General features: G+C 51.9%; 54 protein-coding genes (2 of these 54 only partly in view). 51 read left to right on the top strand and 3 right to left on the bottom strand.

What is annotated here, in order from left to right; translation table 11 throughout:
• The 38 genes from KNP77_RS01740 to KNP77_RS01555 all read left to right on the top strand — a co-directional run.
• Positions 1-1,578: the 3' portion of a chemotaxis protein CheA gene (locus tag KNP77_RS01740; protein ID WP_131465273.1), read on the top strand. Its footprint begins 399 nt before the window's first position; the window shows 1,578 of its 1,977 coding nt (coding positions 400-1,977); its start codon lies off the left edge, out of view; its stop codon occupies positions 1,576-1,578.
• A gap of 12 nt (positions 1,579-1,590) precedes the next feature.
• Positions 1,591-2,022, top strand: coding sequence for a chemotaxis protein CheW (locus KNP77_RS01735; protein WP_016508282.1), 432 nt, complete (start codon positions 1,591-1,593; stop codon positions 2,020-2,022).
• Positions 2,012-2,611, top strand: a complete 600-nt coding sequence (locus tag KNP77_RS01730) for a chemotaxis protein CheC (protein WP_131465271.1) — start codon at positions 2,012-2,014, stop codon at positions 2,609-2,611. The genes KNP77_RS01735 and KNP77_RS01730 overlap by 11 nt, the downstream gene beginning before the upstream one ends.
• Positions 2,604-3,089, top strand: a complete 486-nt coding sequence (locus KNP77_RS01725) for a chemotaxis protein CheD (protein WP_131440252.1) — start codon at positions 2,604-2,606, stop codon at positions 3,087-3,089. The genes KNP77_RS01730 and KNP77_RS01725 overlap by 8 nt, the downstream gene beginning before the upstream one ends.
• 12 nt (positions 3,090-3,101) lie before the next feature.
• Entirely contained in the window at positions 3,102-3,872 is a 771-nt protein-coding gene (locus KNP77_RS01720) for a FliA/WhiG family RNA polymerase sigma factor (protein WP_035385905.1), read from the top strand.
• A 12-nt stretch (positions 3,873-3,884) separates the two neighbouring features.
• On the top strand, positions 3,885-4,244 hold the full coding sequence (locus tag KNP77_RS01715; protein ID WP_131489837.1) for a hypothetical protein: 360 nt from the start codon (positions 3,885-3,887) through the stop codon (positions 4,242-4,244).
• 152 nt (positions 4,245-4,396) lie between these two features.
• Entirely contained in the window at positions 4,397-5,137 is a 741-nt protein-coding gene (gene rpsB, locus KNP77_RS01710) for a 30S ribosomal protein S2 (protein WP_021067146.1), read from the top strand.
• Between the two features lie 120 nt (positions 5,138-5,257).
• Entirely contained in the window at positions 5,258-6,139 is an 882-nt protein-coding gene (gene tsf, locus KNP77_RS01705; RefSeq protein ID WP_214888004.1) for a translation elongation factor Ts, read from the top strand.
• Between the two features lie 109 nt (positions 6,140-6,248).
• Complete coding sequence (pyrH, locus tag KNP77_RS01700) at positions 6,249-6,974, top strand: UMP kinase (protein ID WP_071399619.1); 726 nt, start codon at positions 6,249-6,251, stop codon at positions 6,972-6,974.
• The gene (frr, locus tag KNP77_RS01695) at positions 6,971-7,531 is read left to right on the top strand and encodes a ribosome recycling factor (RefSeq protein ID WP_035385902.1); all 561 of its coding nucleotides are present in this window, start codon (positions 6,971-6,973) and stop codon (positions 7,529-7,531) included. Before pyrH ends, frr begins: the two co-directional genes overlap by 4 nt.
• A gap of 83 nt (positions 7,532-7,614) precedes the next feature.
• Positions 7,615-8,352, top strand: coding sequence for an undecaprenyl pyrophosphate synthase (locus KNP77_RS01690; RefSeq protein WP_071399620.1), 738 nt, complete (start codon positions 7,615-7,617; stop codon positions 8,350-8,352).
• Between the two features lies 1 nt (position 8,353).
• On the top strand, positions 8,354-9,151 hold the full coding sequence (locus tag KNP77_RS01685) for a phosphatidate cytidylyltransferase (RefSeq protein ID WP_214888001.1): 798 nt from the start codon (positions 8,354-8,356) through the stop codon (positions 9,149-9,151).
• A gap of 13 nt (positions 9,152-9,164) precedes the next feature.
• Positions 9,165-10,310: a 1-deoxy-D-xylulose-5-phosphate reductoisomerase gene (gene dxr / locus KNP77_RS01680; protein ID WP_214887987.1), complete on the top strand. Its 1,146-nt coding sequence runs from the start codon at positions 9,165-9,167 to the stop codon at positions 10,308-10,310.
• 16 nt (positions 10,311-10,326) lie between these two features.
• On the top strand, positions 10,327-11,577 hold the full coding sequence (gene rseP / locus KNP77_RS01675) for an RIP metalloprotease RseP (RefSeq protein WP_131440240.1): 1,251 nt from the start codon (positions 10,327-10,329) through the stop codon (positions 11,575-11,577).
• A gap of 31 nt (positions 11,578-11,608) precedes the next feature.
• A complete protein-coding gene (locus tag KNP77_RS01670; RefSeq protein WP_214887984.1) occupies positions 11,609-13,309 on the top strand; it encodes a proline--tRNA ligase in 1,701 nt (566 codons plus the stop codon).
• A gap of 94 nt (positions 13,310-13,403) precedes the next feature.
• Positions 13,404-17,678, top strand: a complete 4,275-nt coding sequence (locus KNP77_RS01665) for a PolC-type DNA polymerase III (RefSeq protein ID WP_236633392.1) — start codon at positions 13,404-13,406, stop codon at positions 17,676-17,678.
• A gap of 119 nt (positions 17,679-17,797) precedes the next feature.
• Positions 17,798-18,268: a ribosome maturation factor RimP gene (rimP, locus tag KNP77_RS01660; protein ID WP_070327467.1), complete on the top strand. Its 471-nt coding sequence runs from the start codon at positions 17,798-17,800 to the stop codon at positions 18,266-18,268.
• A gap of 12 nt (positions 18,269-18,280) precedes the next feature.
• Positions 18,281-19,447 carry a transcription termination factor NusA gene (gene nusA, locus KNP77_RS01655; RefSeq protein WP_070327466.1) on the top strand — a complete coding sequence of 389 codons (1,167 nt, stop codon included), beginning with the start codon at positions 18,281-18,283 and terminating at the stop codon, positions 19,445-19,447.
• A complete protein-coding gene (gene rnpM, locus KNP77_RS01650) occupies positions 19,444-19,722 on the top strand; it encodes an RNase P modulator RnpM (protein ID WP_233589595.1) in 279 nt (92 codons plus the stop codon). Before nusA ends, rnpM begins: the two co-directional genes overlap by 4 nt.
• Complete coding sequence (locus KNP77_RS01645) at positions 19,719-20,015, top strand: YlxQ family RNA-binding protein (RefSeq protein WP_070327464.1); 297 nt, start codon at positions 19,719-19,721, stop codon at positions 20,013-20,015. The genes rnpM and KNP77_RS01645 overlap by 4 nt, the downstream gene beginning before the upstream one ends.
• A 21-nt stretch (positions 20,016-20,036) precedes the next feature.
• Positions 20,037-22,256 (top strand): translation initiation factor IF-2, encoded by a 2,220-nt coding sequence (gene infB, locus KNP77_RS01640; RefSeq protein WP_214887981.1) that lies wholly within the window; start codon positions 20,037-20,039, stop codon positions 22,254-22,256.
• A gap of 18 nt (positions 22,257-22,274) precedes the next feature.
• On the top strand, positions 22,275-22,619 hold the full coding sequence (rbfA, locus tag KNP77_RS01635; protein ID WP_016508272.1) for a 30S ribosome-binding factor RbfA: 345 nt from the start codon (positions 22,275-22,277) through the stop codon (positions 22,617-22,619).
• 52 nt (positions 22,620-22,671) lie between these two features.
• Positions 22,672-23,580, top strand: coding sequence for a tRNA pseudouridine(55) synthase TruB (gene truB / locus KNP77_RS01630; RefSeq protein ID WP_070327946.1), 909 nt, complete (start codon positions 22,672-22,674; stop codon positions 23,578-23,580).
• A 15-nt stretch (positions 23,581-23,595) separates the two neighbouring features.
• Positions 23,596-24,522, top strand: a complete 927-nt coding sequence (locus KNP77_RS01625; RefSeq protein WP_131465261.1) for a bifunctional riboflavin kinase/FAD synthetase — start codon at positions 23,596-23,598, stop codon at positions 24,520-24,522.
• 124 nt (positions 24,523-24,646) lie between these two features.
• On the top strand, positions 24,647-24,916 hold the full coding sequence (rpsO, locus tag KNP77_RS01620; protein ID WP_015881433.1) for a 30S ribosomal protein S15: 270 nt from the start codon (positions 24,647-24,649) through the stop codon (positions 24,914-24,916).
• 132 nt (positions 24,917-25,048) lie between these two features.
• Positions 25,049-27,265, top strand: coding sequence for a polyribonucleotide nucleotidyltransferase (gene pnp, locus KNP77_RS01615; RefSeq protein ID WP_214887978.1), 2,217 nt, complete (start codon positions 25,049-25,051; stop codon positions 27,263-27,265).
• Positions 27,266-27,315: 50 nt separating this feature from the next.
• Entirely contained in the window at positions 27,316-28,533 is a 1,218-nt protein-coding gene (locus KNP77_RS01610) for a M16 family metallopeptidase (RefSeq protein WP_214887975.1), read from the top strand.
• 66 nt (positions 28,534-28,599) lie between these two features.
• Positions 28,600-30,078: a UDP-N-acetylmuramoyl-L-alanyl-D-glutamate--2,6-diaminopimelate ligase gene (locus KNP77_RS01605; RefSeq protein WP_131440226.1), complete on the top strand. Its 1,479-nt coding sequence runs from the start codon at positions 28,600-28,602 to the stop codon at positions 30,076-30,078.
• Between the two features lie 3 nt (positions 30,079-30,081).
• Complete coding sequence (locus KNP77_RS01600; protein ID WP_131465255.1) at positions 30,082-31,335, top strand: lipid II:glycine glycyltransferase FemX; 1,254 nt, start codon at positions 30,082-30,084, stop codon at positions 31,333-31,335.
• Entirely contained in the window at positions 31,332-31,985 is a 654-nt protein-coding gene (locus KNP77_RS01595; RefSeq protein ID WP_071399630.1) for a M15 family metallopeptidase, read from the top strand. Before KNP77_RS01600 ends, KNP77_RS01595 begins: the two co-directional genes overlap by 4 nt.
• A gap of 96 nt (positions 31,986-32,081) precedes the next feature.
• Positions 32,082-33,749: a ribonuclease J gene (locus KNP77_RS01590; RefSeq protein ID WP_214887972.1), complete on the top strand. Its 1,668-nt coding sequence runs from the start codon at positions 32,082-32,084 to the stop codon at positions 33,747-33,749.
• Positions 33,750-33,810: 61 nt separating this feature from the next.
• Positions 33,811-36,000 carry an FtsK/SpoIIIE family DNA translocase gene (locus KNP77_RS01585; RefSeq protein WP_251138863.1) on the top strand — a complete coding sequence of 730 codons (2,190 nt, stop codon included), beginning with the start codon at positions 33,811-33,813 and terminating at the stop codon, positions 35,998-36,000.
• Positions 36,001-36,405: 405 nt separating this feature from the next.
• Positions 36,406-37,125, top strand: coding sequence for a GntR family transcriptional regulator (locus KNP77_RS01580; protein ID WP_016510124.1), 720 nt, complete (start codon positions 36,406-36,408; stop codon positions 37,123-37,125).
• 131 nt (positions 37,126-37,256) lie between these two features.
• Complete coding sequence (locus KNP77_RS01575) at positions 37,257-38,342, top strand: BMP family lipoprotein (protein WP_214888150.1); 1,086 nt, start codon at positions 37,257-37,259, stop codon at positions 38,340-38,342.
• Between the two features lie 61 nt (positions 38,343-38,403).
• Positions 38,404-39,930, top strand: coding sequence for an ABC transporter ATP-binding protein (locus KNP77_RS01570; protein ID WP_131456156.1), 1,527 nt, complete (start codon positions 38,404-38,406; stop codon positions 39,928-39,930).
• Complete coding sequence (locus KNP77_RS01565; protein WP_214887969.1) at positions 39,927-40,991, top strand: ABC transporter permease; 1,065 nt, start codon at positions 39,927-39,929, stop codon at positions 40,989-40,991. The genes KNP77_RS01570 and KNP77_RS01565 overlap by 4 nt, the downstream gene beginning before the upstream one ends.
• Entirely contained in the window at positions 40,988-41,947 is a 960-nt protein-coding gene (locus KNP77_RS01560; RefSeq protein WP_071399634.1) for an ABC transporter permease, read from the top strand. The genes KNP77_RS01565 and KNP77_RS01560 overlap by 4 nt, the downstream gene beginning before the upstream one ends.
• Before the next feature lie 83 nt (positions 41,948-42,030).
• On the top strand, positions 42,031-42,840 hold the full coding sequence (locus KNP77_RS01555; protein ID WP_214887966.1) for a thermonuclease family protein: 810 nt from the start codon (positions 42,031-42,033) through the stop codon (positions 42,838-42,840).
• Between the two features lie 38 nt (positions 42,841-42,878).
• Here KNP77_RS01555 and KNP77_RS01550 read toward each other — a convergent pair whose 3' ends face one another.
• Positions 42,879-43,127 (bottom strand): ferredoxin, encoded by a 249-nt coding sequence (locus KNP77_RS01550; protein WP_016510114.1) that lies wholly within the window; start codon positions 43,125-43,127, stop codon positions 42,879-42,881.
• Between the two features lie 144 nt (positions 43,128-43,271).
• On the opposite strand from KNP77_RS01550, the gene KNP77_RS01545 reads away from it, so the two are divergent.
• The 7 genes from KNP77_RS01545 (at position 43,272) to KNP77_RS01515 (ending at position 50,050) form a co-directional block, all read left to right on the top strand.
• Positions 43,272-44,294 carry a YpbB family protein gene (locus KNP77_RS01545; RefSeq protein WP_070327450.1) on the top strand — a complete coding sequence of 341 codons (1,023 nt, stop codon included), beginning with the start codon at positions 43,272-43,274 and terminating at the stop codon, positions 44,292-44,294.
• Complete coding sequence (locus tag KNP77_RS01540) at positions 44,278-45,705, top strand: RecQ family ATP-dependent DNA helicase (RefSeq protein ID WP_131440210.1); 1,428 nt, start codon at positions 44,278-44,280, stop codon at positions 45,703-45,705. The genes KNP77_RS01545 and KNP77_RS01540 overlap by 17 nt, the downstream gene beginning before the upstream one ends.
• A gap of 41 nt (positions 45,706-45,746) precedes the next feature.
• Complete coding sequence (locus tag KNP77_RS01535) at positions 45,747-45,950, top strand: hypothetical protein (protein ID WP_214888189.1); 204 nt, start codon at positions 45,747-45,749, stop codon at positions 45,948-45,950.
• Between the two features lie 170 nt (positions 45,951-46,120).
• Complete coding sequence (locus KNP77_RS01530; protein WP_071399644.1) at positions 46,121-46,978, top strand: MerR family transcriptional regulator; 858 nt, start codon at positions 46,121-46,123, stop codon at positions 46,976-46,978.
• 60 nt (positions 46,979-47,038) lie between these two features.
• A complete protein-coding gene (locus KNP77_RS01525) occupies positions 47,039-47,620 on the top strand; it encodes an adaptor protein MecA (RefSeq protein ID WP_214887964.1) in 582 nt (193 codons plus the stop codon).
• A 96-nt stretch (positions 47,621-47,716) separates the two neighbouring features.
• Entirely contained in the window at positions 47,717-48,634 is a 918-nt protein-coding gene (locus KNP77_RS01520) for a D-alanine--D-alanine ligase (RefSeq protein WP_070327445.1), read from the top strand.
• A 147-nt stretch (positions 48,635-48,781) separates the two neighbouring features.
• Positions 48,782-50,050, top strand: a complete 1,269-nt coding sequence (locus tag KNP77_RS01515) for a Glu/Leu/Phe/Val family dehydrogenase (RefSeq protein ID WP_070327444.1) — start codon at positions 48,782-48,784, stop codon at positions 50,048-50,050.
• Between the two features lie 76 nt (positions 50,051-50,126).
• On the opposite strand, the gene KNP77_RS01510 is transcribed toward KNP77_RS01515, so the two are convergent.
• Both KNP77_RS01510 and KNP77_RS01505 read right to left on the bottom strand, forming a co-directional pair.
• Positions 50,127-51,137 carry a YpdA family putative bacillithiol disulfide reductase gene (locus KNP77_RS01510; RefSeq protein ID WP_131465244.1) on the bottom strand — a complete coding sequence of 337 codons (1,011 nt, stop codon included), beginning with the start codon at positions 51,135-51,137 and terminating at the stop codon, positions 50,127-50,129.
• A gap of 28 nt (positions 51,138-51,165) precedes the next feature.
• The gene (locus KNP77_RS01505; protein ID WP_070327442.1) at positions 51,166-52,137 is read right to left on the bottom strand and encodes an asparaginase; all 972 of its coding nucleotides are present in this window, start codon (positions 52,135-52,137) and stop codon (positions 51,166-51,168) included.
• Between the two features lie 108 nt (positions 52,138-52,245).
• On the opposite strand from KNP77_RS01505, the gene prsW reads away from it, so the two are divergent.
• The 6 genes from prsW to der all read left to right on the top strand — a co-directional run.
• Positions 52,246-52,902: a glutamic-type intramembrane protease PrsW gene (gene prsW / locus KNP77_RS01500; protein WP_214887961.1), complete on the top strand. Its 657-nt coding sequence runs from the start codon at positions 52,246-52,248 to the stop codon at positions 52,900-52,902.
• Positions 52,903-52,921: 19 nt separating this feature from the next.
• On the top strand, positions 52,922-53,587 hold the full coding sequence (locus tag KNP77_RS01495; RefSeq protein ID WP_131465242.1) for a flagellar brake protein: 666 nt from the start codon (positions 52,922-52,924) through the stop codon (positions 53,585-53,587).
• A 74-nt stretch (positions 53,588-53,661) separates the two neighbouring features.
• Positions 53,662-54,339: a (d)CMP kinase gene (cmk, locus tag KNP77_RS01490; RefSeq protein WP_070327439.1), complete on the top strand. Its 678-nt coding sequence runs from the start codon at positions 53,662-53,664 to the stop codon at positions 54,337-54,339.
• Positions 54,336-54,959, top strand: a complete 624-nt coding sequence (locus KNP77_RS01485; RefSeq protein ID WP_131443335.1) for a lysophospholipid acyltransferase family protein — start codon at positions 54,336-54,338, stop codon at positions 54,957-54,959. The genes cmk and KNP77_RS01485 overlap by 4 nt, the downstream gene beginning before the upstream one ends.
• Before the next feature lie 141 nt (positions 54,960-55,100).
• Positions 55,101-56,249, top strand: a complete 1,149-nt coding sequence (rpsA, locus tag KNP77_RS01480; protein ID WP_070327437.1) for a 30S ribosomal protein S1 — start codon at positions 55,101-55,103, stop codon at positions 56,247-56,249.
• Positions 56,250-56,378: 129 nt separating this feature from the next.
• Positions 56,379-57,671, top strand: the 5' portion of a protein-coding gene (der, locus tag KNP77_RS01475) for a ribosome biogenesis GTPase Der (protein WP_035386714.1). 18 nt of this gene lie beyond the right edge of the window; the window shows 1,293 of its 1,311 coding nt (coding positions 1-1,293); it begins with the start codon at positions 56,379-56,381; its stop codon lies off the right edge, out of view.

Below are 57,671 nucleotides of genomic sequence, written 5' to 3'. Positions count from 1 at the left end.
GCGGAAGAGTCGTCGGTGTTTACTGTCGACTTGTATGCGGATTCGGTCATCGAACAAGCGAAACAGACCGGTTTTGAGGCGTTCCAACTTCATGTTAAGTTATCGGATGCCGTCGTCTTAAAAGCAGCCCGGGCTTACATGGTGTTTGATCGGCTCCAAGAGCTCGGTGAAGTCGTCCGGACCCACCCTGAGACGGAAGCGATTGAGCAAGAACAGTTCGACTTGTCGTTTGACGTCTTGTTCTTGTCACAAGAGACGGCTGCAGTCATCGAACACGCCGTCTCGCAAGTGTCGGAAGTTGAAACAGTTCACGTCTCGGTATTTACGAGCGTGAGCGAGAGCGAGCCGGAAATTGCTGTGAGTGCAGAAGCGGTAGCGGTGCAAGAAATAAAACCGAAAGCGCAAGAAGCAGAAGAACCGAAAGAACAAGCTGTCGCTCAAGCGAAGACGATTCGCGTCAATTTAGAACGGATCGATCGTCTCATGAACTTGTTTGAAGAATTCATCATCGACCGCGGCCGCCTCGAACGCCTTGCCGACGAGGTCGGACAGCCTGAACTCAACGAGACGGTCGAGAAAATCAAACGTGGCACGAACGAACTGCAATCACTCGTGTTGACGTTACGGATGATGCCAATCGAGCAAGTGTTCAACCGGTTCCCACGGATGGTCCGCTCGGTCGCGAAAGACATTCATAAAAAAGTTCAACTCGATATCTCAGGAGCTGACACGGAACTCGACCGGACCGTAATCGATGAGATCGGTGATCCGCTCGTTCACTTGATTCGCAACGCGATCGATCATGGCATCGAGCTTCCTGACAAACGCGTCCAAGCCGGCAAACCGGAACAAGGGCGACTCGCCCTCCGTGCTTACCATGGCGGTAACCGTGTCTTCATCGAGATCGAAGATGATGGAGCGGGAATCAATGTCGATAAAGTTCGGTCGAAAGCGCTCGAACGTGGTGTCATCACGACCGAAGAAGCGGCGTCGATGACAGACAACGAGCTCGCGATGCTCATCTTTGCACCGGGCTTCTCAACGGCAGACGTTGTCACAGACTTATCAGGTCGTGGCGTCGGACTCGACGTCGTCAAAAATAAAATCGAATCGCTCGGTGGTGTCGTCACGCTCGAGACCGTGGTCGGACAAGGAACCAAGTTCCAAGTCAGTCTACCGCTCACGTTATCAATCATCTCAGCGATGCTCGTCCAAGCGGGTGACGAGACGTATGCCATCCCGTTGTCATCGATTCTCGAGACGACATTGCTCGATGAAGCCAACATCCTGACGGCCCATCGCGAACGTGTCTTCGATTTCCGCGGACAACTCGTCCCGCTCGTTTATTTAAAAGAAATTTTCGGGATCGATTCGGAAACAAAATCACAGTTCCCGGTCGTCGTCGTGCGTAAAGGTAATAAACTCGTCGGAGTCGTCGTGAACGACTTGATTGGTCAACAAGAGATTGTCATGAAGCCGCTCGGGACGTATCTCGAAGGCATTCCGGCTATTTCGGGGGCAACGATTCTCGGAGATGGACGGGTCGCTCTCATCGTAGACAGCAACGATCTCTTTTAAGGAGGAAGAAAGATGGAACAAAAATGGGTAGTGTTTTCACTCGCATCGAACACGTACGGAATCGATGTCCAATCAGTCCGTTCGATTGAACGGTTACAACCTGTCACCCGGGTGCCGAACGCACCAACACACGTGAAGGGTGTCATCAACCTCCGTGGTGTGGTCACACCGGTCATCGACCTCAGGCTTCGCCTCGGTTATGAAGAAATCGCACCGACAGACGAGACACGGATTTTGATCGCTTCTTTGAATCAAGGCGATGCTGGTTTTATCGTCGATCGTGCCAACGAAGTCGTCGAGAGCGATGAAGTCCGGATCGAACCGATTCCGGATTCGAGCCACGAGATGCACTCGGCACACTTGACGGCGATCGCTAAAGGTGAGGACAAGCTGTTCTCGCTTCTCGATGCGAACGCGTTGTTCGAGGACCAACATGCTGAGTGAATTTGAACAAGATTTGTTAAAAGAACTTGGGAACATCGGTTCTGGACATGCGGCGACCGCGCTCTCGACACTGCTCGCCAAGCCGGTCAACATCACGGTATCGTCTGCTGAAATGGAACCGATCACATATTTACCGGACCGCGTCGGTGGTCCGGAGCGCCATGTGGCTTCCGTCCTGTTAGAGCTTGGAGGCGAGATCAGTGGCATGATCCTGATCATGTTCCCGGTGGATGATGCGGAGAGTATGGTGGCTTCGCTGATCGGCTCACCGTTCACGTTCCAATCGAACAACGAGCTCGGTAAATCGGCGTGGGAAGAGATCGGTAACATTATGAGCGGGGCTTACGCGCGAGCGTTAGGCGACTGGCTCAATACGCCGATCATGATTCAAGTGCCGGCGACCGCGATTGATATGGCCGGATCGATCGTCGAGTTTGTCGTCACGTCCGTTCAACCTGAAGAAGATGCCGCGCTCTATATCGACACGACGTTCATGATTGACGAGAAGGTGAGTGCCGGGCACGTGCTCTTCTTACCGACGCACGGCTCGCTAGATCGGATTCAACGAAGGTTGCTTGGCCATGGCTGAAGTTCTTAAAATCGGGATTGCCGAGTGGAAGCAAACGACAGCACCGAACCGGCTCCGCACGGCGGGACTCGGCTCATGCGTCGGTGTCATCTTGTATGATGCCCGGATGCAAGTGGCGGCGATGGCACACGTCATGCTTCCAGATTCGGCGATCGCAAGGAAACACCAGACGATCGAAGTCGGGAAATATGCGGATACGGCCATCGATGCTCTTGTCGAGTCACTCAAACGGGCCGGGGCAGGACGCCTTCAAGCCAAGATGGCCGGTGGGGCCCAAATGTTTCAATTCAAATATGAGAACGCGGCGATGCGCATCGGGGAACGAAATGCCGAAGCAATCCGCATCGCTTTAAAAGCACATCACATCCCGCTAATCGCCGAGGATTGTGGTGGGCATAACGGACGAACGATTGAATTTGACGTGGCAACATGCGTCTTATCGATTCGGACAGTGAGTATCGGAACAAAAGAACTATAAGGGGGGATCGACATGACGACTCAGCTTACCCAGTTGTGGGATCGTTGGAATACTGACCGCGATATGGATACGGCAAATGAATTATTATCACATTATGAATTTCTGATCCATTATCACGTGCAACGAATGATCGTGACGCTCCCAAAGAGCGTCGAACGCGACGAATTGAAAAGTTTGGGTTACATGGGATTGTACGATGCCCTCATGAAATATGATCCGGAACATAATAATAAATTCGATACGTATGCAGCTTTTCGGATTCGGGGTGCCATTATCGACGGACTTCGAAAAATCGATTGGCTGCCGCGCTCGGTACGAGAGCGCGTGAAGAAGATTGACCATGTCGCCGAACAACTCGAGCAAAAGCTGCACCGTGCCCCGACGAAAGAAGAATTGGCCGACGCGTGCGCGCTTCCGATCGCTGATATCGAAAAGGCGATGGCGGAAGGGTATTTCGCGAACATGTTGTCGATTGACGAGGCGGTGACGCTCCAAGAAGAAGGAAAAGTCATGTCGGTCACGTACTTTGACCCCGATTCGGAAAAACCGGAAGACACGTTATTGCAACGCGAGTTAGTCGACGTGCTGACGACCGAGATTGATCATCTGTCTGAAAAAGAACGTCTTGTCGTCTCGTTATTTTATTTTGACGAGTTGACATTGACGGAGATTGGGGAAGTGTTAGAATTATCGACTTCCCGCATCTCACAGATTCATTCGAAGGCGTTAAAGACACTCAAACAGGCGCTAGGCCGTTCGTATCTAGAAGAGAAGACATCGTGAGGAGGTGAAGGGATGACTTTTGTGTTGATGATCGCGGGGATCGTGATTGCCTATGGTCTATTGATCGGGTTCCGGCAGATCCAAACATTGAACGAACGCGTCAATCGGCTCGAAAGCGAGAAACGCGAGACAGAGGCGTTGCTCTTGTCATTCATGGAATCGATGAGCGATGTTGTGAAAAACGACGCGCCTGAATCGTCAAAACCGACCTCGGCTGAAATCGCCGAGACAGAAACTGAAACGTCTGAAGACGGCGCGGTTAACCCGAGCGTCGAAGAGGTGTTGCTCCGTCATTCAGTCCGCGACACGGCACGTCTCCTCGGAAAAGGGGAAGGCGAAGTGGCGCTTTATGCGAAACTTCGACAAAAGTGAGAGTTGCCGGATTCGGCGACATGTGCTATAGTAATTTTCGGTGTTAAACACATCACACACGTCTCGGGATGGTATTCCTCGGTGCCGAAAGGTCGGAGTACAACGATGAACGAGGCGGAGGACTTTTTTAAACCACAAGGAGGAAATTTATCATGGCAGTAATCTCAATGAAGCAATTGCTCGAAGCTGGTGTACACTTCGGTCACCAGACACGTCGTTGGAACCCAAAAATGGCGAAATACATCTTCACGGAGCGTAACGGAATCTACATCATCGACCTTCAAAAGACGGTTAAAAAAGTAGACGAAGCTTACAACTTCGTTCGTGAACTCGCGGCAGAAGGCGGAAACGTCCTCTTCGTAGGTACGAAAAAACAAGCTCAAGATACAATCAAAGAAGAAGCACTCCGTTCAGGTATGTACTTCATCAATGAGCGTTGGTTGGGTGGAACACTCACAAACTTCTCAACAATCAAAAAGCGTATTAACCGCTTGAAGCAACTTGAGAAAATGGAAGCTGACGGCACGTTCGAAGTACTTCCTAAAAAAGAAGTCATCATCTTGAAAAAAGAAATGACACGTCTTGAGAAGTTCCTCGGCGGAATCAAAGATATGCCAGGCGTTCCTGACGCTCTCTTCATCGTTGACCCACGCAAAGAGCGGATCGCGATTGCAGAAGCTCACAAATTGAACATCCCAATCGTTGCGATTGTCGATACAAACTGTGACCCAGATGAAATCGACTACGTTATCCCAGCGAACGACGATGCAATTCGTGCGGTTAAATTGCTCACTTCTAAGATGGCTGATGCGATCATCGAAGCGAAGCAAGGCGAAGAAGAAGTTGCTGAAGAAGCTGTAGCTCCAGAAGCTGAAGCTACAGAAGCTGAGTAATCAGTTAGACAACAGGTGATAAAGGGAAAGCCTTTTATCACCTTTTTTTAGGAAATAGTCTATTCGAAGCCTAGTGCTTTTATTTTAAAAAAATGTAAGTTTTACAAGGAGGAATTTCCGATGGCAGTTACAGCAGCAATGGTAAAAGAACTTCGTGAAAAAACAGGAGCAGGTATGCTCGATTGCAAAAAAGCACTCGTGGAAACAGACGGTGACATGCAAGCGGCAATCGACTTCCTTCGTGAAAAAGGGATTGCTAAAGCAGCAGCTAAAGGCGATCGTATCGCAGCTGAAGGCTTGACAGCAGTAGCGGTTGAAGGCAACAAAGCTGCTCTCGTCGAAGTCAACTCAGAGACGGACTTCGTTTCTAAAAACGAGAAGTTCCAAACACTCGTAAGCGACGTGGCGAAAGCAGTTCTCGCTTCAGGTGCGACAACAGTTGAAGCAGCACTTTCTGCTGAATTCGTGGCTGGTAAAACGCTTGAGATTCACATTCAAGAAGAAGCATCGACAATCGGAGAGAAAATCTCGCTCCGTCGCATCGCTGTTCTTGAAAAAGCGGACGACGCTGTATTCGGCACTTACCTTCACATGGGCGGACGCATCGGTTCGGTCGTCGTCATCGACGGCACGACAGATGAGTCAGTAGCGAAAGATGTAGCTATGCACGTAGCAGCAGCTAACCCACTTTACGCGACACGTGACGAAGTCTCGGCTGAAGAAGCAGAGCGCGAGAAGAAAGTCTTGACTGAACAAGCAATCAACGAAGGCAAACCTGCTAACATCGTCGAGAAGATGATCGCGGGACGCATGAACAAGTACTTCGAAGAAATCTGCCTCGTCGACCAAGCGTTCGTCAAAGACGCTGACTTCAAAGTTGGAAAATACGTAGAGTCTAAAGGCGGCCGTATCAACTCGTTCGTACGTTTCGAAGTTGGAGAAGGTATGGAAAAACGCGAAGAAAACTTTGCTGAAGAAGTAATGAACCAACTTAAAAAATAATCTGCGTCATGTATGATGATGCAATTAAAATTGGGAACACGTCTGTATAACCTTGAGTTAGTTCGTTAAGGGAGCGTGTTCCCTTTTTTCAAGCATGAGGAGGCAAAGTATGGAACCGAAATATAAGAGAATTGTGTTAAAATTGAGTGGAGAAGCGCTCGCAGGAGATCAAGGATACGGAATCGATCCGGCAATCGTCAACTCGATTTCTGGACAGATTAAAGAGTTAGTCGCCATGGGCGTCGAAGTAGCGGTCGTCGTAGGTGCCGGAAACATCTGGCGCGGAAAGACGGGAAGCGAACTCGGTATGGACCGGGCCAATGCCGATTATATGGGCATGCTCGCAACTGTACTTAACTCGCTTGCACTTCAAGACAGCCTCGAAACACACGGTGTCCAAACCCGCGTCCAAACATCAATCGAAATGCGTCAAGTTGCTGAACCGTATATCCGCCGCCGGGCGATGCGCCACCTTGAAAAAGGCCGGGTCGTCATCTTTGCAGCAGGGACGGGTAACCCATACTTCTCGACAGATACGACAGCAGCGCTCCGGGCAGCCGAGATCGAAGCTGACGTCATCTTAATGGGGAAAAACAACGTCGATGGCGTCTACTCGGCAGACCCGAAACTTGTCCCGGATGCGGTCAAATACGAGTCACTCACATACTTGGACGTCTTAAAAGACGGTCTCCAAGTCATGGACTCGACAGCGACGTCACTATGCATGGACAACCATATTCCGCTGATTGTATTCTCATTGCTTGAAGAAGGAAATATCAAACGTGTCGTTCTCGGGGAACATATCGGGACGGTAGTGGGAGGAATCAATTCATGAGTGCAAACGAAGTTATGAAAACGGCTGAAGAAAAGATGGTTAAAGCCCATACATCATTAAAACGTGATTTTGGGACGCTCCGCACCGGACGCGCCAGTGCATCGATTTTGGACCCGGTCCAAGTCGACTACTACGGTGTGCCAACGCCGCTCAACCAAGTAGCGAACATCAACACGCCGGAAGCTCGTCTTTTGTTGATCCAACCTTGGGACAAGTCGCTCGTAACGGAAGTCGAGAAAGCGATTCAAAGAGCGGATCTCGGTCTGTCGCCATCTTCGGACGGGACAGTCATCCGTTTAGCGATCCCTGCCTTGACGGAAGAGCGCCGGAAAGAACTCGTTAAAATCACGAAGAAGTATGCGGAAGAAGCGAAAGTTGCGGTTCGTAACGTTCGTCGTGACGCGAACGAGAACTTGAAGAAGCTTGAAAAAGATGGTGATTTGACAGAAGACGACCTCCGCGGTTACGCGGACGACGTTCAAACGTTAACGGATTCTTACATCAAAAAGATTGATGAGTCTGCAGCGGTCAAAGAAAAAGAGATCATGGAAGTATAATCACGGAAGTGGTATACCAAAAAGCTGTGTGGGGACCCTTTTACTGAAAGGGTCCCTCTTTCATACAATCAGGAGGATAGACTATGTTTAAATGGGTGAATCCTAAAACGAAGACTGAGGCGGAATTGAGCATCCCCGAGCACGTCGCCATCATCATGGACGGAAATGGCCGTTGGGCGAAGAAACGTGGGCTCCCGCGCATCATGGGTCACCGGGAAGGGATGAAATCGGTCCGTGAATCAGTCCGGACGGCTCAAGAGCTCGGTATCAAGTCGCTGACGCTTTACGCCTTCTCGACTGAAAACTGGACGCGTCCAGAAGAAGAAGTCAATTTTTTGATGAAGTTGCCGAAGCAATTTTTAGAGACTGACTTAAAAGAACTCGACGAACAAAACGTCAGAGTGCTCGTCGCCGGTGACGTGTCGAAACTACCACGTGGAACGCGCGAGGCAGTCGATGAAGCGCGGACGCGCACCGCAACGAACACAGGGTTAGACCTCGTCTTCGCGTTGAACTATGGCGGCCGTGACGAACTCATCCAAGCGATGCGTGACATTGCGCGCGACGTATCGGCCGGACACATCAATCCGGATGAAATCGACGAGTCGATGATCGGAGAGCGGCTCATGACGAATATGCAAGATGTCGATTTGATCATTCGGACGAGCGGTGAACAACGGTTATCGAACTTCCTGCTCTGGCAAGGGGCGTATGCCGAACTCCACTTCACAGACGTATTGTGGCCCGAGTTCAAGCGTGAGCACTTCGTCGAAGCAATCGAAGCGTACAATACACGTACACGCCGGTTTGGTGGGGTGTGAGATGAAAACACGAATTATTACCGGACTTTGGGCCGGCGCTATTTTTGTCAGTTTGATCGCCCTTGGCGGCAGCCCGTTCGTCATCTTGATGGGCGTGCTCGCTTTGATCGGCTTGAGCGAGTTTACGATGATGCGCAAGCATAAGCTGACAGCTTTTCCGTTTTTAGTTACATCGTTGCTCGTAGCGTTCCCGTTCGTCATGATGCTTTTAGAACGGCAGTTGTTGACGAGTGACCTTCCGATTTCGACGAGTCAATGGATGGTGCTCGGATTAATGTTGCTTCTTTTTTGGACGGTCGTCACGAAAAACCGTTTCACATATGAAGATGCGAGTTTTTATTTCGTCTCGGCTGTTTATCTCGTTATCGGGTTTTCAAGCTTTGCCCTCGTCCGTCTGTCTGAAGACGGGCTGGCGAAAGTATTGCTCGTCTTATTTATCATTTGGGCGACCGACTCGGGTGCATATTTCACGGGGAAAGCCATCGGCAAGACGAAACTGTGGCCCTCGATCAGTCCGAACAAGACGATTGAAGGAGCTGTCGGCGGTATTGTTTCAGCTGTGGTCGTCGGTGTCGTCTATGTCTTGATCGAACCGGTCCTACCGCTCGTCGAAGTGCTCGTCTTAGCGGTTGTCGTTTCTGTCGTCGGCCAGCTTGGTGATTTGGTACAATCAGCGTACAAACGTCAGTTTGGCGTAAAAGATTCTGGACATCTATTACCGGGACATGGTGGCATTTTAGACCGGTTTGATAGTATGATCGCGGTATTCACCGTCATTTGGATTTTCAATTTGTTATAAAAGGAGTGTCAAGATGAAGCGAATCAGCTTAATCGGGGCGACTGGTTCGATCGGCGTACAGACGTGCGACGTGATCGAGCAGCACCCCGACTTGTTTGAACTTGAGGCGTACGCGTTCGGAACGAACGTCGAGGTAGCCGAGGAATGGATCAATCGCCTTCGCCCGAAATACGTATCAGCCAAAACGATCGAGGTACTCGAACAGCTCAAGCCACGCCTTACATACGAACCACTCTTTTTTATCGGACTCGAAGGGTTGATCGAATGTGCGACCGCTGAGCGGGCCGATGTGGTCGTCACGGCCGTCGTCGGGGCAGTCGGCTTAGAGCCGACGCTTGCCGCCATTAAAGCCGGTAAAGATATCGCCTTGGCGAACAAAGAAACGCTCGTCACAGCCGGACATCTCGTCATGGCCGCCGTCAAAGAGCACGGCGTCAGTTTGCTTCCGGTCGACAGTGAACACTCGGCCATCTATCAATGCCTGAACGGAGAACGTCGCGAGGACGTTTCAAAAATCATTTTGACGGCCTCGGGCGGAAGTTTCCGTGATCAGACACGCGCTGAATTAGCGAGCGTGACCGTCGAAGAAGCGCTCAATCATCCGAACTGGTCGATGGGTGCAAAAATCACAATCGATTCGGCGACGATGTTCAACAAAGGGCTCGAAGTCATCGAAGCGCACTGGTTGTTCGATATCGATTATAATGATATTGAAGTGGTGCTCCATCGGGAGTCGATCATTCACTCGATGGTCGAGTTTAAAGACGCCGCAGTCATGGCGCAACTCGGAAACCCCGATATGCGGGGACCGATCCTCTATGCGCTCTCTACCCCGAAACGGCTTGAAATCGAAGGGAACAAGCGGTTAAACTTGAGAGAAATCGGGACGCTCCATTTTGCGGAAGCCGATTTAGATCGCTATCCGGCTCTTCGACTAGCGTATGAAGCAGGTCGTCAAGGTGGTTCAATGCCTACCGTGTTGAATGCGGCTAACGAAACGGCTGTCGATTTGTTCTTGAACGGAAAGATTGCGTTCGTCGAGATTGAATCGATCGTCGAGCAAGCGATGGATGCACATACAGTCATTGTAGAACCGACACTTGAGCAGATCCTTCAAGTCGATCAATCGGTTCGTGAACAAATTCAGCAACGAAAGTGAAGGTGGGAAATAGATCATGCAAACTTTTATCGCCATCGTTTTGATGTTTGGGGTGCTCATTTCAGTTCATGAATGGGGACACCTCGTCATGGCGAAACGGGCAGGGATTCTCTGTCATGAATTTGCAATCGGGTTTGGACCGAAAATCTTTTCGTTCCGAAAGAATGAGACGCTCTATACGATTCGCTTATTGCCGATCGGTGGTTACGTCAAGATGGCGGGTGAGGATTTCGAGCCGATCGAAGTGAAGGCCGGTCAACAAGTCGGGCTCCGGTTAACGAGCGCTGGCACAGTCGACCGCGTCTATTTCCAACCGGACCAAGCGACGGATGTACACGTCGTCGGAACGGTCGACAAGTTCGATTCGATCCGTGAATTGAAGATTCAATTGCTCGTCGACGAAGAAGTGCGGGTGTACACACTCGAGCGCGACACACTTCTCGTCGATCAAGGTATGGAGATTCAAATCGCACCGTACGACCGCACGTTCGGAGCGCAATCAGTTTGGAAGCGAGTGCTCGCGATCGCAGCCGGCCCGGCCATGAACTTCGTCCTTGCTTTCGTCTTGCTCGTCATTGTCGGTCTCGTGCAAGGCACACCGACAGACGACGGTCAAATCGGGACGGTACAACCGGATTCGGCGGCTGATCAAGCCGGTCTCGTCACCGGAGACGAAATCGTCTCGATCGAGGGTGAGACGATTGATAACTGGCTCGACCTGAGAACGGTTTTGGCCGATCGTGCCGATACACCGACCGAGGTGACCTATATTCGGGCGGGTGAGGAACAAACGGTAACGCTGACACCTCAAGCAGTCGAACAAAATGGCGAGACGGTCGGTATCCTTGGCGTGACAAATGCGCTCGAGCGATCACCGACAAAAGCGTTCACAACAGGAGCTGAGACGACGTGGACGATGTCGACATTGATTTTCTCTGCGGTCGGTGATTTAGTGACCGGCCAAGTCGGAGTCGATCAACTCGCAGGTCCGGTCGGGATTGTCCGCATGACCGACGAAGTGGCGGCGAGCGGTTTCATCATGTTGCTCAACTGGACGGCACTTTTATCCGTCAACTTGGCGATCTTCAACTTGTTGCCACTTCCGGCGCTTGACGGGGGACGACTCATCTTCTTGTTGTTCGAGGCAGTGCGTGGTCGACCGATCGATCCAAAAAAAGAAGGGTTCGTCCACTTTATCGGATTTGCCCTGCTTATGCTGCTCATGCTCATCGTCACTTGGAACGATATCCAATCATTTTTCAAATAGACTGTGTTAGAGAAGGGAAACGTTGATATTTATGAAACAATCGAGATTGCTTATGCCTACTTTGAGAGAGGTTCCTGCTGACGCTGAAGCTGTCAGCCATCAACTTCTCGTGCGCGGTGGATTTATTCGACAAAATGCAGCGGGGATCTACTCTTATTTACCACTCGGTCATCGTGTGTTACAAAATATTCAAACGATCATCCGTGAAGAGATGAACCGGGCCGGGGCGCAAGAACTGCTCATGCCGGCGATCCAACCAGCGGAGCTATGGGAAGAGACGGGACGTTGGGACATCTACGGACCTGAACTGATGCGTTTGACGGACCGTCATGACCGCCGTTTCGCACTTGGAGCGACTCACGAAGAGTTGATCACGTCGATCGTCCGTGACGAGTTGAACTCGTATAAGAAGTTACCGGTCAACTTGTACCAGATTCAGACGAAGTATCGCGATGAGCGTCGTCCGCGGTTCGGATTATTACGCGGACGTGAGTTTTTGATGAAAGATGCCTACTCGTTCCACGCCACACAGGCTGATTTGGACGAAGAGTACGACAATATGTACAACGCTTATTCGCGCATCTTTGACCGCACCGGTTTGAAGTATCGTCCGGTCGTGGCCGATTCAGGCGCGATTGGCGGGAAAGACACGCACGAATTCCAGGCGCTCGCCGAAATCGGTGAGGATACGATCGTCTACACGGACTCGTCGTCATACGCGGCGAACATCGAGATGGCGGAAACGCTTGACCGTTACGACATGCAAGCTGGTGTTGCGCTCGAGCTCGAGCAAGTCGATACGCAAGAGCATAAGACGATCGAAGACGTGGCGCGATTCTTGGGCGTGGAGACGAACACGACGATCAAGTCGGTGTTGTTCAACGTCGACGGCGAGACGGTCATGGCGATCGTTCGCGGCGATCACGAAGCGAACGATGTCAAAGTGAAGAACGCCCTTGGCGGACTCGACATCCAAATGGAAGACGAGTCGAAGATCATTGAATTGTTCGGCTGTGAACCAGGAACGCTCGGACCGATCAACGCACCGGTCAAAGTCGTCGCGGATTACGCCGTTAAATATTTAGTCGATGCGGTATGTGGCGCCAACGTTGCGAACACGCACTTCATGCACGTCAATGCAGAACGCGACTTGTCGCACTTGACGTATCATGACCTCCGCTTCGTCGTCGAAGGCGACTTGGCACCAGACGAATCTGGTCCAGTCCGGTTCGCACGTGGGATCGAGGTCGGTCAAGTGTTCAAACTCGGCACGCGTTACTCAGAAGCGATGGGCGCGACGTTCTTGAACGAAGAAGGCCGGGCGGAACCACTCATCATGGGTTGTTACGGCATCGGTGTCTCGCGGACGCTTTCGGCAATCGTCGAACAGCACCACGACGACCGCGGCATCGTTTGGCCGAAGAGTGTCGCACCGTTTGATCTGCACTTGATCGCGATCAACGCGAAAGACGAGACGCAACTCGAACTTTCGAATCGACTTTACGATGAACTATCGTCGAAGTATGATGTATTGTACGACGACCGCAAAGAACGGGCCGGCGTTAAATTTGCCGACGCTGACTTGATCGGCTTGCCGATTCGTATCAACGTCGGGAAGAAAGCCGGCGAAGGCATCGTCGAAGTGAAAGTCCGTGCTACGGGCGAAGTGATTGAAACGACGGTAGAAGAGTTGCCGCAAGTGATTGTCGCGCAGCTCAACGAGACGCATTGATCGATGAAGGTGACGGTTTCTTGCCGTCACCTTCATTTTTCGACATTGTCATATAAAAGGGGGGGACGACTTACCCGTGGAAGCAAATCAAAAGATGCAATTACTGTTGACGGATCTCGGGATCACGACAGAGAGTGATCAGTTCGACGGAGCGGAACTATCGCGTCTTGTCGTCAATAAGCAACGACGGACGTGGACGTTTTATTTCAAGATCCGCCAAGTGTTACCATATGAGGTTTATCAATTGTTCATGAGTCGGGTCGAGAATCGGTATGCGACGTTTGCCGATGAAGTGTACGCTCGTTTTACGACAGAGACAGGTGGAAGCGAGCAGGATTATATCGACTACTGGCCGCGCATCGTCAGTGAGCTCAGTCAAGTGTCGGGAGCGATGCGAAGCTATTTCGCAACTGTCAAACCGCGCTTCGAGCAAAACAAGTTGCTCATTCCCGTCCGCTCCGCACCTGAGGCGAGCTACGTCGATAAAGAGCTGTGCCAAGAAGTTCAAGCGCTCTACAGTGCTTACGGGTTTATGAAAAAGCCGTGCCAAGCGAGTTTCTCAGAAGACGCGGAAGCGAATCAGGCGTTGCGTGAACAAGTCGTCCAAGAAGATATCGAACAGGCGAAACTCGCACTCGCGGCCCAGTTCGCCAAAGCGACCGAGACGAACGATGAGCCGATCACGGAAGTGCGGATGGGCGCCTTGATCAAAGACGAGATCGTCCCGATCAAGACGATCATCGAAGAAGAACGCCGTGTCGCCATCCGTGGACTCGTGTTTTCAGCCGAACGGAAAGAGTTGAAGAGCGGGAAGAAGCTATTCACGATCAAGATGACCGATTATACCGATTCGCTCATCGTCAAAGTGTTCGCACGTGACGATGATGACGACCGTATGCTCAGTGCCGTCAAAAAAGGCATGTGGATCCAAGCGGCCGGACGGGTCGAAGACGATAGCTTCATGCGCGAACTGTGCATGATGGCGTCGCAGCTCCAAGAAGTGAAAGTCGAACCGAAGCGTGACGAATGGGCCGGGGAGAAACGTGTCGAACTGCACGCCCACACACAGATGAGCCAAATGGATGCGGTCACGAACGTGTCGGCGCTCGTCGCCCGGGCCGCCAAGTGGGGTCATCGCGCCATCGCCATCACCGACCATGCCGGTGTGCAATCGTTCCCGGAAGCCTATTATGCCGGGAAAAAGAACGACATTAAAATCTTGTACGGTGTCGAGGCGAACGTCGTCAATGACGGCGTGCCTGTCGCGTATCATCCGACCGACGTCTCGCTCGACGAGGCGACGTACGTCGTGTTCGACGTCGAGACGACCGGTCTGTCGGCCGTCTACAACAAAATCATCGAACTCGCCGGCGTCAAGATTAAAGACGGTGAGATCATCGACCGGTTCGAAGCGTTCGCCGACCCGAAACATCAACTTTCGGCGACGACGATCGAACTGACCGGGATCACGGATGACATGGTCCACGGACAGCCTGACCCGGAAGTGATCGCGAAACAGTTCGTCGACTGGTGCGGGGACGGGATTCTCGTCGCTCATAACGCCTCGTTCGATATGGGCTTTCTCGAGGCGACGCTCCGAAGCGGAGGACATGAGCCGGACGATTATCCGGTCATCGATACGCTTGAACTGGCCCGGACGATTTTACCGACGCTCAAAAACCACCGTCTCAACACGCTCGCCAAGCGGTTTGATATCGAATTGACGCAGCATCACCGGGCCATCTATGATGCCGAGGCGACGGCGTACTTGCTCATGAAGTTGCTCGATTTGGCGAAACAGATGTTCGAGATGCAGACGCATCGGTCACTGAACGCGAAAGTCGGCAGTGACGTCTCGAAGATCCGTCCGTTTCATGCGACGGTTTACGCGAAGACGAAAAAGCCAGGATTGCGCCACTTGTATGAGTTGATCTCGTTGTCGCACATCGACTATTTGTTCCGGATGGCTCGGATGCCGCGCTCTGAGATCGAGAAGCGCCGAGAAGGGCTGCTCATCGGCTCGGCGTGTGACAACGGCGAGATCTTTGACGCCGCCTTGAACAAGTCGGACGAAGAGCTCGAGAAGATGATGGCATTTTATGACTTCATCGAGATTCATCCGCCGGCACTTTATATGCATTTGATCGATAAAGAGATCGTCGCGAACGAGCTTGAACTTCGTGACATCATCAAACGGATCATTCGCGTAGCAGGGCAAGCCGGACTTCCGGTCTGTGCGACCGGGAACGTCCATTACTTGGACCGGACAGATCGGTCGTATCGCGAAATCCTGATCCGGACGCAAGGCGGGGCCAACTTCATTAACACGAGAAAAGAGTTGCCTCATGCCCATTTCCGGACGACGAAAGAAATGATGGAAGAGTTTAAATTTTTAGGTGACGAGCTCGCACGGGAGATCGTCATCACGAATCCGAACGCGATCGCCGACCAGATCGAAGCGATTCAAATTATCCCGGATGAACTGTATACGCCGAAAATCGAAGGGGCGGATGACGAGGTCCGTAATATGAGTTATGACATGGCCCGCTCGATTTACGGGGACGAGCTTCCGGAGATCGTCGAGGCCCGGCTCGAGAAGGAACTAAAATCAATCATCGGCCACGGCTTCGCCGTTATTTATTTGATCTCACATAAACTCGTCAAGAAGTCACTCGACGACGGTTACCTCGTCGGTTCACGAGGATCGGTCGGGTCGAGTCTTGTCGCGACGATGACCGAGATCACCGAGGTCAATCCACTACCACCGCATTATGTCTGTCCGAAGTGTCAACACTCTCACTTCTTTAATGACGGGTCGATCGGTTCCGGGTACGATCTTCCGGACAAGCAATGTCCGGAGTGTGGGACGTGGTATACGAAAGACGGACACGATATCCCGTTCGAGACGTTCCTTGGCTTTAAAGGGGACAAAGTACCAGATATCGATTTGAACTTCTCGGGCGAGTACCAGCCTCATGCTCACGCGTATACGAAAGTGTTGTTCGGAGAAGAGTACGTCTATCGTGCCGGGACGATCGGGACGATTGCCGACAAGACGGCGTACGGGTATGTGAAAGGCTATGCGACCGAAAACGACAAGATTTACCGGAACGCCGAAGTCGATCGTCTCGTCTCGGGTGTCACCGGTGTTAAACGGACGACCGGGCAGCATCCAGGCGGGATTATCGTCGTCCCGGACTACATGGACATCGCCGAAATCTCGCCGATCCAGTATCCGGCCGACGATCGAACGTCTGAATGGAAGACGACACACTTCGACTTCCATTCGATTCACGACAACTTGCTCAAGCTCGACATTCTCGGACACGATGACCCGACCGTCATCCGGATGCTCCAAGACTTATCAGGCATCGACCCGTTGACGATCCCGACGGATGATCCGACCGTCATGAAAATCTTTTCGTCACCGGAAGTGCTCGGTGTCACACCGGAGCAAATCGAGTCAAAAACAGGGACGCTCGGTATTCCTGAGTTTGGGACGAAGTTCGTCCGGCAAATGCTTGAAGAGACGAAACCGTCCACGTTCTCAGAGCTCGTCCAAATTTCAGGTCTGTCTCACGGGACGGACGTTTGGATCGGGAATGCGAACGAGTTGATCTATAACGGGACGTGTGAACTGAAAGACGTCATCGGGTGTCGTGACGACATTATGGTCTACTTGATTTATGCCGGACTTGAGCCATCGTTCGCCTTTAAGATCATGGAGTCGGTCCGTAAAGGGAAAGGTTTGTCTGACGACATGGAGTCAGAGATGCGGGAGAACAGCGTCCCGGAATGGTACATCTCTTCTTGTAAGAAGATCAAATACATGTTCCCGAAAGCACACGCGACCGCGTACGTGCTCATGGCCGTCCGGATCGCTTACTTCAAAGTGCACCACCCGATTCTGTATTACGCGACATACTTTACGGTCCGCGCCGGCGATTTTGATTTGTCGGCGATGATCAAAGGGTCTCAGGCCGTCCGCAAGGCGATGTCTGATATCCGGGAGAAAGGCTTCGACGCCACGGCGAAAGATAAAGGGCTTCACACCGTGCTCGAACTCGCACTTGAGATGCTCGAACGCGGCATGAAATTCCAAAACATCGATCTTTACCGTTCGAATGCGACCGAGTTCTTGATTGAAGGCAACACGCTCATTCCACCGTTCAACGCTGTCGATGGACTCGGGACGAACGCGGCGAAAGCGATTGTCGAGGCGCGTGCCGAAGGTCAGTTCTTGTCAAAAGAGGATCTCCGGAAACGGGCGAAATTGTCGAAGACGATTATCGAGACGCTCGATACGATGAAATGTCTCGAAGGCCTGCCTGACGAGAACCAACTTTCGTTCTTTGATTTTGGGGTGTAAGTTGCGAAAAAGCGGGAAAATATGATATATTGGTATCGAACAATGTTGGATACTACGACGGAAAGGAGTAGGGAACCCTACTCCTTTCTTGTATGTAAAAGCCAGAAGGAGGGATGAGAGTGTCCAAAATAACAGAAGTCGTCGAAACAATCGCGTTGCCGATTGTCGAGCAAGCGAACATGGAATTGGTCGATGTTGAATTCGTGAAAGAAGGGCCAGACTGGTTCTTGCGCGTCTATATCGATAAACCGGGGGGCGTCGATTTAGATGATTGCGTCAACATCAACGAGCAACTCTCGGAGAAATTAAACGCTACCGACCCAATCGAACAAGCCTATTATCTTGACGTCTCGAGTCCCGGTGCCGAGCGACCACTTAAAAAGCCGACTGACTTTGAGCGGGCGATTGGGAAAAACGTCTACATTAAAACGTTTGCCCCGATTGAAGGTGCCAAAGAGTTCGAGGGCATTTTGACGGAGTACGACGGCGAGACCGCAGTTGTCGAAACGCGCATCAAGACTAGAAAAAAAGCGATATCGCTACCGGTTGATAAAATTGCACAAGCCCGCCTAGCGGTCACGTTTAGTTAAGGAGAGGTAAAGATGGGGCCACAATTACTCACAACAATCGAACAGATTGCACAAGAAAAAGGGATCGAGAAAGAAATCATCATCGACGCGCTTGAACAGGCGCTCATTTCGGCATATCGCCGAAACGTCGCCAACCCGAACGAGCACGTCAAAGTTGAGTTTGACCAAGTGACAGGTGACATTCGCGTGTTCGCGCTTCTCGAAGTCGTTGAACGCCTGACGCATCCGGACCAACAGCTTTCGCTTGAAGAAGCGCACGAAATCGACCCGAACTTTGAGTTAGGGGACTTCCATAAAGAAGAAGTGACACCGAGCGACTTCGGTCGTGTCGCAGCGATGACGGCCAAACAAGTCGTCACGCAAAAGATGCGTGAAGCCGAGCGCGAACGCATCTACAACCACTTCGTCGATAAAGAAGACGAGATCATGACAGGGATCGTCGAGCGGTTTGACCCGCGCAACTTGTACATCGGTTTAGAGAACAACATCGAGGCAGTGTTGACGCCGAACGAACAGATGCCGAACGAGTCGTATAAGATTCATGAACGCATCAAAGTATACGTGACGAAAGTTGACTCGACGACGAAAGGTTCTGGCGCGGCGATTCAAGTGTCGCGGACACATCCTGGCCTACTTCGTCGTTTGTTCGAACTCGAAGTTCCAGAAATCGCGAGCGGGACGGTCGACGTCATGTCGGTGTCGCGTGAAGCGGGAGACCGTTCGAAAATCGCGGTCCATTCAGACATCGTCGATCCGGTCGGCGCATGTGTCGGTCCAAAAGGGCAACGTGTCCAGACGATCGTCGATGAATTGAACGGTGAGAAGATCGACATCGTCCGTTGGTCGAACGATCCAAAAGAGTTCGTTAAAAACGCACTCAGCCCGGCTCAAGTCGTTGACGTATATGTCAATGAACCGAACAAGTCGACGACAGTCGTCGTGCCGGACTATCAATTGTCGCTCGCGATCGGGAAACGCGGTCAAAACGCGCGCCTCGCCGCTAAGTTGACAGGTTGGAAAATTGATATTAAGAGTGAGACGGATGCAGAGAGCATGAACTTGTTCGATACGTATGCCGAAAAAGTTGAATCAACGCCAGAAATTGTTCACAATGAAGTTGAACAGACTGACTCGGTTGATGTGACGCTCGAACCAACCGCGGTAAAAGAAGAGGAATGACCATGAAGCAAAAGAAACTTCCTTTGCGTAAATGTGTGATCACTCAAGAGATGTTACCAAAGAACGATTTGATTCGTGTCGTACGGACGCCGGAAGGCGACGTCGTCATCGACACGACCGGCAAACTGAACGGTCGTGGCGCGTATTTGTCAAGAGATGTCGATGTGATTCGTTTAGCAGAGAAAAAACGAACGCTTGATCATCATCTGAAAGTAAAGACGAGCGAGACACTTTATGAACAGCTAGAACAAGCTGTCACAGGTGCCGAATCATGAGTCAGTGGGAATCATTGTTAGGCCTCGCCTCACGTGCGAGGAAGGTAACGATGGGAGAAGAGTTTGTCTTGAAGGATGTACGGGCTGGCCGAGCCAAGCTCGTCATTCTTGCCGGAGACGCGGGAGCGTCGACGAGAAAACGGATTACCGACAAATGTACATCGTATGGTGTTCCATTAATCGAAGTGAGCGACCGACATACAATCGGAGCTGCTTTAGGTAAAGACATGCGAGTCGTCGTGTCTGTGACAGAATCCGGATTTGCGAACAAGCTTAAGCAACTTCTCTCTTAACTATTAACGGAGGTGGATGCTTTGGGAAAACGCGTCTATGAATTTGCAAAAGAACAGAATGTAACAAGTAAACAAGTCATTACTCAGCTCGAGAAGATGAACAAGTCAGTGAAAAATCACATGGCTGTATTGGATGATGAGTCGGTCAAGCAACTCGACCGTGTCTTCAACCCTGAGAAATATCGTTCGGCTGAGAAGCAAGAAAAACCTGCTGAGTCGAAGCCGGCTGAAGCAAAGCCTGCTGCGAAACAAGAAGCAGAGAAAAAAGAAGCACCGAAAGCCCGTCCACAAACTTCTAGCACCCCGAGCAATCAAGCGGGCAACCGTGGTGGCAACCGTTTCGGCAACAACCGTAACGATAACCGCAACAAAAAACGCGGCGGTAAATTTAAAGGGAAGCCTGCAAAAGCGGCAATCCCGTTAGAAGCAGATCCAAATTCAAAAACGAGCCAGCGTAAAGCATCTCGTTTAGCGCAAGAGTCTGAAATGGGCAACGTCATCAAGTACGAGGATGTCCTCAGCGTATCGGATCTCGCTGCGAAGATGGATAAAAAGCCAAACGAGATCATCATGAAATTGATGGGTCTTGGCGTCATGGCGACGATCAACCAAACACTCGATGACGAGACGATCGAATTGCTCGCAACTGAATTCGGTTTCGAAGTCGAAAAAGAAGTCATCATCGATGAGACGGACTTCGAAGAAGTAGAAATCGACTTCTCTGAGTACGACCTCATTGAGCGTCCTGCCGTCGTCACGATCATGGGTCACGTCGACCATGGTAAAACGACGTTGCTCGACTCGATCCGGAACACGAAAGTCGTCGCTGGCGAAGCTGGTGGGATCACGCAGCATATCGGTGCGTACCAAGTTGATATCAACGGTAAAAAAATCACATTCCTCGACACACCAGGTCACGCCGCCTTTACGACGATGCGTGCCCGTGGAGCTGAAGTGACGGATATCGCGATTATCGTTGTCGCAGCAGATGATGGTGTCATGCCACAGACAGAAGAAGCGATTTCTCACGCGAAGGCGGCAAACGTCCCAATCATCGTTGCCGTCAACAAAATGGACAAAGAAGGGGCTAACCCTGACCGCGTCAAACAAGAGTTGACTGAATTCGGACTCGTACCGGAAGAGTGGGGCGGCGAAACAATTTTCGTACCGATCTCTGCTTTGAAAGATGAGGGAATCGATGAGTTGCTCGAGATGATCTTGCTCGTTTCAGAAGTCGAAGAGTATAAGTCGACGCCTGAAATGCCAGCTCGCGGTTCGGTCATCGAAGCGAAGCTCGATAAAGGTCGCGGTCCTGTCGCCACGCTTCTCGTTCAACACGGGACACTTCGTATCGGTGACTCGATCGTCGTCGGCAGCACGTTCGGACGTGTCCGGGCCATGGTCAACGATATCGGTCGTCGTGTGAAAGAAGTTGGCCCATCGACGCCAATCGAAATTACAGGATTGAACGATGTCCCACAAGCTGGTGACCAGTTCATCGTCTTCGAAGACGAGAAAAAAGCACGTGCAATCGGAGAGAAACGTTACCAACGTTACCTCGAGTCGCAGCGCCGTGAATCGGCTAAAGTCAGTCTTGAAGACTTGTTCAGCCGGATTCAAGAAGGCGAAGTCAAAGACTTGAACGTCATCATCAAAGCAGACGTTCAAGGATCGGCTGAAGCGCTCGCTGGATCACTCCGCAAAATCGACGTCGCAGGCGTCAAGATCAACATCGTGCATCAAGGTGTCGGTGCGATCACAGAAGGTGACGTCATCCTCGCTTCAGCAGCGAACGCAATCATCATCGGATTCAACGTCCGTCCAGACGGTAACGCCCGATCAATGGCCGAACAAGAACACGTTGAAATGCGTCTGCACCGGATCATCTATAACGCGATCGATGAAATCGAAAGCGCGATGAAAGGGATGCTTGACCCTGAGTTCGTTGAAGAAGTGATCGGACAAGTCGAAGTCCGTGACGTCTTCAAAGTTTCAAAAGTCGGTGCGATTGCCGGCTGTTACGTCACTGAAGGTAAAATCTCACGTGATGCCGGCGTACGCGTCATCCGTAACGGGATCGTCGTGTACGAAGGTAAACTCGATACGCTCCGCCGCTTCAAAGACGATGTCAAAGAAGTTGCGACAGGCTACGAGTGTGGGATCAAAGTAGAGAAGTACGACGACATCAAAGTGGAGGACGTCATCGAAGCGTTCGTCATGAAAGAAGTCGAACGTAAATAAAGTGAGGAGGGAACACGTATGAACATTCGTGCCCAACGTGTTGCTGAACAGATGCGTAAAGAGATCACAGATATCCTTTTACGCGAAGTCAACGACCCACGTACAAAGAACGCGACCATCACGAGCGTAGACGTGACGGGAGATTTGCAACAAGCGACGGCCTATTACACGGTGCTCGGAGACGACGCCGACGTGAAGGCTGAGACGCAGGCAGGTCTTGATAAGGCGAGCGCCTTCATCCGCCGTGAAATCGGCAGCCGGATCCGTCTCCGCAAGACGCCGGAATTGTCGTTCGAATACGATTCTTCGGTCGCATATGGTAGTCATATCGATTCGTTGATCCGTGATTTGAATAAAGACTAATAAATTGAAGGGGGGACTTGTGTCTCCCCTTTTTTGATATGGAGGAATGAACGTGGAACCGACAGGGATTTTAATACTAGATAAAGACAGCGGGATGACGAGCCACGATTGCGTCTTCAAGCTGCGTAAACTGTTTCAAACGAAAAAAGTTGGCCATACCGGCACGCTCGACCCGGAAGTGACCGGCGTGTTGCCAATCTGTTTCGGCCGTGCGACGAAACTGTCCCGGTTTTTGACCGATGAGGGCAAGCGCTACGTCGCCGAAGTCACGATCGGGACGGCGACGATGACGGAAGACGCACACGGCGAAGTCGTCGCGCAAACAGATGTCGCGCCGGATGCGTTCACGGGTGAAGCTATCGACCGCGTTCTCGGCACGTTGACCGGAAGCATCGAGCAGGTGCCTCCTTACTTCTCGGCCGTCAAAGTGAACGGGAAGAAGCTATACGAATACGCCCGCAAAGGACAGACGGTCGAACGGCCGCGCCGCATCGTCGAGATTCACCGGCTAGAACGGACGAACGAACCTGTCTTCGAGGACGGCGTCTGCCGGTTTCGCATCGATGTCGAGTGCGGAAAAGGCACGTTTATTCGGACACTTGCCGTCCAAATCGGGGAAGGGCTCGGTTACCCGGCCCATATGAGCGACCTGCGTCGGACACGGTCAGGCACGTTCGATGAAAGGGACGCCGTGACGCTCGCGGAGCTCGCGGCGTTAGAGACGGTCGAGGCACGCGCTGAACGGCTCATCCCGCTCGAGGACGTGATCAAACGTTGGCCTTCCATCACCATTCCGGCCAACCGGGAACGGTATATTCGCAACGGTGGGCGCTTAAACGACGTCTCGCTCGAATTTGAACTGTTTACTGTCTATAATGAAGAAGGAATTCCGCTCGCCCTCTATAGACGGCTTGACGGAACGACAGACGCAACAGTCGAGGTCATGTTGACAATCGACTAAGGGGGAATTTGAAGTATGGAAACGATACATCTCACACATCCCGAGACACCAGAGTTTGTCCCTTCGGTCATGGTACTCGGATTCTTCGACGGCGTTCACATCGGCCATCAAGCCGTGATCGAGCACGCCAAACAGCGCGCGGAGCAGCTTGACGTGCCCGTGACCGTCGTCACGTTCGATCCGCACCCGAAACAAGTGCTGTCGAACAATGCGGATGCTGTCCGTTATATCACGCCGCTCAAACGAAAATTACAGCGGATCGCCGCGCTCGGTGTCGAACGTTGTCTCGTCTTGACGTTCACAAAGCAATTGGCATCACTGTCACCGCAACAGTTCGTCGACGATTATTTGATCGGCGCGGGCGCCGTGCACGTGACGGCTGGATTTGACTATTCGTACGGGAAATTCGGGGAAGGGACGATGGAGACGATGCCCTACCACGCCCGAGGACGCTTCACGACGTCCGTCGTCGCCGAACAGACGAGTGACGGTGACAAAGTCTCTTCGACCCGGATCCGCAAACTTCTTGGCGCAGGCAGTGTCGACCTGGCGAGTGAGTTGTTAGGGGCGCCTTACGTCATCTGTGGCGAAGTCATCCATGGTGACGCCAGAGGGCGGACGATCGGCTATCCGACCGCGAACATGGTGATGGATGCGTCTTATGTCATGCCACGGCTCGGCGTTTATGCGACCCGCGTCCGCCTAGAAGACGGCCGGACGTTTGATGCGATGACGAACGTTGGTCGACGGCCGACGTTTTATGACACCGGAGACGTCTCGATTGAAAGTCATTTATTTGATTTTTCGGAGGACTTGTACGGACAGTTGCTCGAAATCGAATGGGTTCACTATTTGCGCGATGAACGGGCGTTCGACGGACTCGATTCGCTGATCGCGCAGTTGAAACGAGATGAGACGGCGGCTCGGGCAATCCTATCTTGACTTTGGAGCAGGGGTCATGTATTCTAGTTTGGTACGCAAAGTACACCGCTTCGCTTGGCTGGACGATTCACCAACGACGGCTCGGCAACGCGGCAATTTTCTATTAAATGGAGGTGGAGAGGCAATGGCACTCTCAAAAGAACGTAAAAACGAAATCATCGCGGAATACGCGACAAAACAAGGTGACACTGGTTCACCGGAAGTTCAAGTTGCTGTTTTGACTGAACAAATCAACACTTTGAACGATCATCTTCGCACACATAAGAAAGACCACCACTCACGTCGCGGTCTTTTGAAAATGGTTGGACGTCGCCGTAACTTGCTCACGTACCTTCGTAACAAGGACGTAACACGTTACCGTGAATTGATTCAACGTCTTGGTCTCCGTCGTTAATCCGAACGGGCCAAATGACGGACTGGGACACTCGTTCCTAGTCCGTTTCTTCTTTTTTTGGAGGAAAATCATTAGACAAACATATGAATGAGTTACATAATAAACTAGATAAGGTTTGAGAGGAGAATGTACATGTTAGGTACGAAACAAGTTTTTTCTACAGAATGGGGCGGTCGCCCGCTGTCTGTAGAAGTAGGTCAACTCGCGAAGCAAGCGAACGGTTCTGCACTCGTCCGGTACGGAGACACGGTCGTGCTCGCCGCGGTCACAGCTTCAAAAGGACCAAAGGATTTAGATTTCTTCCCGCTTACGGTCAACTATGAAGAAAAATTATACTCGGTCGGTAAAATCCCAGGGGGTTTCCTTCGTCGGGAAGGTCGTCCTGGTGAGAATGCGATTTTAACGTCACGTCTCATCGACCGTCCAATCCGTCCATTATTCCCAGACGGATTCCGTCACGACATCCAAGTCATGATTTACGTCATGTCGAATGATCCGGACTGCTCGGCTGAGATGGCCGGTATGCTCGGAACGTCGATCGCCTTGTCGATCTCGGACATCCCGTTTGACGGACCGATCGCTGGAGCGACGGTCGGACGTGTGGACGGACAGTTCGTCGTCAACCCGACAGTCGCACAACTCGAGAAGACAGAGCTTGAACTTCAAGTCGCCGGAACGGCAACTGCAATCAACATGGTCGAAGCAGGCGCGAACGAAGTACCGGAAGACGTCATGCTCGAGTCAATCTTGTTCGGTCACGAAGAGATCAAAAAGCTTGTCGCGTTCCAAATGGAAATCGTCGAAGCGGTCGGGAAACCGAAGTTTGAATACACGGTCTCTAAATTTGACGACGCGTTGTCACAAGAGCTTGAAGCGGCTCGTCCAGAAATTAACGCTGCCGTCCAAGTTGAAGAGAAACATGCGCGTGATGAAGCGATCAACGAAGTCATCGCGAAGTATGTCACGTCGTATGAAGCGCGTCTCGCTGACGAGCCGGCCAAGTTGAAAGAAGTATCTGGTATTTTGAACAAGTTCGTCAAAGACGAGGTCCGCCGTTTAATCACGGTCGATAAAGTACGTCCAGACGGCCGTCGCCCGGAAGTCATCCGTCCACTCGCGTCAGAAGTCGGCGTGCTGCCGCGTGCGCACGGTGTCGGTTTGTTCACACGGGGGCAGACGCAAGTCATGTCGATCGCGACACTCGGTGTCATCGGTGACGCTCAAATCATCGACGGCATCGGTCTAGAAGATAACAAACGTTTCATGCACCATTATAACTTCCCGCCGTTCTCGGTCGGTGAAGCTCGTCCGGTTCGCGCGCCAGGTCGCCGCGAGATCGGTCACGGTGCGCTCGGTGAACGTGCGCTTCTCCCGGTCATCCCGAAAGAAGCAGACTTCCCGTATACGATCCGTCTCGTCTCAGAAGTGCTCGAGTCGAACGGTTCGAGTTCACAGGCTTCAATCTGTGGCTCGACACTCGCCCTCATGGACGCCGGAGTTCCGATCAAGGCACCGGTCGCAGGAATCGCGATGGGTCTCATCATGGAAGGCGAACACTATACAGTACTCACTGACATCCAAGGTCTCGAAGACCATCTCGGCGACATGGACTTCAAAGTCGCTGGAACGAAAGACGGGATCACAGCGTTGCAGATGGACATTAAAATCGCGGGCATCACGCGTGAGATTTTGGAAGAAGCGCTCGAACAAGCTCGTTCAGGCCGCCTCCACATTCTCAACCATATGCTCGAAACGCTTGACTCATCGCGTCCACAGTTGTCGAAGTATGCGCCGAAGATCGTCACGATGAAAATCAATCCAGATAAGATTCGCGACGTCATCGGGCCTGGTGGTAAGATGATCAACAGCATCATCGACCAAACCGGTGTCAAGGTTGATATCGAGCAAGACGGTACGGTGTTCATCGCCTCGACCGATCAAGATGGCATCGATATGGCGATGGCACTCATCAGTGACATCGTCCGTGAAGTCGAAGTCGGCGAAGTGTTCGACGCGACAGTGCGTCGGATCGAGAAGTTCGGCGCGTTCGTCGAGTTGTTCAAAGGCAAAGACGCGCTCGTCCACGTCTCTGAGTTCAGCCTCGACCGCGTCGCCAACGTGGAAGACGTCGTCAAGCTCGGTGACACGATCAAAGTCAAAGTCACAGAAATTGACGATAAAGGCCGCGTCAACGCCTCGCATAAAACGTTGATCGTCGAAGGATTATCTCCTGAAGAGCGAGAGGCGTATGAAGCGAAACGTAAAGCACAACGCGAGAGCCGTCCGCCACGTGACAGCCGCCCTCCGCGTCGTGACGGAGACCGTCGTCCGTCAAGACCAACAAACTAATTATTTTGGCCATCGTCTGGTGCGATGGCCTTTTTCATAGGAGTGATAAAATGGAATGGATTACCTTAAAGAATGGCGTCCGCATCGTGGTCGAACCAATGGCAGACGTCCGCAGTACATCGACCGGTGTATTCATCAAAGCCGGGACACGGACCGAAGAAGACAATGAGATCGGGATCAGCCACTTGATCGAACATATGTTGTTCAAGGGCACAACAACAAAAACGGCGAAAGAAATCGCTTCATTTTTTGATGAGCTTGGCGGCAGTGTGAACGCCTTCACTTCAAAAGACCATACATGCTACTACGTCAAGACGCTCGATGAACATGCTGTCATCGCCTTCGACGCACTGGCCGACATGTTGTTCCATTCAGTCTTTGATGAGACTGAGCTTGAAAAAGAGAAACGGGTCGTGTTAGAAGAGATTAAAATGTACGAAGACACGCCGGAAGACCTCGTGCATGAGTTGCTCGCCTATGCCGTCTACCGTGACGATATATTAGCGAAGCCGATTCTCGGGACGGAAGCGAGCGTGCTCAGCTTCTCTCGCGATCAATTGCTGCGTTATGTCGAATCAATGTATACAGGCAACCGTGTCGTCGTCTCAATCGCCGGTCACGTGACCGACGAGCTGGTCGAAGCGGTCACGTCGAGGTTTGCGGAACTCCCATCAGGGGAATCACCGAAAGAATCGACGATTCCGGTTCTATGCAGCGATGTGTTGAAAAAGCATAAAGAGACGGAGCAGGCGCACCTTTGTTGGAATTTCGAGGCGATTTCGGCAACGAACGACCGGCTCCCGCACCTGGCGCTGGCAAACAACGCGATCGGTGCGACGATGTCGTCACGGCTGTTTCAATCGATTCGTGAAGAGCAAGGGTTAGCTTACTCGATCTATTCGTACTATACGACGTTCGTTGACCATGGCACGTTCACGATTTATATCGGGACGTCACCGGAAACGCTCACTCAAGTCGAGACGATCATGGAGCGTGAACTTGAAGCGCTCAAGGCGCAGGGGTTAACCGATGAAGAAGTCGCTAAAGGCAAACGCCAGTTGAAAGGTTCGCTCGTCCTCGGCAACGAAAGCACGAGCGCCCGAATGAACCGGAACGGGCGTAACCTCGTCTTACTTGACGAAGTCGAGGATTTGGACGAAGTGCTCAATAAAATCGACCGCATCGAAACCGATGAAGTCAACGCCTTGATTCGGGAGCTGCTCGGGCACGTCCCGGCAAAATCATATGTTCTTCCATCCGAAGACTGACTTGAAACCAGATTGTAAGTTCTCTACACTGATTAAGAGGTATTCTTTACATTGGACAGGATACAGGTGAAAGAAGGGAAAGACTTGAACTTAACGGATTTAGTAACCAAGATACAATTGATTAATCAACCAACTATAGAGGGCATCAACGTGACCCATGTCACGACCGATTCACGGGAAGTCGTACCCGGAACGCTGTTTGTCGCGATTAAAGGCTACACCGTCGACGGTCACGACTATGCTGACTTAGCGGTGAGTAAAGGGGCGGTCGCGGTCGTCAGTGAGCGTCCGCTCGACATCAGCGTCCCAAACCTGCTCGTGCGCGATAGTTCGCGTACGGTCGGCTTATTAGCGTCGGCATTTTATAACTATCCGTCTGAACAGATGCGTCTGTTCGGCATCACGGGGACGAACGGAAAAACGACGACGACGACGATTTTACGTGACGTTTTATCAAAGCTTGGACATAGCACCGGATTGATCGGTACGGTCGAGGTCCGGATTAACGATACGGTCGTCCCGAGCAAGAACACGACGCCGCAAAGTTCTGAGCTTCAGCAGCTGCTCGCTCGCATGCGCGGTGAAGGGGTGACCGATGTGATGATGGAAGTGTCATCACACGGACTTGAACTAGGTCGTGTCATCGGAACGGACTTCGACATCGTCGGTTTCACGAACTTGACGCACGACCATCTCGATTTTCACGGGACGTTTGAAAACTATGCGCGGGCCAAAGGTTTGCTGTTCGCCCAACTCGGACAGATGGCGTCGCGCGACAAAGTTGCCGTCTTGAATGCGGACGATCCGTATAGCAAGCTTTACGAGACGATGACGGGTGCTCGTGTCATCACATACGCCATCGACGAAATGGCGGATGTGACAGCGTCAGACATCGTTCAGACACTGTCAGACACGAGTTTCCGTCTCAACTATCAAGGAGTCAGTCTGCCGGTGACGGTCCAGTTCATCGGACGTTTCAACGTATACAACCTGTTGCTCGCAACGGGTTGCCTGCTCGCGGCTGGGTACAGTTTACCTGAGATCATCCAAGCGCTCGAATCGATTCATCCGGCCAAAGGACGGATGCAACGACTCGACGTGCCTGGGTATAACGTCTATGCGGACTATGCCCATACACCGGACGGGATTGAGCAATGCTTGAAGTCGCTTGTCGGTGTCCCTAAAGAGAACATCGTCTTCTTGATTGGGACGGGCGGGAATCGCGATGTGACGAAACGCCCGACGATGGGCGAGATGGCCTCAAAATATGCCGGCACCGTCATCATCACGACGGATGATCCACGTTTTGAGGCGTATGATTCGATCACGAGCGGTATTGCCGCCGGGATGACCCATGACAACTTTGTTGAAATCGGCGACCGCGAAGAAGCGGTGTCTTACGCCGCACGTCTAGCCAAAGCGGATAATATCGTCGTGTTGGCCGGTAAAGGACATGAGAAGTACCAAATCATCGGTAATGAGAAAATCCCGCTCGATGAGGAAGCGATCGTCCGGGCGACAATTTTAAATACGGAGGAATCTTGATTTATGGCAGTACAACCGATTACCTTGACAGAGACAGAGCATGACGATTTCGTCAAAGCACACGACCGCGGCGACTTGCTCCAACTTTCGAGTTGGGCAGACGTCAAAAAACAAAACGGTTGGTCCGCTGAGCGGATTGCCGTCGCTACAAATAGTGAGACGACAGGAGTGGCGCTTCTTTTATTCAAACAAGTGCCAAAGCTACCGTTCACGCTTTGTTACGCACCGCGCGGTTTCGTCGTCGATTACGATGACGTGGCATCATTGCGTGCCTTGACCGAGGAAGCGAAACGCGTCGCCAAACTGAAAAAGGCGATCGTCATCAAAATCGATCCGAACATCGACCGGGACGAAGTACCGGGCTTACTTACGGAAATGTCTAGCCTCGGTTTTACACATAAAGGGTACGGCGGCGGCTTTGACTATGCCCAACCCCGTTTCACGATGGAGACGGACCTCCGTCCGAGCGAGAAAGATATTTTCGCCAAGTTCCATCACAAGTTTCGCTATAACGTCCGTCTTGCCGAGCGTAAAGGGATTGTCTGTACCGAAGTCGGTCGGGATGGCTTAAAAACGTTCGCCGAACTGATGAAAGTCACGGGTGAGCGTGACGGCTTCGCCATTCGCGGGCTCGATTACTTCGAGAACTTATACGATTGCCTGCAGCCGAATGACGCTCGTTTGTTTTTGACGAAACTTGAACCGAAACTCGCGCTCGATCAGCAAGTGGCGATGCTCGAGAAGGCAAAACGGGATCTTGACAAGATCGAACGGTCTTTGGAAAAAGAAACAGTCGAGAAAAAACGGATCAGTTTGTCTAATCGTCAGAAACAGACGCGCGATCAACTCGTGAAAGCTGAAGCGGCCTTGCCGGAACTCGAACAGCTTCATGCCAGCTATCCGGACGGTCTCGTGTTATCAGGCGGCTTGTTGACGCTCGCCGGCCGCCGCTCGTATTACTTATACGGTGCTTCCTCGAACGAGTTTCGGGAGTTTATGCCGAACCACCTGATGCAATGGACGATGATGCAATTTGCCAAGGCAAGCGGTGCCGAGCGCTATGATTTCGGTGGTGTATCGGGCAGCACGGAGCCGGACGATGAATATGCGGGCCTGTATGCGTTTAAATCGGGCTGGGGCAGCGATCAAATCGAGAAAGTCGGCGAGTTCGACCTCGTCTTGAACCGGCCGCTCTACTTTGCCCTCGAGACAGGATTACCGCTCGTCAAAGGACTCCGTAAACGGTTAAGAAGATGAAATGGTCAGGCGTCTTGACGTTTGCGATGACGGCGTTTTTGATTGGGATCTTCTTGGCGTATACGTTTTCACGGCCCGGGCCAATGCCTTGGGTCGATGAACCGACGTTTGAAGCCGGGATGTGCGAACGGAGCCCGCGCTCGGAACAAACGATTGTCGACCGTAGCGACAAGGCGTTTGCCAACTTGCATCCTCATGTGCGAGATCGTGGCGAATCGTTCGTAAGACTGGCGTATTCATGTCTCGGACTTGAAGTCCGCTTGACGTCAGGCTATCGTTCGGCCGATGAACAGAATGCGCTCTACGCGCAAGGACGCTCGAAACCAGGGCAAGTCGTGACGAACGCCAAGGCGGGACAAAGTTATCATAACTATGGACTCGCGGTCGATTTTGTCATCATCCACGATAACCGGGCCGACTACGATTTGAACGCAGATCACAATAAGTCGGGGGAACCCGACTGGCAAGAACTCGGTGAACTCGGAAAAGCACTCGGCTTCGAATGGGGTGGGGATTGGAGAAGTTTTCCGGACTATCCTCACTTGCAGATGGACTTCGGCTTATCGGTTCGACAGCTCGCAGCTGGCAAGCGGCCGGACACTAAAGCGACGATGCCGCTCGCGGATGTGATGAAACCTCTAGTCGATTGAACGGAAATGGTGGCATATAAGCGTTTTTTCCGATACAATATTCAGTAGCGATAAGTGGACGAAACAGAATATGAATCATCTAGGAGGTTTTTGTTAGTGTCAAAGAAGAAGACAGAGAACGTTAGCGTCTTTGCGCTTGGTGGCGTAGGCGAAATCGGGAAGAACATGTACGTCGTGGAACTAGACGATGACATCTTCGTCATCGATGCCGGCCTTATGTTTCCAGGCGATGAGATGCTCGGGATTGATATCGTCATCCCGGACATTACGTATTTAAAAGAAAACAAAGATCGGGTACGCGCTATTTTCATCACCCATGGTCACGAAGACCATATCGGTGGGCTCAGCTACGTACTCCGTGACTTGAAGCATGTCCCGGTCTACGGGACGAAATTGACGCTCGGTTTAATCGAGCTCAAGTTAAAAGAGGCGGGCTTACTGAAAGAAGTCGACCTTAGATTGATTGACGCTAAAACGAAATTGACTATCGCTGATCATTTCATCACTTTCTTCCGCGTCAACCATTCAATCCCTGACTGTGTCGGTGTCTGCATTCAAACGTCACAAGGCGCGATCGTTCATACCGGCGACTTTAAATTCGACTACACGCCGGTCGATGGGAAGCAGTCTGACTTTAACAAGTTAGCAGCCATCGGTCAGCGCGGTGTGCTCTGTTTATTGTCAGATTCAACAAACGCGGAACGACCAGGCCAAACAGGGTCTGAATCGTTAGTCGGTGCTGAATTAAACGATGTGATCTATCAAGCCGAGGGGCGTGTGATCGTCGCGTCGTTCGCTTCGAACGTCCATCGTTTGCAACAAGTATTTGCTGCAGCCGAGGCGAACGACCGTAAAGTCGCAGTCGTCGGACGCAGCATGGTCAACATCGTCGAAGTCGCACAACGTCTGAACTACCTTCGTTTCAAGCCGAAGACGCTCGTCGAGCTCTCGCAAGTGAACCGTTTGCCGGACGAGAAAGTCGTCATCTTGACGACCGGTTCACAAGGTGAGCCGATGGCGGCTTTGACGCGCATGGCGCGTAACGCCCACAAACAAGTGAATATTCGCTTGAATGATACCGTGGTGATCGCGGCGACGCCAATTCCGGGTAACGAAAAATCGGTCTCGAAAACGATCGATCTCTTATTCCGTTCTGGTGCGAACGTCATCTATAACCAGCGTAAAGTGCACGTATCCGGTCACGGTTCGGCTGAAGAGCTCAAGCTCATGCTCAACCTCGTCAAGCCGAAATACTTCCTTCCGATTCACGGGGAGTACCGGATGCAGATGGCCCACTCGAAACTCGCCCAACAGGTCGGGATCAATTCGAGCAACATCTTTATCGTCGAGAAAGGTGACGTCGTCGAGTTCACGGGCCGTAAAGCCCGGATGAGCCGTAAAGTTCCGGCCGGCAACGTCTTGATCGATGGAATCGGTGTCGGGGACGTCGGGAATATCGTTCTCCGTGACCGTCGCCTCTTGTCGCAAGACGGTGTCGTCCTCTGTGTCGTCACGTTGAACCGTAAACAGAAGAAGTTGATTTCAGGCCCTGAACTCATCTCGCGTGGATTTGTCTATATGCGCGAATCAGAAGTGATGATCTCAGAAGCGAACCGGATTGTCACGAAACAGATTGAGAAGAGTCTCGAAGCTGGAAGTGATTGGACCGAATTGAAATCAAATATCCGCGAGCGGCTCAGCGTCTTCTTGTTTGAACAGACGAAACGTCGTCCGATGATCTTGCCGATCATCATGGAAATTTAAAGAATTGAGATCGAGGCAAAAGTCATCTGACTTTTGCCTCTTTTTTTAGGAGGAATAGAAGTTGGCACAAAAAACGAGAAAGACCCCGGTGAAGCGTAAGCCGCGACCGACGACGAGGAATCGTAAGCGGAAACAGTCAATCCCACTTCGTACATATGGTTGGGCCGGCTTTATCTTGTCGATGATCGCGTTCATCTTTTCGCTGTTCGAGTTCGGCTGGGTCGGGACTCAGACAGCGACGTTTGCGACGACGCTGTTTGGGGGCTGGGGTGCACTCACATATTTGATCGTCGCATTCATCTTGCTCGTATTCTTGAACGATTTCCGTCCGATCCAACGAGCCGGCATCTTCCTGCTGTTCGTGTCCTTCCTATTGTTCGGGGACATGGTGTGGGGAACGGAACGGGGAGTGGTGAACGGGGCGCTCTACGGATTGAACCAATACTTGCTATCGGACTTCGGGATTATCTTCCTTGGCATCATCAGTCTCGTCGTCGGTATCTCGCTTCTGTCTCCGGCGATTTGGCGGACGATCGGGAACCGGTTGCTCGAAAGTTTCGTTGCGATTAAACAAGAATGGCGCGACCGAGAACGTACACCCGCCAAACCGAAACCGACTGAGAAGAAGCGTGTCGACGCACGCGCGGCCGAATCAACACCCAAGCCTCAAGAAGTGGAGGCCGAGGCGGACGCCGTCGTCATGCATGATATTCCGATTGTCGGGTTTAGTGAGACCATCGACGCCGAGAAGCGTCAGAAAGTGTCTGACGAGACCGTGAAGAGCGAGGTCGTATCAGATATCCCGACCGAGGACATGATGATGACAGCGGCTCAGGACGTGTCTGCGACATACGAATTGCCAAAGTTTACGATTTTAAGTGAACCGGTCGTGACCGACTTGTCAGGAGAGAACGCACGATTGAAGGCGAACGCAACGAAACTCGTCCAAACGCTCAAGTCGTTCGGCGTCGGGGTGAAAGTGCTCAAAATCCATCTCGGTCCGACTGTCACGAAGTACGAGCTGCAACCGGACATCGGCGTCAAAGTGAGCCGGATCACTTCATTGAGTGATGATCTCGCACTCGCGCTTGCTGCCAAAGACATTCGCATCGAAGCACCGATCCCAGGGAAGGCGGCCATCGGCATCGAAGTCCCGAACCAAGAAGTCGCGCCGGTCTGTCTGCGTGAAGTGTTAGAAGCGGAGCCTGTCAAACGCGATGAGGCACCGCTCCTCGTCGCGCTCGGTCGCAGTATTAGCGGTGAGACGGTCACGATCGCGTTGAACAAGATGCCTCATCTACTCGTCGCAGGGTCGACCGGCTCCGGGAAGTCGGTCTGTATCAATGGGATGATCGTGTCTATTTTGATGCGGACGCGGCCAGATCAAGTCCGCCTCATGATGATCGACCCGAAGATGGTCGAGTTGAACGTCTACAACGGCGTCCCACATTTATTGACGCCGGTCGTGACAGATCCGAAAAAAGCGGCTCAAGCGCTCAAGCAAGTCGTTGCCGAGATGGAGCGCCGCTACGAGCTGTTTAGCCGCTACGGTGTCCGTAACATCGAGGGCTACAACGACCTCGTCGACAAGTCAGAGGATGAAGACGCTAAACGGCTCCCGTTCATCGTCGTCATCGTGGATGAGTTGGCCGACTTGATGATGGTCGCCTCAAACGATGTCGAGGACGCGATTATGCGGCTCGCCCAGATGGCGCGAGCGGCCGGTATCCATATGGTGCTCGCCACGCAACGTCCATCCGTCGACGTCATCACGGGTGTCATTAAAGCGAACATCCCGTCACGGATCGCGTTCGCGGTCTCGTCAGCGACCGATTCAAGAACGATCCTTGACGGTGGGGGAGCTGAGAAGCTGCTTGGTCGAGGCGATATGCTCATGCTCGCGAACGGAATGAACAAGCCGTTACGCGTCCAAGGGGCGTTCGTCTCCGATCAGGAAGTCGAGACGGTCGTCAACCATGTCATCGCCCAGCAGCGGGCCCAGTACGTCGAGGCGATGATGCCAAAAGAAGAAGAAGTGACGACGATCGACTCGGACGACTCGTTGTTCGAAGAAGTCGTCCAATTCATCTTGACGCAAGAAACGGCGTCGACTTCGATGATTCAACGAAGATTCCGAATCGGTTATAACCGGGCGGCCCGCTTGATTGATTCGCTCGAACAAGCAGGGTACGTCGGTCCTTCGGAAGGATCGAAGCCACGGAAAGTACTCGTTAACCAACAAGATGCATAATACAAAAAAACGAACTATAAGGACAAAGGCGTTCTAAATAGTTCGTTTTTTGTCTATTTTTAAAAGTATCGTCAATTCAGTTACCTCGCGTCGGATAAACATGTACAGTAGAAGTTATATAGCACATCTGGACTATATGACCTATTGAGACATACTACTTAAAACGTTGAAACGCTTTCATTTTTTAATACCGTTTTCATTTTACGATTTCTTTTCAAACACTCGTAGAACAGGTAATATAGACTAAGTGGTATACATAATCCCTTGGCTTTAAAACATTTCCTTTATTCCGAACAAAAAAGTATTGCGTTCTTTTTGTGGAATCCCTATACTTAGAATTGGCAAGGACATTCATACGTCAGATGTCTGAGCACTGGTAAGAAATAGGTAAAGGTGGTGAGGCCCATGTCGATCAAGCTCGATCATCGCTTGCTCTATCTTCGCGTGATTGAGAAAATCAAGCAGGATATCGACGATGGTGTCTATCGTGAAGGAGAGAAACTTCCTTCAGAATTCGAGTTGTCGAAGCAACTAGGAGTCAGTCGAGCGACGCTCCGAGAAGCGCTTCGCATTCTCGAAGACGAGAAATTTGTCGTGCGGAAACATGGTGTCGGGACATTCATCAGTTCAAAACCCCCATTCACTTCTGGGATCGAGGAACTGTTCAGTGTCACGGACATGATCATGCGCGCCAAGATGACACCAGGAACAAAAGTATTGGTGGCCGAAAAAGTGTTAGCGACAGAGAGAGAAGCCGAGCGTCTGAAAATTGAACCGAACTCACCGATTTATCGGATTGTCCGGATTCGTTATGCAGATGAAACACCGGTCGTTTACTGTGTGGATAAAATTCCAGCCCATCTCGTCTCTAATCCTGAAGCGTTGACAGAAGGAAAGTCGTTATTTGATGCGCTTGAAAAAGAGGTAGGACGTCGGGTCGCATATGCGATCACGCACATCGAACCGAGTGTGAGTTCAGAGATCTCGACCCAACTTCAAACGGACCAACCGTTACTCGCTTTAAAACAACTGCATTACGATGAGAGCGATTTACCGTTGCTCGATTCGGCAAACTTTTTCCGAGCGGACCGCTTCGACTTCCACGTCGTTCGTAAACGCGTCTAAGCAAGTTCTTGTAAGGCGGAAACGGTTATTTTTGGGTAATGGCGTGAAAGCGCTTTCTTATACCGGTGTAAAGACGACTGATGACATGACAACCTTAATTGTTATGATCCGAAAGGGGAAACACGACGATGATGAACAAGAAAAAAACGATTCTTTCAGCTTTAGCAGCAGGTCTCACGCTCTCAACAGTACTCGCAGCATGCGGTGGGGATGACAACGAGGGTACTTCTTCAAACGGCGAAGGCGGAGAAGGCAGCGACTTCAAAGTCGCGATGGTAACCGATACTGGCGGCGTTGACGACAAATCGTTCAACCAATCAGCTTGGGAAGGTCTTAAAAAGTTCGGGGAAGACAACAACTTGACTGAAAACGAAGGCTACAAATATCTTCAATCTTCGAAACAAGCGGACTATCAGCCAAACTTGCAGCAATTGGCGCGCGATAACTTCAACTTGATCTACGGTATTGGTTTCTTGATGGGTGAAGATATCCAGAAAGTTGCCGAGCAGTTCCCAGACAACAACTTCGCGCTCGTCGACATGGTCGTTGACGCACCGAACGTCGCGTCGATCACGTTTAAAGAACAAGAAGGTTCGTTCCTCGTCGGTGTCGTCGCAGGTCTCACAACGACAACGGACAAAGTCGGCTTCATCGGCGGCGTCGAGTCAGACTTGATCAAAAAGTTCGAGAACGGATATAAAGCGGGCGTCATGGCCGTCAACCCAGACGCGACAATTGACGTCAAGTACGCTGAAGACTTTAACTCGGCTGAAAAAGGAACGGCGATCTCTTCAGGTATGTATGGAGCAGGCTCTGACATCATCTATCACGCAGCAGGCGGAACGGGTGTCGGTGTCTTCACAGAAGCGAAAAACCGTAAAAAGAACGGCGAAGACGTATGGGTCATCGGTGTTGACCGTGACCAGTACGAAGAAGGACTTCCTGAAGATGTAACCCTTACTTCAATGGTCAAACGTGTTGATACGGCGACTTACGAAGTATCGAAACAGACGATGGATGGAAACTTCCCAGGTGGCGAGATCATCGAATTCGGTTTGAAAGATGACGGCGTCGGTATCGCTGAAACATCTGACAAGCACGTATCTGCTGAGATTCTTGACAAAGTAGAAGAGTACCGTCAGCAGTTGATCGACGGAGAACTTACGGCGCCAGCGACTGACGCTGAGTTCGAAGAGTTCATGAAAACAGTAAAATAATTCATTGAGTTAGGGGGGACCCATGCGGTCTCCCTTTACTTAAAGTTAGGGGTGGACTTTCTTGGAATATGTAATTGAAATGCTCAATATTCGCAAAGAGTTCGGAACGTTCGTAGCCAACGACAACATCACCCTCCAACTTCGCAAAGGCGAGATTCATGCGCTGCTCGGTGAGAACGGTGCCGGGAAATCAACGCTTATGAACGTCTTGTTCGGTCTCTACCAACCAGAAGGTGGAGAGATTCGAGTGCGCGGGGAGAAAGTGAATATTGAAAATCCGAACATCGCCAACGAACTTGGAATCGGCATGGTACACCAACACTTCATGCTCGTCGAGAAGTTCACGGTGACCGAGAACATCATTCTCGGGTCTGAACCGAGAAGTGGATTGACGGTCGACCGGGCGACGGCTCGTAAAAAAGTAATGGACATTTCGGAACAATACGGTCTTCGCATCGATCCTGATGCCAAAATCGAGGATATTTCGGTCGGGATGCAACAACGTGTCGAAATTTTAAAAACGCTTTACCGCGGGGCTGAAATCTTGATTTTTGATGAGCCGACCGCTGTTTTGACGCCGCAAGAAATCCAAGAACTCATTCAAATCATGAAGCGTCTCATTGAAGAAGGCAAATCGATCATCTTGATCACGCATAAATTAAAAGAAATCATGCAAGTCGCCGACCGTTGTACGGTCATTCGTCGCGGACGCTATATCGGTACCGTCGAAGTCGACGAGACCGTGAATGAAGATAGCTTAGCCGAGATGATGGTCGGGCGTGAGGTAAACTTTGATGCGGAATATTCCAAGGCAGATCCACAGCAAGTCGTGCTCGACGTTCAACAGCTCGTCGTCAAAGACAGCCGCGGACTGAAAGTCGTCGAAGGCTTGGATTTACAAATTCGTTCTGGAGAGATTCTCGGTATCGCCGGGATCGACGGGAACGGTCAGACCGAATTAATTGAAGCGCTTTCAGGTCTGAAAAAGCCTGAAGCAGGTAAAATCTTATTGAACGGGAAAGACGTGACCGGATTCACGCCGCGTAAAGTGACAGAGTCCGGTGTCGGGCACATCCCGCAAGACCGTCACAAGCACGGACTCGTCCTCGACTACTCGATCCGTGACAATATGGTGCTCCAAACGTACTATAAAGAGCCGTTCTCAAAGCGTGGCTTGATGAACTATAAAGCCGTCGCTGAGAAAGCGAAAGCGTTGATTGAGAAGTTTGACGTCCGAACTCCATCGATTGACGTGCCGGCCCGCGCTCTATCTGGCGGTAACCAACAAAAAGCGATCATCGCCCGGGAAGTTGACCGGTCACCAGACTTGTTGATCGCGGCGCAACCGACGCGAGGACTTGATGTCGGTGCCATCGAATTCATTCACGAGCAACTCATTAAAGAACGGGAGAAAGGACGCGCCGTCCTGCTCATCTCGTTCGAGCTTGAAGAGATTCTTCATGTCTCCGACCGGATCGCCGTCTTATACGAAGGAAAGATCGTCGGAATTCGTGATCCGAAAGAAACGACCGAGCAAGAACTTGGCTTCTTGATGGCCGGCGGTAAGAGAGGGGAAGAAACAGTATGAACAAGCTACAATTTAATCGACTTCTCATCCCGCTTTTGTCGATCTTGATGGGACTACTTGTCGGTGCGATCGTCATGCTCATCGGTGGGTACAACCCGGTCCAAGGATTCTCATCACTTTTCAGCGGCATGGTCGGCAGCCCGTATGCGATCGGTGAGACGCTCCGTGCGGCAGCACCGCTCATTTTCTCAGGTTTGGCCGTCGCGTTCGCGTTCCGGACCGGACTGTTCAACATCGGGGTCGAAGGTCAAGTCTTGATCGGGTGGGTGGCGGCGGTTTATGTCGGGATCAATTTTGACTTGCCGATGTTCATTCACTTGCCGCTCGCGCTTCTCGCGGCCATGTTCGCGGCAGCGCTATGGGCGTTCGTTCCTGGTTTCTTGAAAGCCAAGTTCCACGTCCATGAAGTTATCACGTCAATCATGATGAACTATATCGCCCTCTACACGACGAACGCGATTTTGCGTAGCGTCATCGGTGTGACGAACGAACGGACCGAAGATATTAAAGACTCGGCCTCGCTCGCCTCACCGTTGCTACAAGAATTGACGACGTTCTCGCGTCTGCACTGGGGTATTCTCATCGCCGTGCTCGCAGCGATCGTCTATTACTACATCTTACAACGGACGACGCTCGGATATGAGCTTCGTGCCGTCGGATTTAACAAACACGCCTCGCAGTATGCGGGGATGAGCGTTAACCGGAACATCATTCTCTCGTTCGTCATCTCTGGAATGTTCGCCGGACTTGCCGGCGCGATGGAAGGTCTCGGGACGTTCAACGGAATGACGCTTAGCGCGTCGTTCACCGGCGTCGGATTCGACGGGATCGCTGTCGCCCTGCTCGGTGCGAACACGGCGGTCGGTGTCTTCCTGGCAGCAATTTTGTTCGCTGGTCTCAACATCGGCGGACTTGCGATGCAACTCGGGGCCAACATCCCGTCTGAACTCGTCAAAGTCATCATTGCCGCCATCGTCATCTTCGTGGCGTCAGGATACGCCTTGAACTATGTGATTGAAAAACTTAAAGGAAACCGTAAGAAAGGAGTGGAGAAAAAATGAGCTTCTTAGAAGTACTCTACATCGTCGTTCCGGTTGCGTTAGCCTATGCGACTCCACTCATCATCGCGGCGCTCGGCGGCATTTTCAGTGAACGTTCGGGTGTCGTCAACATCGCTCTAGAAGGCATCATGGTCATCGGTGCGGCGACGGGAATCATCGTCACGCTCACATTGACCGATATGGGATTTGGCGGGCTCAGCCCGTGGCTCTCACTGTTGATCGCCATGGTCGTCGGCGCGCTGTTCTCGCTATTCTTGGCCGTTCCTGCCATCCTCTGGCGGGCTGACCAAACCGTTCTCGGTGTCGCGATCAACATGCTCGCTGTCGGGCTCGCCATCTTCGTCGTTCGGGTTCTTTACAACAAAGGCCAGACCGATTTCATCGAGTATCGGATCGCCAAAGAGAACGTGCCGATTCTGTCAGACATCCCGGTGCTCCGCATGTTCTTTATCAACGTCCAATACACGTCGTTCATCGCGATCATCCTCGCGTTCGTCGTCTGGTTCGTCATCTTCAAGACGCCGTTCGGTCTTCGCCTTCGTTCAGTCGGTGAACATCCGATGGCGGCGGACACGATGGGAATCAACGTCACGAAGATGCGCTTCATGGGCGTCATGCTCTCAGGTGCGTTCGGTGGTTTGGCTGGTGCGGTCTATGCCGTCACGGTTACGACCAACTTCAGTGGGACGACGATCGTCGGACAAGGCTTCCTCGCCATTGCCGCGATGATCTTCGGGAAATGGAACCCGCTCGGTGCCCTAGGCGCTGGTTTATTCTTCGGGTTCGCCCAAGCGCTGTCGATCATCGGCAGTAACTTGCCGGTCATCAATAACGTACCGCAAGTATTGCTCTTGATCGCGCCGTACGCGTTGACGATCCTCGCCCTAGCAGGTGTCGTCGGACGAGCGGACGCTCCGAAATCAGTTGGTATCCCGTATATTAAAGGGAAGCGCTGACGAGGGAAAGGACATATGTCTCGTTTTGCCAAGGTTGTTTGACGCTTAAGTCAAACAACCTTTTTTGTTATACTGGTGTAGAGGTGAGACAATTGAAACAATGGTGGCAACTACTGCTCGTTCTCGTGCTGAGCGTTTCGTTAGCAGGTTGCTCGGTCGATGACTGGTTCGCCGAGCAAGTCGAGCCGCCGGAATCGCTCGTCGAACTCGAGGCGGATTACCCGGCAGCGGACGTCGGGACAAAAGTCCGAGCGCCGATCGGCAAGACGGAGACGGTCACGTTAGACCGCGTCATCGATGGTGATACGCTTAAAGTCGAGTTTGAGAGCGGTGCGACCGAGTCGATTCGACTCCTGCTCGTCGACACGCCTGAGACGAGTCATCCGACGTTGCCGGTCCAACCGTTCGGTGAGGACGCGAAGGCGTTCGTCGCGCGTTGGTTACCGGAAGGTGAGACGATCGTCCTCGAGTACGACGTCGGGCGGTACGACCGCTATCAGCGGACGCTCGCTTACGTATGGTATGATGATGCGATGCTCAATGAAGAGCTGCTGCGTCGCGGTCTCGCACGTGTCGCGTACGTTTACGCCCCGAACACCCAGCACGTCGATGCGTTCCGCGATGTCGAACGCGCGGCCCGGCGCGAGCTGCTCGGGATTTGGAGCATCGAGGACTACGTGACCGGCAACGGTTTCGACCATGAAGCGGCGCGACCGGCGAAACCTCGATCGGAGCCGAGCGAAGCGTGTGACATTAAAGGGAACATTAATCGGGAAGGCGAGAAAATTTATCACGTGCCGGGCGGTGCGAGCTATGAACGCACGAACCCGGAGGAAATGTTCTGTACGGAAGGAGAGGCCGAGGCGGCAGGGTTTAGAAGAGCGGCCCGTTAAAAAAAGACATGTGTGTCAACTTGACACACATGTCTCTCTTATTCGTATTTGAGTGCGTCGCCATCGAACGATTCGTCAGCGACTTTGATTGAGTCGGTCGGACATCCTTCGAACGCGTCCATCAAATCTTCCGACAGTTCGTCAGGTACTTCGACTGTGCCTGTGTTGTCGTCCATCAAGTTGAAGGCGAGACCTTCGTCATCATAGTCGAAGATGTCGGGAGCAGCTGCTCCACAAGCACCACATGCGATACATGTATCTTTGTCAACGATAGTAAATTTTGCCATTTGTAACCCTCCAAACGTTTCGTCTCTCTGCATAGAAATGACTTTCTACTGACTATGAGTAATTGTAGTCTACATACCCTAATATTTCAATGAGGAAACGAATAACGTTTTGGAGGGATAGTAATAATGAGAGAGGGTGGAAGGATGGTTCATTTAGCCGACGGAGTGTTGCTCCTATCGATTCAACGCTTAAAAGGGGAGCGCAGCGAACGCAGCCTGTTTCACGTTTTAAACGGAAAACGTTCGGCGACGACGCTCCAAGATGCTTTTTTTTATGACCTTGAACCGATTTTCGGACTGTTCCCTTATACGAAATATGATTATGAGAAGCTGTTAGTCTCGTTTGAGAAAAGAGGCTGGCTCAATCGGGCGACGTTCACGTTAACCGAAGCCGGAAGTATGCTCGCTAGTCCGGACGCGGTCAGCCAGTTGTTTGACCGGCTCGGTGGCGAGTACCGGGACTATACGACGATGACATGGAAACGTCTCAGTTTATTTATCCAGACGTTCATGTCACTCGAACACGAGCGCACGTTTTATCCGGTCCAAGCCGATCGGATGGCCGAGCGGTGGGTCAAGCAAATCGTGCGAACGGAACGAGAGTGGAAAGAACTGATCGCCTCGTTTCATCAAGAACTCGAAACAGCGCTTGAAACGGTCGGTGATCCATATGCGACGGCAGTCGTCTATCGCTTCACCGGAGCGTTCGAGACGGGATACACGTATGAACAGATCGCGACGCTCCTTGACGTCGATGCTCGGACGGCACGGCTTTACTTCTTGGCCGGATGGAACGCGCTGTTACGGACTGTGCCGCGAGACGCCAAAATACTAGGGTTTGCCCACGGGTTGTCGGATGAGCGGATGACGTTATCGGCGCGCGAATCGTTCGATTTGTTTTCGGCCGGCCGCACGTTCGCGCAAGTACAATCGATCAGGCGCCTGCGCACGAGCACAATCGAAGACCACGTCGTCGAGATGGCGATGTATTTGGACGACTTCCCGCTCGATCAATTCGTGCCAGCCGACGCGATTGCCGAAGTCGAACGGTTACGGGAAGAAGACAGCTGGGCGCTAAAGCCGATCTTCGAGAAAACCGACAATCTCAGTTACTTCCAAATTCGGTTAGTGTTCGCGAGATTGAAACGAGGTGAGACATTTGTATGAAAAAACGTTGAAGCGTGTGTTCGGTCACGAGACGTTTCGTCCCGGACAGCGTGACGTCATCGAAGCGGTCGCCGAAGGGCAGGACGTGTTGGCGATCATGCCGACGGGTGCCGGGAAATCATTGACGTTCCAACTCCCGTCGTATTTAAAGAACGAAGGCTTGACGATTATCGTCTCGCCGCTCTTGTCGTTGATCGAAGACCAAATGCTCCATATCCGGGAGCGCGGCGAGCGTGGCGTGGCGAGGCTGACGTCGATGGAGACTTTAGAAGAGAAACAAGACATACTGAATCATTTGAAGCGCTATCGGTTCTTATACCTATCTCCCGAACAGCTTGCCGTGCCGCACGTGACCCGGGCGCTCGCAAGGACTCCGATTCAAATGCTCGTCATCGATGAAGCGCACTGTATCTCGCAATGGGGTCATGAGTTCAGGCCGGAATACGCACGGCTCGGGGAGCTCCGTAAACAACTCGGAAGCCCGCAATGCATGGCCGTCACGGCGACGGCCCCGGAAAACGTGAAACGGGACATTATTGAAAAATTAGCTTTATTCTCGCCGTCCCAGTTCGTCCATTCGGCCAATCGACCTGAGATCCGTCTCATCGTCGAACGGCTCGAGACGGAACGAAAGATGCCGCGACTGATCGAACTCGTTCGAGAAGTGCCGACACCGGCCGTCATCTATACGGCGACACGACGGGAAGCTGAAGCGCTCGCGCTTCAACTCGATGACGCCTTGTTTTATCACGGCGGGATGTCGACCGAGGACCGGCGCCTCGTTCAATCGCAGTTTTTACGCGATGAAGTCGCGATCATGGTATGTACGAGTGCGTTCGGGATGGGCGTCAACAAAGATAACGTGCGCTCTGTCATCCATTTCCAACTGCCGGCGACGCTCGAGGCGTATATGCAAGAGATCGGCCGGGCCGGCCGGGACGGCGAACCGGCGTTTGCCGTCTTACTGTATGCCGAAGGGGATGAACGGATCCAACAGTTTTTAATCGATCAACAGTACCCGAAAGATAAAGACATCCGCATAGCTTATCTAGAACGGGACAACGGCACGAGCTTGTCGCAATTACCGCGGCTGTTGAAGATGAACGAGGAAGATCCGGTATGGGGCTTGCTAAACCAAATGCTCGCCGAACGCACGCTTGCCGATGCGGTCGATTGGGTAAAAGAGAGAAAGCGGGCCCGGTACCGCCAGCTCGGTCAAATGATCGACTACGCGCTCATCAAGAAGTGCCGGCGCGACTACTTGCTGAATTACTTTTCAGAGCAACCGGTCAAACAAGCCGATTGCTGTGACGTCTGTGGTGAGATTTCATTCCCGCCGTCGGTTCAAGTTGTGTCTAAAAATGTGACAGATTGGAAACATCGGTTGGCGCGCATCTTTTCCTTTGATTGATATCATAGTAAAATGATAAAAAAGGTAAAGGAGGGCACACGTTGCGACATCGAAACCAAGCAGATTCTCTTCGTGAAAAAGTCGTGGACACGTTGCCGTCTCGGTCGGAACGGCAAGAGCACGAGCGGAAAGAAAAAATGAATGATAATTGGTTGAAACGACCGCTGGCTATGATGCTGACTTTGACGATGTTTGCGATTATCCTCGCATTTTTATATATAGGACGTCATACATTATTTTTCTGATGATACGGTGGAGACGCCGTATTTTTTTATTTTGTTTCAACATCCTTGAGATGTTTACTTGAATTGGAAAAGTCACACCTGTTTCTCACAAATTTGCACAATAAAACAGGTAAAGCTGAAATGATGGGTCTATACTTAAAGAGAAGAACCTGTAGGAGAGGAGGGCTGCTATGCCGAAGTACTCCATCAAGACGGTCGCGTCACTGACCGGTGTGAACCCGACGACGATTCGGGCTTGGGAGCGTCGCTATCAGTTTATCGAGCCGAGTCGGACCGATTCGGGTCACCGGTTGTATTCCGACCAAGACGTCGAAAAAATCAAATGGGTCGTTGAAAAACAACGGGAAGGGTTGACCGTCTCGCAAGCGATTCAGCAACTTCACGAGGCACCGAAGCCGAAGCCTGCTCGTCTCTACGACGAAGAATTGAAGGATGGATTAATGGACGCGCTGCTCAAATTTGATGAACGGAAAGCGCACGATTTGATGAACCGTGCCTTCAACACGTTCAGTTTTGAAAAAGTGACGAAAGATATCATTAGCCCGTTGCTGATGGATATCGGCACACGCTGGGAAAATGGGAAGGTCACGATCGCGCACGAACACTTTGCGACGTCCTTTTTTCGAGCCCGCTTGTCGACGTTGTCTCTTCAAATGCCGATGAATCCATTTTTGCCCCGGATCATTTGCGTCTGCGCCCCGGGTGAAATGCATGAAATCGGCCTTTTGTTCGTGACACTCTATTTAAGACAATACGGCTTTGACGTCATTTTCCTCGGAGCGGGGTTTCCGAAAGAGGATTTGAGCATAGCGCTCCATGATATCGACGCGAAATGTTTAATCTTTTCATGTACGTTGACTGAGCATATTGCCAATCTTCAAGAAGCGATGCGTTACATTCAAGCGGAGCATCCAGACCTCGTCATCGGTGCGGGTGGATACGCCGTCAGTCAACAAGCGTCGCAATTTGAAGGAGCGTTTCTTGGAGATACGCCCGAAGCTTGGAACGAGTGGTTGTCAACCATTTGACAGGTCGACAAAACGGGAGTAGCTTATTAAGTAGAATGATTTTTCTTTGGAGGTTTTCGTTTGAGATTTGAAAAACAGACAAAAGAACATTTGAGGGTATACTTGACTGCGAGCGACTTATCGATTCGAGGGATCGCCATCGATACGATTGTCGGAGAGAGCGGTCAAGAACTATGGCGGGAATTGCTTGAAACGGCCGAGGCCGAATATGGGTTCATGCCGCAAGGTGCTGTCGACTTGAATGTGACGATGTTTCCACGCGATGGACTCGTCATCGATGTTCAAAAAGTCGATGCGGTCGTCGCGGAGTCGGATCAAGAACAAGTCGAGATTCGCTTGACGATCGATGTGATCCACCATTTGATTTATCAGTTTGACGATATTGAAGACGTGATCAATGCGTCGATTCGTGCATTTCCGCATATACAAGATACCGACCAAGGTGGGGCACTCTATCATTATGACGGCCGCTACTACTTACATTTTGTGGAAGTTCTCAAACCGCAAGTCGAGGAACGGCTCGCCGCCATCCTGTCTGAATATGGCAAGACGACGACCGTCAGCCCGTATCTCATGATGGAGTACGGGAAGACCATCCAAACTGAACAAGCAGTGAAACAGCTGTACGATACGTTCGCGTAAGTACGGCTTTTTTACTATTCTGTTTCTATTGTTTTCAGCTGACACATGGTATGATAAAACTTGAATTTTTGAGAAGTTAGCTGAAGGAGAGATATGATGAAAGTCGCTGTTTTATATGGTGGAGTATCGGGTGAGCGTGAAGTGTCGCTTACGAGTGGTAAAGGTATGATCGAAGCGTTAGAGGCACGGGGTCATGAAGTCGTGGCCATTGATTTTCACCCGGATCGGGCTGAAGAGTTATTGACGCTTCAAGCAGACGTCGTCGTCAGTGCCCTGCACGGCAAGTATGGAGAAGACGGTCGCGTCCAGTCGCTCCTCGAGATGGCGCAGCTCCCTTATACAGGGTCGGGCGTCTTGGCTTCGGCTCTCGCGATGGACAAGGCGCGCGCGAAAATCATTTTCGCCGCTTCAGGTATTCGTGTCGCCCGTGACGTCCTCGTCCAAGCAGGGGATGACCTCGATTTGAAAGTGGCCGAGTGGGGCGGTGAGTTTCCTTGTGTCGTCAAACCGGCGCAAGAAGGCTCTTCGAACGGGTTGACGATCGCGACCGACGAGTCGATGCTACGCGCGGGCATCGCCAAGGCGTTCCAATGTGATACGGCCGTGTTGGTCGAACAGTACATCAAAGGTCGTGAGCTGACCGTTCCGGTGCTCGGCAACCGTGGGAACGAGCACGCCCTCCCGGTCATCGAGATCATCCCGAAGAATGAATTTTACGACTACGAGTCTAAGTATTCGGAAGGCGGGTCGATTCACGTCTGTCCGGCGGAGTTGCCGGAGGCGTTGACGAAAGAAGTGCAAGCGGCCGCGATTGAGGCGCACCGTGCCCTCGGCTGCAGCGGCTATTCACGTTCTGATTTCTTAGTGTCGGAGCAAGGATTGGCCTACATCCTCGAGACGAACACGCTCCCGGGGATGACGCCGCTCAGTCTGTTCCCGGACAGTGCGAACGTCGCCGGTATTTCTTACGGTGAATTGCTAGAGCGTTTCATCGCGCTCGCCTTAGAAAAATAAGAAGGGATTCCCCTTCTCCGCTTTTTAGAAAACGCTTTCATTATTTTTGTAAAACCCTTTCAAAATGCTTGCTTATCGGCTATACTTTTAAACGAATACGAGGTTGATTCTTGGGGGAGAATTGACAATTTAGGGGAGGAAACCTTCATGATTACGGATCAAGAAAAAGGTCATCAAAAACGAAAAAACATCCTTGAATCGACACAGGAAGTTGTCCACGAGGCGCTCGAGAAACTCGGTTATCCAGAAGAGATGTACGAGCTGTTGAAAGAGCCGCTTCGGATGTTGACCGTGCGTATCCCTGTCCGCATGGACGACGGTTCGACGAAGATCTTCACTGGCTATCGGGCGCAACATAACGATGCTGTCGGCCCGACGAAAGGTGGGATTCGCTTCCACCCGAGCGTGACGGAAGTAGAAGTCAAGGCGCTGTCGATATGGATGAGCCTGAAGGCCGGTATCGTCGACCTTCCTTACGGTGGCGGTAAAGGGGGCATCGTTTGCGATCCGCGTGAGATGAGTTTCCGTGAAATCGAACGGTTGAGCCGCGGCTACGTCCGGGCGATCAGCCAAATCGTAGGTCCGACCAAAGATATCCCGGCGCCTGACGTGTTTACGAACTCGCAGATCATGGCATGGATGATGGATGAGTACAGCCGTATCGATGAATTCAACTCACCGGGCTTCATCACCGGTAAGCCGCTCGTGCTCGGTGGTTCACACGGTCGCGAGACGGCGACGGCAAAAGGTGTCGCCATCATGATCCGGGAGGCGTCGCTTCGCCGTGGGATCGAGTTGAAAGGCGCGCGCGTCGTCGTCCAAGGATTTGGTAACGCCGGCAGCTTCTTATCGAAGTTCATGCACGACGTGGGAGCGAAAGTCATCGCTGTCAGTGACGCGTATGGCGCGATCTATGATGAGAACGGACTTGACATCCCGTATTTGCTCGATCGACGCGACTCGTTCGGGACGATCTCGACACTGTTCAAAAACACGATTTCGAACAAAGAGATGCTCGAGCTCGACTGTGACATTTTAGTCCCGGCCGCGATCGAGAACCAGATCACTGAAGATAACGCCGATAACATCAAAGCGTCGATCATCGTCGAGGCGGCGAACGGACCGACGACGAACGAAGCGACGCGTATTTTGACAGAACGCGGCATCTTGCTCGTCCCTGACGTCCTCGCTTCAAGCGGTGGCGTGACAGTCTCTTACTTCGAATGGGTCCAAAACAATCAAGGTTATTACTGGACGGAAGAAGAAGTCGAAACGAAGCTTGAAAAAGTGCTCGTCCATTCGTTCAATACGGTATACAACACGTCATCAGCCCGGAAAGTCGACATGCGTCTCGCTGCCTATATGGTCGGTGTCCGTAAAATGGCGGAGGCCTCACGCTTCCGTGGCTGGGTGTGATAGCGACTTGCCGATGAACATCGCAAAATGAGGAAGGACCCGCAGCCGGGTCCTTCCTCATTTTAGTTGAACAAGTTTATGACGATGTCACACCGATACGCTCCCGAAGCGCTTCGGCGATCGCTTGGCCGTGAAAACGGCCGTTTTCGATGAAGATTTTGTTGGCATCGTTCCCGGCCGCGACGACGCCGGCGATGAACAGGTTATCGACGTTTGTCTCATACGTCGCCTCATCAAACTGCGGGATGCCGGTCTCGTCGTCGACGAGCACACCGGCTGCCGAGAACAGCCCGTGGTCAGGCAAGTAACCGGTCATGGCGAGGACGTGGTCCGTTGCGACCCGTTTCTCTTCGCCATGTTGTCGATAGACGACATGGTCCTGTTCGATGCGAATGATCTCGGCCTCGAGCTCAAGACGTACTTTTTCATGACGAACGAGGGAGTCGAAAGCGGGTAGTACCCATGGTTTGACCGATGGACTATAGCCGTCACCGCGGTAGAGCACCGTGACGTATGCCCCGGCTTTCTCGAGTTCGATGGCCGCATCGACCGCCGAGTTCTTTCCGCCGATGACGGTGACGTGTTGCCGATAAAACGGATGTGCTTCTTTGAAATAATGGGTCACGTGCGGGAGTTCTTCTCCCGGGACGTCTAACTTGCGGGGCCGTCCGTAGTACCCGGTCGCGAGAACGACGAAGTCGGCAAGGCGTTCTGTGACGCCGTGGCGGTCGTGACGGGACCGGACGATGAATTTGTCGGCACGACGGTCGATCGATTCGACCGTCTCGAACGGTTTGACGACAAGTCCGGTCCGGCTCACGACTTCACGATAATAGACGAGCGCGTCTTGGCGATGTGGTTTTAAGTCTTTACAGATGAACGGGATATCCCCGATTTCAAGCAAAGTGGCTGATGAGAAAAACGTCTGATGGGTCGGATAGCGGTAAATCGCATCGACGATGTTGCCTCGTTCGATGATCGTGCACGAGATACCGACCCGTTCTAATTCGATTGCCGCCGACAGGCCGCACGGGCCGGCGCCGACAATGATCGCGTGTTTGTCCAATGAAATCACCTCATCCCTCATTGTATGGAACGAAAGCTGAGATGGCAAGTCACTGCTGGAAGCTGAAGCTGTGTTCCATGACCGGTTGCGACGAGCCTGATTCGAGCTCGACGAGAAGACGGAGCCGTGCTTTTTGCGAATTGAGACCGTTCGAGAAGATGATGCCCATCTCTTTCAGTTGTTTACCGCCACCCTCATACCCGTACACGTCTTGAACGATACCGTTAAAACAGCGGCTGACGATGACGACCGGGATGTGGTCGACGAGTCGTTCGAGTGCCGGGACGATCGACGGTGGAACGTTTCCTTGACCGAGCACTTCGAGAACGAGCCCGTCGTAGCCGAGGTCGAGCACGGCTTCTAGCAAGTCAGGTTCCATGCCGGCGACAACTTTCAACACGGCGACTCGTTTCGTGATCGCTGGAATCATCTTCGGCTGTCTCGTTGTTGGTTGGCTGTAGATGAGGACGTGGTCCTTCGTCACCATCCCGACGTTTCCGAAGTGGACCGATTTGAACGTGTCGACGGAAGAGGTGTGCGTCTTCGTGACGTTGAACGCCGAGTGGATTTCGCCGTTGAAGACGACGAGCACCCCTTTGCCCCGTGCGGCTTCGCTCCTTGCGACCCGGAGCGCCGTGATGAGATTGAACTCGCCGTCTGACCCGATCTCGTTCGACGAGCGCATCGCTCCTGTCAAGACGATCGGCACGGGGGCACCGAGCGTGATCTGCAGGAAGTACGCCGTCTCCTCGAGCGTGTCGGTCCCGTGGGTGATGACGACGCCGTCATACGTGTCTTGCGTCAACTGCTGTGCGATGAACTGGGCGAGCTCGAGCATCTTCTCGGGCGTCATATGAGGAGACGGAATGTTTGAGAAGTGCTTCGTCGTAATTTTTGCGATGTCGGTCGCTTTCGGCAACGTCGCGTCAATCGGATTGACCTCACTTGGTGAGACGTGGCCCGAACCGGTCTGCGACATCGCAATCGTGCCGCCGGTATGGATGAGTAATAGATGATTCATAGTCGACCTCCAACTTTTTTTGTCCTTTTCTTCCATTTTCTAGGCGTTAGCTACTTTTTCTTTCGGCTTATTCAGTGTATGCTTAACGATAGAAAGGAGAGATGCATCATGATTGCAATCGCCTTGTCTGCGGTTGCGCCAGGATTCGCCCTTCTTTCCTACTTCTATTTACGGCATGAGTTGGAAGCGGAACCGCTCGGCTATGTGATTCGTTCGTTTGTCGCCGGTGCCATTCTTGTCTTTCCGATCATGTTCGTCCAATATGCGTTTGTGGAAGAAGGGGTCCTTGTCGGCCCGTTTTGGCAAGCGTTCGTCGCCACCGCTCTATTAGAAGAATTTTTTAAATGGTTCATGATCTATTATACAATATACATACATAAAGTTTTTGATGATTACTACGACGGGATTCTCTATGCGGTCGCCTGTTCACTCGGCTTTGCCACGTTGGAGAATTTTCTATACTTGTGGGTTTATGACTCGCTCGAGATTGCGATTTGGCGAGCCGTCTTACCGGTGAGCGGCCATGCGCTCTTCGCCGTGGCGATGGGCTTTTGTCTCGGTCGGGCCAAACACTCCGCGCATGAACGGTTTTGGCTGTTCACCGCTGTCATGTCGGCAACGTTGCTACACGGAATATTTGACTATATCTTACTCGTTGAATCGACGAACAAGGTGCCGGCCGTGCTCTATATCGTCATTTTATGGATGGTCGCGCTCTTGCTCGTCCGCACTGCAAATCGATCAAATCGTCGTCAATACAAATAGATAAAAGGGGAACGGGTTCATGTTAAAAGTTGGTCAAGAGTTACGAGTTGAAGTTGAAGGGAGAAACGAAGGGAAGACGAAAATCGCTGCCATTAACGGCGGTGTCGTCTGGATCGAATCTCCGAGCGAGATTGCGACGCTAAAGACGTTTTTTTTGCATGAGGATGAACCGATGCGTTTGTACTTTTTCAAAGGCGAAGATCAACTGTACGCTTTCGATTCAGTCGTCACGAAACGGATCAGTGACGCCCAGCTGACGCTTCGCTATGCGTTTAACTTGCCGGATGAGAAAAAAATCAAGCGCGTCCAACGTCGCGAGTACTTGCGCGTGCCGGAGATGATCAACGTGACGGTGCTCGCGGCAGACGGCGAAGCGTTTCCGTCATTCGAGACGACGTCACTAGACGTGTCGGCCGGCGGGATGCGTGTCGTGGCGAACCGTTCGCCGGTCGACGTCGATGAGTCGGTCATCGTCGTATTCCGGATTGAGGACGAGCGAGGGATACCCCAGACGTTCCGCGTCAAGAGCCGTCTCGTCCGGGTTCAAGAGCAGGCCGTAAAGCACGAGCTGTCACTTTGTTTTGAGGATTTGACGCCTCGTGATCAGGAGACGATTTTACGTTATTGTTTCCGGGCCCAGCTCGAAGCCAGAAAACGGACCGGCTCCGTATTTTCTTCACGTTAAAAAACTGGTATGATGTTCTCGGAACAAACGACCGAGAGGAGGTGGGTATCGGAATGAGCCGATACCCAATTTTTATGACTAAACCGCTACAAATCGCATTAGATGGGCCGGCAGGAGCCGGCAAGAGCACGATCGCTAAAACGCTCGCTAAAAAGTTAGGTTACGTGTACATCGATACCGGGGCAATCTACCGGGCTGTCACATATCGCGCGCTCGAGCAACACGTCGGATTAGAAGACGGCCCCGCCCTCGCTGAGATGATCGGCAAGATGGAGTTACGTCTCGTCCCGAGCGAGAGCGGGCAACGCGTGTTTGACGGTGACGAGGAAGTGACCGAAGTCATTCGGACGAGTGAAGTGACGAACAACGTCAGTTTTGTCGCAAGACAGCCTGAGGTCCGGGACGCACTTATGGATTTACAACGGGACTTGGCTCGGGACGGCGGCATCGTCATGGACGGTCGTGACATCGGGACGCACGTATTGCCTGAGGCAGACTTGAAAGTGTTCATGACCGCGACCGTCGAGGAACGTGCCCGTCGTCGCCACGAGGAGAACGTGTCAAAGGGTCTCCCGAGCGATTTCGAACAATTGAAACAAGAGATCGCCTTGCGTGATAAACGGGACTCGGAGCGCGTCGTCGCTCCACTCCGTCAAGCGGATGACGCCCACTTCCTCGACACGACCCATTTGTCGATCGATGGTGTCGTCACGGCTGTTGAACAGCTCATGGAACAGGTGGTCGGACGATGAAGCCGCTCAACAACGGCCCGTTCGGGATGTATCGGTTAACGGTCGGCGTCGTTCGAATCATGCGTCTGCTCAGCTTCCGCGTCGAGTATGTCGGTCGTGAGAATGTACCTGAGGACGGCTCGATCATCGTCTGTTCGAACCACCAGTCGAACTGGGACCCGGTCTTGTTGGCCAGTGCCATGCCGAAGCAACGGCCAATTCGTTTTTTTGCAAAAAAAGAGCTGTTCGATGTCCCGGTTTTAAAACGGATTTTGACACGCTCCGGGCAAATCCCGGTGTCACGCGGGGAAGGGGACCGTCAAGCGCTGCGTACTGTTCTTCAGAAGTTGAAAGAGGACGAGGTCATCTCGATCTTTCCGGAAGGGACCCGTTCGAAAGACGGATCGCTCGGTAAGGCGCAGGCGGGTGTCGGTTTTTTCGCCCTCCGTTCAAACGCTGCCGTCCTTCCGATCGCGATCATCGGTAAATACAAGTTCCGTTCGAAGTTGAAGGTCGTCATCGGCGAGCCGATCGACTTCTCGCAACTGAAAGCGGACAAAGCGAGTGCCCAAGACGCCGCCGATTTGATCATGGCGACAATCGCCGAACTGTACATGACCCATTCACAGAACGTTCGCTAATTTCAGGTTTAATCTGTTGCAATCAGAGGAACAAACCTGATAACACCTTGACAAATCTGTCGAATTATAAGAAGTTTATACTAGGTGTTAAGCGCCTTAGGGCGCTCCTTTTTGTACTCATCGTGAGGGGGTAGTGTTGGAATGGTCGAAGAAATGAAAGATATGCCTGATTTTGAAATTAATCGAGGTCAAATCGTGACCGGTATCGTCGTCAAAATCGAGGACAAGCAAGCGTTAATTGATATCGGTTACAAAACCGAGGCGATTTTGCCAATCAGCGAAGTATCAAGCATGCATTTAGACGATTTAAACGAATCACTCCATGTCAACGACGAAATCCGTGTCAAAGTGAAAAAGGTCACGGATGAAGAGGTTGTCGTATCGAAGAAAGACGTAGATGCCGAGGCAGCTTGGGATCAAATCGTTGAAAAATTCGAATCGGGCGAAGTATTTGAAGTCATGGTGAAAGATAAGGTCAAAGGCGGTCTTGTTGTCGATATCGGCATCCGCGGCTTTATCCCGGCTTCACTCGTAGAAAACCACTTCGTCGAAGATTTCTCATCATACTTGCATAAGCCGATTACGGTTAAAGTCGTCGAGATGGACCGCGAAAAAAATCGCGTAATCTTGTCGCATAAAGCGGTGGCAGAGGCAGAGATGAGTGCGAAGAAGGCGGAAACGCTTGAATCGCTCGAGGTCGGTCAAATTATCGAAGGAACCGTCCAACGTCTAACTGACTTTGGTGCGTTCGTCGATATCGGCGGCGTCGACGGTCTCGTCCATATTTCTGAGATGGCTCATAGTCGTGTTGAAAAACCGAGTGATGTCGTCACAGAAGGTGACAAAGTGAAAGTGAAAGTACTTGGTCTTGACCTCGACAATGAAAAAGTGAAATTGTCGATCAAAGAGACGCAACCGGGACCGTGGGAATCGGTTGAAGGCAAGATTCAACCTGGGGACGTGATCGCGGGGAAGGTCAAACGTATCGTCACGTTTGGTGCGTTCGTCGAAGTCGCGCCGCAAGTCGAAGGGTTGCTCCACATTTCTCAGATTGCGAACCGACACATCGCGACGCCATCTGAAGTCTTGTCTGAAGGACAAGAAGTGAAAGTGAAAGTGCTCGACGTCCATCTCGATGAGAAGAAAATCTCATTGTCGATGCGTGCACTCGAATCAGAAGACGGTTCACGCGATGATGAAGAGCAGTCGCTGCTTGACGAATATAGCGATCAAGGCGGATTCTCTGTATCTGAACTGACAGGTGAGAACGCCTCGGACGATTCTAAATAAGACGGTCGTTCAAGCGGGAGTCATACTCCCGCTTCTTTTTGTATGGTCACTAATATTCGACTGTGCTATAATTGTACAGTTGCAAATAAGAACGATAATTTTTTGAATGAAAGTTAAAGAGGTGTTTATATGGGAATTCCAGCAGTGGCCATCGTAGGCCGCCCGAATATTGGGAAATCCACGATTTTCAACCGGATCATCGGTGATCGCGTATCGATCGTCGATGACAAACCGGGAGTTACACGCGACCGTATTTACGGTACGGGTGAGTGGTTGAACCGAAAGTTTCATTTGATCGACACAGGCGGGATCGAGGTCGGCGATGAGCCGCTTCTCGTTCAGATGCGTCATCAAGCCGAACTCGCGATCGATGAGGCGGACGTCATCGTCTTCATGGTAAACGGTCGTGAAGGGATCACGGCAGCGGATGAAGAAGTCGCGAACTTGTTGTTCCGTTCGAACAAGCCGATCGTGCTTGCCGTCAACAAAGTCGATAACTTCGAGATGCGTGAACTCATGTATGAGTTCTACTCGCTCGGGTTTGGCGACCCGTTCCCGATCTCGGGAACACACGGACTCGGTCTTGGTGATCTGTTAGATCGTGTCCTCGAACTCGCGCCGGACAAAGACGATTACGAATACAACGAAGATGTCATTCAGTTCTCGCTCATCGGACGCCCGAACGTCGGGAAATCGAGTTTGACGAACGCGATTCTCGGTGAAGAACGTGTTATCGTCTCGGCGATCGCCGGAACGACGCGCGATGCGATCGATACACCGTTCACTCGTGATGGACAAGAGTACGTCATCATCGATACGGCCGGTATGCGTAAGCGCGGCAAAGTGTACGAATCGACAGAACGTTATAGTGTCATGCGTGCCCAAAAGGCGATTGAACGCTCGAACGTCGTCCTCGTCGTCATCGACGGTGAAGAAGGCATCATCGAGCAAGACAAACGCGTCGCAGGACTTGCCCACGAAGCAGGGAAAGCGATCGTGCTCGTCGTCAATAAATGGGACGCTGTCGAGAAAGACGACAAGACGATGAAGAAGATGGAAGAGAAGATCCGCAAGGAATTCCTATTCCTCGACTACGCGCCAATCGTATTCTTATCGGCACTCACGTCGAAGCGGTTGCAAACGCTTCTTCCTGTCATCAATCAAGTTGCCGAATCACACCGTCAGCGTATTTCGACGAGCGTGTTGAACGATGTCATCGTCGACGCGGTCGCGATGAACCCGACACCAACGGACAAAGGACAACGACTCAAGATCAACTATGCGACGCAAGTGGCGATCGAGCCACCGACGTTCGTGTTGTTCGTCAACGATCCCGAGTTGCTTCACTTCTCGTACAAACGTTATCTAGATAACCAGATTCGCCGCGCGTTTGACTTTACTGGTACACCGATTCACATCGTG

Source organism: Exiguobacterium sp. s142 (genome assembly GCF_018618455.1).
Taxonomy (GTDB): Bacteria; Bacillota; Bacilli; order Exiguobacteriales; family Exiguobacteriaceae; genus Exiguobacterium; species Exiguobacterium aurantiacum_A.
Note: the sequence above shows the minus strand (reverse complement) of the source record. Positions and strands in the feature narration are given on the sequence as shown.

What these genes read in the sequence shown, in the direction of transcription:
- KNP77_RS01735 (WP_016508282.1), top strand. Translation starts at nt 1,591, where the DNA reads ATGGAACAAAAATGGGTAGTGTTTTCACTCGCATCGAACACGTACGGA.
- KNP77_RS01730 (WP_131465271.1), top strand. Translation starts at nt 2,012, where the DNA reads ATGCTGAGTGAATTTGAACAAGATTTGTTAAAAGAACTTGGGAACATC.
- KNP77_RS01725 (WP_131440252.1), top strand. Translation starts at nt 2,604, where the DNA reads ATGGCTGAAGTTCTTAAAATCGGGATTGCCGAGTGGAAGCAAACGACA.
- KNP77_RS01720 (WP_035385905.1), top strand. Translation starts at nt 3,102, where the DNA reads ATGACGACTCAGCTTACCCAGTTGTGGGATCGTTGGAATACTGACCGC.
- KNP77_RS01715 (WP_131489837.1), top strand. Translation starts at nt 3,885, where the DNA reads ATGACTTTTGTGTTGATGATCGCGGGGATCGTGATTGCCTATGGTCTA.
- rpsB (WP_021067146.1), top strand. Translation starts at nt 4,397, where the DNA reads ATGGCAGTAATCTCAATGAAGCAATTGCTCGAAGCTGGTGTACACTTC.
- tsf (WP_214888004.1), top strand. Translation starts at nt 5,258, where the DNA reads ATGGCAGTTACAGCAGCAATGGTAAAAGAACTTCGTGAAAAAACAGGA.
- pyrH (WP_071399619.1), top strand. Translation starts at nt 6,249, where the DNA reads ATGGAACCGAAATATAAGAGAATTGTGTTAAAATTGAGTGGAGAAGCG.
- frr (WP_035385902.1), top strand. Translation starts at nt 6,971, where the DNA reads ATGAGTGCAAACGAAGTTATGAAAACGGCTGAAGAAAAGATGGTTAAA.
- KNP77_RS01690 (WP_071399620.1), top strand. Translation starts at nt 7,615, where the DNA reads ATGTTTAAATGGGTGAATCCTAAAACGAAGACTGAGGCGGAATTGAGC.
- KNP77_RS01685 (WP_214888001.1), top strand. Translation starts at nt 8,354, where the DNA reads ATGAAAACACGAATTATTACCGGACTTTGGGCCGGCGCTATTTTTGTC.
- dxr (WP_214887987.1), top strand. Translation starts at nt 9,165, where the DNA reads ATGAAGCGAATCAGCTTAATCGGGGCGACTGGTTCGATCGGCGTACAG.
- rseP (WP_131440240.1), top strand. Translation starts at nt 10,327, where the DNA reads ATGCAAACTTTTATCGCCATCGTTTTGATGTTTGGGGTGCTCATTTCA.
- KNP77_RS01670 (WP_214887984.1), top strand. Translation starts at nt 11,609, where the DNA reads ATGAAACAATCGAGATTGCTTATGCCTACTTTGAGAGAGGTTCCTGCT.
- KNP77_RS01665 (WP_236633392.1), top strand. Translation starts at nt 13,404, where the DNA reads ATGCAATTACTGTTGACGGATCTCGGGATCACGACAGAGAGTGATCAG.
- nusA (WP_070327466.1), top strand. Translation starts at nt 18,281, where the DNA reads ATGGGGCCACAATTACTCACAACAATCGAACAGATTGCACAAGAAAAA.
- rnpM (WP_233589595.1), top strand. Translation starts at nt 19,444, where the DNA reads ATGACCATGAAGCAAAAGAAACTTCCTTTGCGTAAATGTGTGATCACT.
- KNP77_RS01645 (WP_070327464.1), top strand. Translation starts at nt 19,719, where the DNA reads ATGAGTCAGTGGGAATCATTGTTAGGCCTCGCCTCACGTGCGAGGAAG.
- rbfA (WP_016508272.1), top strand. Translation starts at nt 22,275, where the DNA reads ATGAACATTCGTGCCCAACGTGTTGCTGAACAGATGCGTAAAGAGATC.
- KNP77_RS01625 (WP_131465261.1), top strand. Translation starts at nt 23,596, where the DNA reads ATGGAAACGATACATCTCACACATCCCGAGACACCAGAGTTTGTCCCT.
- rpsO (WP_015881433.1), top strand. Translation starts at nt 24,647, where the DNA reads ATGGCACTCTCAAAAGAACGTAAAAACGAAATCATCGCGGAATACGCG.
- pnp (WP_214887978.1), top strand. Translation starts at nt 25,049, where the DNA reads ATGTTAGGTACGAAACAAGTTTTTTCTACAGAATGGGGCGGTCGCCCG.
- KNP77_RS01610 (WP_214887975.1), top strand. Translation starts at nt 27,316, where the DNA reads ATGGAATGGATTACCTTAAAGAATGGCGTCCGCATCGTGGTCGAACCA.
- KNP77_RS01600 (WP_131465255.1), top strand. Translation starts at nt 30,082, where the DNA reads ATGGCAGTACAACCGATTACCTTGACAGAGACAGAGCATGACGATTTC.
- KNP77_RS01595 (WP_071399630.1), top strand. Translation starts at nt 31,332, where the DNA reads ATGAAATGGTCAGGCGTCTTGACGTTTGCGATGACGGCGTTTTTGATT.
- KNP77_RS01580 (WP_016510124.1), top strand. Translation starts at nt 36,406, where the DNA reads ATGTCGATCAAGCTCGATCATCGCTTGCTCTATCTTCGCGTGATTGAG.
- KNP77_RS01575 (WP_214888150.1), top strand. Translation starts at nt 37,257, where the DNA reads ATGAACAAGAAAAAAACGATTCTTTCAGCTTTAGCAGCAGGTCTCACG.
- KNP77_RS01565 (WP_214887969.1), top strand. Translation starts at nt 39,927, where the DNA reads ATGAACAAGCTACAATTTAATCGACTTCTCATCCCGCTTTTGTCGATC.
- KNP77_RS01560 (WP_071399634.1), top strand. Translation starts at nt 40,988, where the DNA reads ATGAGCTTCTTAGAAGTACTCTACATCGTCGTTCCGGTTGCGTTAGCC.
- KNP77_RS01550 (WP_016510114.1), bottom strand. Translation starts at nt 43,127, where the DNA reads ATGGCAAAATTTACTATCGTTGACAAAGATACATGTATCGCATGTGGT.
- KNP77_RS01545 (WP_070327450.1), top strand. Translation starts at nt 43,272, where the DNA reads ATGGTTCATTTAGCCGACGGAGTGTTGCTCCTATCGATTCAACGCTTA.
- KNP77_RS01530 (WP_071399644.1), top strand. Translation starts at nt 46,121, where the DNA reads ATGCCGAAGTACTCCATCAAGACGGTCGCGTCACTGACCGGTGTGAAC.
- KNP77_RS01520 (WP_070327445.1), top strand. Translation starts at nt 47,717, where the DNA reads ATGAAAGTCGCTGTTTTATATGGTGGAGTATCGGGTGAGCGTGAAGTG.
- KNP77_RS01515 (WP_070327444.1), top strand. Translation starts at nt 48,782, where the DNA reads ATGATTACGGATCAAGAAAAAGGTCATCAAAAACGAAAAAACATCCTT.
- KNP77_RS01510 (WP_131465244.1), bottom strand. Translation starts at nt 51,137, where the DNA reads ATGAGGGATGAGGTGATTTCATTGGACAAACACGCGATCATTGTCGGC.
- KNP77_RS01505 (WP_070327442.1), bottom strand. Translation starts at nt 52,137, where the DNA reads ATGAATCATCTATTACTCATCCATACCGGCGGCACGATTGCGATGTCG.
- prsW (WP_214887961.1), top strand. Translation starts at nt 52,246, where the DNA reads ATGATTGCAATCGCCTTGTCTGCGGTTGCGCCAGGATTCGCCCTTCTT.
- KNP77_RS01495 (WP_131465242.1), top strand. Translation starts at nt 52,922, where the DNA reads ATGTTAAAAGTTGGTCAAGAGTTACGAGTTGAAGTTGAAGGGAGAAAC.
- cmk (WP_070327439.1), top strand. Translation starts at nt 53,662, where the DNA reads ATGACTAAACCGCTACAAATCGCATTAGATGGGCCGGCAGGAGCCGGC.
- KNP77_RS01485 (WP_131443335.1), top strand. Translation starts at nt 54,336, where the DNA reads ATGAAGCCGCTCAACAACGGCCCGTTCGGGATGTATCGGTTAACGGTC.
- rpsA (WP_070327437.1), top strand. Translation starts at nt 55,101, where the DNA reads ATGGTCGAAGAAATGAAAGATATGCCTGATTTTGAAATTAATCGAGGT.